This is a genomic window from Frankia sp. CpI1-P, assembly GCF_001421075.1.
Lineage (GTDB): Bacteria > Actinomycetota > Actinomycetes > Frankiales > Frankiaceae > Frankia > Frankia torreyi.
In genome coordinates, this window is sequence record NZ_LJJX01000006.1 from 1 (window position 1) to 55,881 (window position 55,881).

The following is a 55,881-nucleotide window of genomic DNA, read 5'->3' on the forward strand; positions in this document are numbered from 1 at the left end:
CGGAGGCGGCGTAAAGCTGATATAGTCCAACTATCGCGTGTCCGTGAAACGGGCAGCACCTCACACGGCCTGGACATGAGCTTCGTCGCCTACCCGGTTGTCCTGGGGTGCCTTGCGCACCTGATCGGTGACTGCCTGACCCCCCGAGGCTGCCTCCTGCTCTGGCCGGTGAACTGGCGGATGGAGGTCGTCCTGGTCCCCCGCACCGACGGGCGGGTCGAACGCCTCGTGGTGGTGCCCGTGCTGGCCGGCGTCATCGTCATCCTGACGGTCCACGTGCTGGACGGCGCCCTGCTCTCCCACGGGTTGCGCTGACGCCTGGCTGACCGCGTTCATCCGGCCAGCCCTCGGCTATCGGGCTGGCCAGGTGAGCGGGTGGCGCTGTCTCCTCCGGCGCGGTGCGGGGCGTCGAGACGATCACGACAGGTCTCACGTGAAAGCGTCTGCATGACCCGCTCACCGTCGTCGGCGATCTGTCCGCCGCCGCGGTCAGACGGGCTGCCTGTTGCCGCCGGGCAACCTGGAATCAGTACCCCGGGTGGACGCGGCACATCTGGCGGTCGGGCCCGTGCGTCAGGCGACGGACCGTGCCGGCCGTCCTATCTGCCCAACGCGGCCAGCGCCCTGTCGGCGTGCGTGTTCATGTTCAGCTCACTGCTGATGACCTCGATGACGACCTGGTCCGTGCCGATCACGAAGGTGGNGCGCCTGACCCGCAGCAGGTNGATCGGCCGCTTCACGCCAAACGCGCGCGACACGCTGCCGTCGGCGTCCGAAAGCAGCGGATAGTCGAAGGAGTGTTTGTCGGCGAACTTCTTCTGCTTGGCCACGGTGTCCGTGCTGATACCGACCCGCTGGGCGCCGACCTCGGCGAACTCCGCCGCGAGGTCCCGGAAATGACAGCTCTCCGCGGTGCAGCCCCTGGTCATCGCCGCCGGGTAGAAGAACAGGACGACCGGACCGTCGGTCAGGAGGGTGGAAAGCCTGCGAGGGGTGTTGGTCTCGTCTGGCAGCTCGAAGTCCGGCGCGGTGTCGCCGACACGCAGCATCTGTGCGCTCCTCACCTCGGGCTGGGCGACAGGCATCGGCCCGGCGCCCAGGGCCGTCGGAGCGACGGCTGATTCCGTACGCTATCCCGACCCGGTGACGCCCCGCACGAGAGGAGCAGCCGACGACGCCCGATCGGCGCGGCCCGGTCGGACTGTCGGCCACCTGGCGGCAGAACGCGATGCACCACCGCCGCGGCTCCTGGCCGGGGGATGGTCTGATGACGGCATGGGGACAGGGGTGAGGCGTGCGGCTGCGCGCATGACGGTGGTCGGTCACGGCGTCGACGGGGCGGTCCGGTGAGGACCAGTCGTCTGGAGGCGTTCAGTGATGGTGTGTTGGCCATCATCATCACGATCATGGTGCTCGAGCTGAAGGTCCCCGAGGGGCACACGTTCGCGGATCTGCGGCACAGCACGGGGAAGGGCCTGCTCAGCTATCTCCTCAGCTTCGTCTATGTCGGGATCTACTGNAACAACCATCACCACATGTTCCAGTTGGCCCGCCGGGTGACCGGTGGCGTTCTCTGGGCGAACCTCGGCCTGCTGTTCTGCCTGTCGCTGTTCCCGTTCACGACCGCCTGGATGGATGAGACGGACTACGCGCGCTTCCNGGTCGTCCTCTTCGGTGTGAACCTGCTGGCCGCGGCCTGTGCCTACTCCGTGCTCCAAGGGGTGGTCATCCGGGCGCACGGCCCTGACTCCGAGCTCAGGCGGGCCGTCGGATGGGATCTCAAGGGCAGGATCTCGCCGCTGTTCTATCTCGCCGGAATACTGTCCGCGCAGTTCGTGGACACCCACGGCAAGGTCGGCGTCATTATCGCAACCGGCTGCTACACCGTCGTCGCGCTGATCTGGATCGTCCCTGACCGCCGCATCGGCCGTGCCGTGCGCGAGTTCGGAGCCCCGGACTGACCCGGAAACGTGGCCGTCGACGAAGGACCGGTGGAAGGCCGGCCCGACACCGGTGTGGTCACCCGCGCCGGCCTGCTCTATCTGGGCTTGGCGCTGGCTGGTCTGGTNCTCTCCCGGCTGCAGGTCGAGCTGGTGGGACGGATCGGTGAGTGNTTCGTGCGCGAGCTGCGAAGCCGCACCGTCGACCACGTGATGTCGATGTCGGTTCGCTACTTCGACCGCACCCCGGCAGGGGTACTGGTGTCCCGGATGACCGCCGACGTCGACGCGCTACAGGACGCCGTCCAACTCGGAGTCGTGCCGTTCACGCAGGCGGTGCTGGGCGTCGGCGGCGCCCTCGCCGCGCGGGACGCGGTGAGCGTGGGCACCCTCAGCGCCTTCGTGCTCTACCTGCTCCTCGCCTTCGATTACGCCGGCGTGGACCTGCGAGACGTGACCCGGCGCGCACTGCGGTCGCGGATCGTGATGGTCGTCCAGGAGGGCCAGCTGACCACCGGCACGCTCGCGCACAACCTGCGGGCGGTGCGACCCGGCGCCACCCACGACGAGCTGGCTGGGGCACTGGCGTCGGTCGGCGCCGGCAGCTGGCTCGACAGCCTGCCCGACGGTCTCGCCACCCAGGTCGGCGAGGGCGGGTCGCTGCTGTCGGCGGGCGAGCGGCAGCTCGTCGCGCTCGCCCGCGTGTGCCTGCTCGGTGCGGACGTCGTCGTGCTCGACGAGGCCACGTCCGGGCTCGACCCCGGAACGGAGAAGCTCGTGGAGGCCGCGGTGATCGCGGCGACGGCCGACCGGGCCGTGCTCGTCGTGGCCCACCGGATGTCGACGGCACGCGGCGCGGACCGGATCGTCGTCGTCGACACCGGCGGCGTGACCGAAATCGGTACCCATGACGAGCTGCTGGTGCGGGGTGGACGCTACGCCGCTCTTGTCACGGACTTCGAGAACCCTGGCTAGATCTCCGTGGCCTGGACAGCGTGGCTGAAGGGGCCTTCGCGGGTACGGACAGTCATGATCATCGCCAGGTTCCCGACCAGCTTCCTCCTTCGCTGGGCAGTTCCGGCGTCCGTCTGCACAGCCAGCCGTTCCGGTCAACGCGGAGTGCCTGAGCTGTGGTCGAGATCGGCCAGGAGTTCTTCCGTCAGGCTGGCGAGACGGGCGGCGTCGGTGGGGTCAGGTGTGCAGGAGTGTCAGGAGGACGGTTCTGCCCCGGTCCACGGCGGNCAGGGGCGCTGCCAGGTTGTTGTTCGGGTGTTACGGAAGCATGGCGTGATGTTGCGTGCGCCCGGCCGTGTGGTGTGGCATGTGGGCACCACTGTTCCTGGAGGGAAACGTCATGCCGACGACCGATACCTCGACGGCCGGCGAGCCCGGTCTTGCCGCCCGGCAGCCCGCCACGGTCAGCGCGGCGCCGGGTGACGGCAACCGTGCCAGCCATGTCACCGTCGGCAGCCATGTCACCGTCGGCAGCCATGTCACCGTCGGCAGTCACGGCACCGCGCGGGACGGGTCCACCTCAGCTGCCGCGCGCCCTGGCCTGCGGGAGTTTCTCGTCCACAAGCGCGCGGCCGTGCTGGCCCGCGAGGGCGCGATCGCCGCGGGCACCTTGTCGGGTCCGGCGGTGCTGCGGGCGCAGTCGGTCGCCGACGGACGCAGCGGTGTCCGGCGGATCCGGATCCGTGAGCATCAGATCCTCAGCGACTCGCCCCCTGACTACGCCGGTGACGACCTCGGGCCCAGCTCACCCGAGCTCGTCCTCGGCGTGTTCGCCAGCTGCCTGACCCACGTCTTCGAGATCGTCGCCGCCCGCCTGGACATACCGCTCGACGAGATCAGGGTGGAGGTCGAGGGCCAGATGGAACCCCGGGCCGGCCGGCCCGGCTTCGAGGATGTGCCCCGGGAACCGCACAACATCACCTACCAGGCCTCCGTCATCTCNCCGGCCACGGCCGAGGAGATCGAGATTCTCTACCAGACCGTCGAGGCGGAGTGCCCGCTCCTTGCCCTGTTCACGAACCCCCAGACGATTACCGGTTCGCTGGTCCACGCTCCGAGCGGGGGACCGGCACCCGAGCTGTCGGTCGAGGTGCAGGCGGGAGACCACGGATGACCGAGGCGGAGTTCCTCTGGTACATCCCCAACGAAGGACGGCCCGGGCACCGCGGCGACGACACGGTGGCGGGCCACAACAGTCTCGACACGCTGACCCGGCAGGCCGTCGCGATCGAGCGGCACGGCTGGCGGGGAGCGCTGCTCGGCGCCGGATGGAGCCGGCCGGACACCTTCACCGTCGCCACGGCCCTGGTGGCGCGTACGGCCAGCTTCGAGCCGCTCATCGCCGTGCGTCCCGGCTACTGGGGCCCGGCGCACTTCGCCGCCGCTGCGGCGACCCTCGACCACCTGTCGGGCGGGCGGGTGCGGGTCAACATCGTCTCGGGCCGGGACGAGCTCGCGGCGTACGGCGACAGCGAGGCGGGCCAGGCGCAGCGCTACGCCCGCACCGGCGAGTTCATGCGACTGGTCCGCCGGCTGTGGACCGAACAGGACGTCACCCACCGCGGCGAGCACTTCCAGGTGACCGGCTCGACCCTCGGTTCCCGGGTCCAGGCGCGCCCGGGCCGGCTCCACCCGAAGCTCTACTTCGGCGGGGCCTCCGCCGCGGCAGAGCAGGTCGCGGCCGCGGAGGCGGACGTCCAGCTCTTCTGGGGTGAGCCGCTCGACGGCATCGCCGAACGCATCGCGCGCCTGCGGGAGCTGAGCGAGAAGCTGGGCCGCGAGCACCCGCCGCTGGAGTTCGGGCTGCGTGTCACCACCGTCGTCCGGGACACCACCACGCAGGCCTGGGCCGACGCCGAGGCCAAGGTCGCCGACCTGGCTGCCCGTCAGGATGACCTTCCCGAAGGCCGCGGCCGCTTCGACGCCGTCGGCCAGCGGCGCCTGCTCGACCTGCAGACGCGCGGTGAGGTCCTGGACGACAACCTCTACACCGCGCCGGGTCGGATCGGCGGCGAGGGCGCCGGCACGACCTGGCTGGTCGGCTCGGCGGCGGACGTCGCGAAATCCCTGCGCCGGTACGCCGAACTGGGGATCACCCACTTCGTCCTGTCGGACACGCCCTATCTGCAGGAGATCGAGCGTCAGGGGAACCAGCTGTTGCCGCTGCTCAGGACGCCCGGGTGACCAGCTCGCCGACCGGACACAAATGATGATCTCGCGGCAGACCCTCGTCGTCGACATCGCCCCCTTCAGCGGGCTGCGCCTGCTCCGCGCCATCACCGACGACCTCTGCGTGCTGCGCCGCGAGGGGTCGTAGTTCAGCCGGAATCCCGGCTCGTGCAACGGCCTCCCGGGACGGGCCGACCGGTACCACGTCGAGCAGTCGGGAGGGCCACCATGGCCTGGTCGGCTGACGGGCACCGCCTGGCCTTCCAGGTCGAAGGGCAAGGGATATCTGCCGGCCAGCGCCGTCCCAGCCCACCTGGGATGCCGTCCCCATCCGGTTCCGACCCGCACACGCACCGAACGGTGCTCCGGGTGCGGCTATCTCCACCCGGCGATCCGGACTCGTTGGACTCTGAGCTGGGGCGTTACGAGGGCACGGGCGCGTAGTGGTGACGAATCGGCCCGGCGAGCCGAGCATGAAATTCGGTCACGACTTGCGAAGGAGCCAGCGGTCGCACCGCGACACAGTGGCACCCCGCTACATCGATGCCTGCCGACAGGGGCACCACCGCGCCTTGGCGTTCATGGGCGGCCTTCTCATGGCCCGGCGTGCCAGGATAGACTCGATGCCGCGGATCTCTGAGTCTTGGCGGTGAGCGTGGAGGAAGCGCGGCGGGGGGCGCCGGAACATCTGGATTTCTTTATCAGCTATGCGCCGCACGACAGGCCGTGGGCGGAATGGATCGCCNGGCAGCTGACGTACGCGGAAGATTTTCATTACAGGGTGGAGCTCGACGTATGGGACTGGCCGGCAGGTCGTAACTGGATCGATGCCCTGTCCACGGCGCTGGCCCGTGCGGACCGGGTGNTCGCCATCTATTCGCCGGCCTACTTCGATCCCGCACGCAACAGCGTGGTCGAGTGGTCCGAGGCCCTGTGCCGCGACGAGGAGGGCCGCGACCGGTTGCTGCCCGTCCGCATCGAAGCCGTGGAGGTGCCGCCCGTTCTTCGGAGCAGAATCCACGTCGACCTGTTCGGACTGGACCATGCCACCACGAAACGTCGGCTCCTCGAGGCCGCTCGGGGTCCAAGTCGTCCGGACGGCGAGCCCGTCTTCCCGCCGCAGCAGGTTCCTCCACCTGAACCGGCCGGAACGGAGCCTCGCCTTCCGGGCTCTCTGCCCGAGATCTGGAATCTTCCCGACCGGAACCCCGACTTCGTCGGCCGGGACAACCTCCTCGTCGAACTTCGGGCGAGGCTGTTGTCGACTGGGACCTCCACTGCTCAGGTCATTCACGGAATGGGTGGAGTCGGTAAGACCCAGCTATCGGTCGAGTACGCGCACCGGCATGCCGGCGACTATGATCTCGCCTGGTGGGTCGATGCCGAACAGCCCGAACTTTTCATCGAAAAGCTGGCTGGGCTGACCGAACGCCTCAAGGAATCCGATCGTTCGGCCCAGNGGCTCGTGGATGCCGACGGCAGGCTTCTGGACGGAGTGCGCTGGCTGTTGATTCTTGACAACGCCGAGGACAGCGACGCCATCACCCGGTGGCCCCTGACCGGGGGAAGCGGGCACACCATCATAACGTCCCGCAATCCGCATGGGCACGGTGGTGTCGGTGGCCGACTCGAAGTCAAGGAGCTGAGTCGTTCCGAAGCGATTGCACTGGTGCAGTCGAGGGCTGGGGACGTGAAGGATGACGAAGCCGAACGACTCGCCCACGCGCTGGGTGACCTGCCGCTCGCGCTGGCCCAGGCCGCAGCCTTCCTCCATGAAACAGGCGAGACGACCGAAAGGTACCTCACACTTCTCAGGTCCCGGGCCATAAAAATCATGTCGCAGGGTCGTCAGCGGGAGTACGGAAAGACGCTGGCGGCAAGCTGGAAGATCTCCATGGAACGGCTCGAGGGACAGGATCCGGCAGCGGTGGAACTGCTCTACATCGCGGCCTTCCTCGCCCCGGAGCCAATACCATTCGAGCTCTTCAAGGCGGGTCGTGTCGCATTGCCGGCCCTCCTGGCGGAACTCGTCGCCGACGATCTTGATTTCCCGGTCACCAGAGGCCTGATCGGTCGTTACAGCCTTGCCCGCATCGAACGCGGCACACTCCAGCTGCACCGGATCGTTCAGGCCCTGATCCGTGATCGGCTCGGTGAGGATCCCGGCAAGGCGAGCAGGATGCGGTGGACGGTGCAGGCGATCCTGGTGGCCGCTCGGCCGGGCGATCCAACCGACCCGGCCTCCTGGGACGACTATCGGCGGCTGTTGCCGCACCTGCTGGCCGCCGACCTGGGATCAAGCGAGGACGCTGGTTGCCGCGACCTCCTTCTGGACACGATTTCGTACCTGATCGAGCGGGGAGAGACCGACATCGCGCACCGGCTCGTCGGCGACGCCTTCAGGCGGTGGAAGCACACCACGGAACCTGATGACTCGCATCGACTTGCGGTGCAGACCACGTTGGCCCGCACCTATACCGACCTGGGGCGCTACCAGGAGGCCTTCGACCTGGACCAGGATGTTCACCGCCGTCTTCTGGCCCGACTCGGGAACGATCACCCTGCGACTCTGGCGGCGGCCAGCGACATGGCGGCCGGTCTGAACCGCCTGGGCAGGGTCGAGGAGGCCCGGAGACTCGACGAGGAGACCTTCACCACGCGTCGGGCCATACTGGGCGAAGATCACCCGGACACATTGACGTCAGCGAACAACCTCGCCGCCGACCTGTGGTGGCTGGGCCACCACGAAGAAGCCCGCGCGCTCGATCAGAAGACGCTGGACCAGCGGCGCGAGGCGCTCGGCGCGGACCATCCCGACACGCTTACCTCGGCGAGCAACCTCGCCGCCGACCTGCGTCGCCTCGGACAGTACGAGGATGCTCTGGGGCTGGACGACGAGGTTCGCACTCGCCGGCTTGAAGCTCTGGGACCGGATCATCCTGGCACGCTCATGTCCGCCAGCAACCTCGCCTCCGACCTGACGAACCTCGGTCGGCACAATGACGCGCGGGATCTCTACGAGGAGACCGTCATCCGCTCCCGCCGAGTTCTCGGGGACTGCCACCCGACCACCCTCGGGGTGGTCGAGAATCTTGCCTACCAGCTCAACAGACTCGGTGAGCACGACCGGGCTCGAGCTCTGGACGAGGAAACCTTCGAGGGCCGACGCGTGGCGCTGGGCGATGATCATCCGGAGACCCTGAGATCGNCCGACAACCTGGCAGGAGACCTACGGCGAGCGGGTGAGTACGAAGCAGCGCGGAAGCTGGACGAACAGACACTGCTCGGCCGCCGCAAGATCCTTGGTGACGAACATCCAGAGACGATTCTGTCGAACCGGCATCTCGCGATGGATGTCGACCTCCTCGGCCAGGCGTGGCCGCCGACCAGGGACNTCGAATCGTGATCTTCGACAAGCGGCTTATTGCCGAGGGGTTGTCCTCCTATGACATCGGCGCACCCCTTGGGCAGGGTGGTTTCGGTTTTGTGCTCGGGGCTAGGCACCGCTTTCTGGACCNGGAAGTGGCGATCAAAATCCTCGGTCACCTCGGTGGACTCGATTTCAGCTTCGCGGATGAGGCGCGGGTTCTGGCCAGGCTCGATCATCCCAACATCGTCCGGGTCTACGACTATATTGAGATAGATCATCTCCAGATAATCGTCATGGAGCTTCTTCCTGGCGGGACGCTGACCAGGCGCCAGAAGGCCGGACCGCTCTCGGAGATAGACGTCTATGTTGTGGGAATCGCACTGGCGGAGGCGCTGCACCATGCGCACAGGATGGGGGTCCTGCATCGCGATGTGAAGCCCAGCAACGTCCTCTTCTCGGCCGCGGGCGTTCCCAAGCTGGTGGACTTCGGGATCGCGAAGATACTGGATGATGCCACCTTCACCGGGCGGNCGATCGGCACGCCGAGGTACATGGCGCCCGAACAGCTGACAGGATCGAGGCTGACACCCGCGACCGATCTCTACGGTCTTGCGACGCTTCTCTATGAAATGCTCGGCGGACAGGTGCATGACGGGGGCAGTTCTATTGCCGGCTATGTCCGCCGCCTGCTGGCCGAGGACCGACCGCCGCTGCCACCCGGCGTCCGCCGCCCGATCGCGGATGTCATCATGAAGGCGCTCGAACGAGAGCCGGCGGCCCGGCCCTCGTCGGGGCAGGAGTTCGCGCTTGACCTTGCGCGGGCGGCCAGTGAGGTCTATGGGGACGACTGGAAATCGCGGGCGAACGTCGCGACCGTTCAGTCGGTGGATCAGGTCCTGCCCCCCGGATCCCCGCCCGAAAGCCCGGAGAACGNTCGCGCGGCATGGACGACGGTCATTCTCTCCGGAGGTGCCCCCGGGGTCATAAAGTCACCGGAATCCCTGCGGAGCGGTCAGAGCTCCGACGGTGACCTGCCGGATATACACAATGCGCCGACGATGATCGCCGGGGCGATGGCGGTCGATGTCGTCAGATTTTGGGAGAGCGCCCTACCCGACCCCGACGAGCCCGACGAGCCCGACGCCGACGAACCTGACGCCGACGAACCTGACGCTCGCGATCTCACCGAAGCGGCCGTCGGCGCTCGGCGGCTGGAACTGGCGCCGCCGACAGACAGTCTGGATCGGATCTCACCAGAATCCGCCGAGGTCCGCATGCCCTACGACGTGCGACCGCCTTCCCGCGCAGCATCCCTGCACCGTCGTCTGGACAACTCGCCTCCGTCGCGAATGTTCTACGATGCGCGCCCACCGGCTCGTTCCTCGCGGCGTCGCATCCTGGATTTCCTGGCCGATGAGCAGCCGGTGAAGGTCATCCCGCCAGTCAGGGATTGACGAGTGGAACACCCAGGGGAGCGAAGCCGGACTCGTTGCGGGTGGCGAGGACGAGGCTGTGCACCTGAGCTGTGGCGGCGATCAACGCGTCGTGTGCCGGGCGCGGCCTGAAGTGTATGTCACCGCCCGCGCCGGTATTCGCCGGCGCGGGCGGCGCGGGGTTCAGTAGCCAATGAGTTCGTAGGTGACGGGTGAGACGCTTGCCAGGATGTTGCCACTGAGAACGGAGTAGGTGCCGAGGGTGGCGGAGCTACCGACAATCCAGAAGACGTTGGCTGCCTNCGCGCCGTTGACCAGCTTCACATTGCTTGCGGACGCTGTGAGAACCGTCGGGGTGGCCGCGCTGGCGGTCGTGGCTCCGACCATCGCGATCACCCCGATCGGGACGGTCGTCGCACCGCCGACCGGCGGGCACCCGATCCGGATCTGGCTGGAATTTCGCCGCGAGCGGCAGGCTCGAGACCAGGGTTCGGCTCAGTTCTGCGACACCGCTTACTGCCCGTGCTCGACGCCGCCGTGGGCCAGCCGTACGCCCGCTACGTCCATCACCGAGGCAATCGACGCCGACCACGAGACGCGCCCGGCCCCGACGACCGAACCAGGGCTCCCGTGATCAGGGCTCCCGTGATCAGGGCGGCGGCGCCCGCGCGTCTTCGCGTGACCGGACGACCTACCTACCTCGGCGACGGGAGTGGCATGTCGTCGTGCTGCCGGCGGGCCGACAGCAGGTCGTCGAGATTGTCCCGAGCCCAGCTCCGGGCCGCGTCGACCAGTTGGAGCAGCGTCCGGCCGAGCGCGGTCAGCCGGTACTCCACCCGGGGTGGGTTCTCGTCGAAGACGCTTCTGCTCACCAGGCCGTCACGTTCCATCGCGCGGAGGGTGTCGGTCAGGACCTTCGCGCTCACCGAGCCGAGGAGCTGCCTGAGCTCGGAGAACCGTCGGGGCCGGGCCTCGAGACACAGGACGACCATCGCGGTCCACTTGTCGCCGATCTGCACCGGGAAGGCGCTCATCGGGCAGGCCGGGTCGAAGGTCGGGGCGTCGGCCGTCTTCTCCACACCGCCAACGGTAACCGGTCACGTTGCGGTAACCGGCCTACCGCGTTCTAGGTTGGCCGCCATGACAGGAACACAACCCGTCCGGGCGGTATCTCGACCGGGTGCACCGGCACGGGTCGCCGTGCTCGGTGCCGGTGGTCGCGCGGGACGCGCCGTCAGCCAGGAGTTCGTCACCCGCGGGCATCGGGTGACCGGCGTGGTACGCGACGCCGGTCGGCACCGGTCGCTGGGAGATCTCGGGGTCGAGGTGGNCGAGGCGGATGCCACCCGCGGCGCCGACCTCGTCGACGTTCTGCGCGACGCCGACGTCATCGTGGTCGCGGTGACGCCCTTCACGGCGCCGCCGCCCTCGTTCGACGGCTTTGACGAAGCGTTCTACGAACACATCGTCGCCACTGTCGTCGGCGGCGCGCGGACATCGTCGGCCACCCGGCTGATCACGATCGGGTTGTTTGCCACGCTGACCATGGCCGACGGGCGAATGGTCATGGACGACTCCGCGGTCTTCCCGCCGTGGCTGTTGCCGTTCGCGCGAGCGCACGCGCGTGAACTGCCCGCGTTGCGCCGCTACGCGTCCGAACTCGACTGGTTGGTCGTCACCCCACCGGCGGGGTTGCAGGCCGACGGCGCGGCTGATTCGGCGGGCTACGTTCTCGTCGAACCGCCGCTCGACCGCCGCCTTTTCGAGGGCGTGCTCGGCTACGGCCAACTCGCGCACGCGGTAGCGGACCAGGCCGAAACCCCGACCTTGCACCAGACCCAGGTTGCCGTTCTGCCTCCGCCGACGGAAACCGTGCAGGAAGGAGCGCCGGAATCGAGTGCCTGACCGCCCGCGGACAGCGGGTGGAAGCGCGCCAGCTGCGCTCCCCTGCGGTGAATTCTCGGCGGCCGCCGTCGAGGTGGTTGATGATGGGGTCGACCGCGTCGGTGTCGAGCGGAAGGGAACCCGAGGAGGGTCGCGGATGTTCGAGAGATTCACCGACAGCGCCCGGCTGGTCGTTGTCCACGCGCAGGAGGAGTCCAGGTCGCTCGGCCATGACCGGATCGGCGTGGAACACCTCCTGCTCGGCCTGCTCCACGACGACACCGGGCCGGCGGATGCCGTACTGGGTTCGTACGGACTCACGCTGGCAGACGGCCGGTCGGCGGTCGTGGCGGCCGTCGGCGCGAGCGAGCACACAACACCACGGCACATCCCGTTCACCCCGCGGGCGAAGAAGGTCCTGCAGAAGTCGCTGCGTGCGGCTCAGCGGCTCCACCACACCTTCATCGGCCCCGGGCATCTCCTGCTCGGACTGCTGGACGAGGACGAGGGTGTCGCCGTCGACATCCTCGTCCGTCTCGGCGTCGACCCCGAGGAAGCCGGCCGCCGAGTTCTCGCCGCCATCGCCGCCACCGGCGCCACGCAGGAAGCCCCTCCGTCCGAGACGACGTATTCTCCGCCACGGGCGGCCATCACCAGAGCCAACGCGCGGACCCGTGAGATCGCCGGGCAGCTCAGCCAGGCGCGGGCGGCGAAGGACGCAGCCATCGACGCGGGCGATTTCACCGCCGCGACCGCGATGCGCGAACGCGAGAAGGCCCTGCTCGCGGAACGCGCCCAGATAGCAGCAGACCTGCAGACCGGCGGCGAGACCCCATCGCCGTCCACCTCACCCGAGTGATCGCGGCACTCAGGTCGGACGGGTCGCAGGTCGCGGCGAGCGCCGGGTAGCGGCGGATTTCCGATCAGGGGAAGCAGTTCCGTCCAGAACACACGTTGCCGAGACGATCGTCACACCCGAGCGTCGCCACGCTGGTCTGGTGCCTGTGCTGTGAGCCTGGCAACGGCAATGTCCTTGGCCAGGCGCAATGCCGGGGAATCCACAAACTATCGGCCTGGCGACAGACCTTTCGGAGTTGGGATCGGTCGGTCCACGGGTAGCGTCCTTCTTGACACACCCGTAACGTTCCACCGGGGAAAGCGGAAATCCGTGTTCGCGCGCTGGAATTTCCTGAGCCTTGCACGGGACCAGCCCCGGGAAAACGGGCGGGGTGTCGACCGAGATGAGGAGAGTATCGGGCGGGCCGGCTGTCGGCCCGCCCCGCGCGAAGGGGAGCCATGAGAATTCCTGTTAAGAAGATCGGCCTCGCCTTCACGACCATCGCCGCCGCCGCGGGGCTTGTTTTCGGCGGTGCGACGATGGCGAGCGCTAGCACGGGACTGTCCGCCGGTGTCCAGGCGGGGACGGGCGGGAACGGCGCGCCCGGGTTGGCCACGTCGGTGAACACGTCGTTGTCGGTGGGTGAGCTGTCGAAGGTGACCGCGGCGGTCAAAGCCAAGGACGCGTCGGTCGTGGTCACCAGCGTGCTGAAGAACTCTGACGGGTCCTACCTTGTGGTCGGTACCAGGGCCGGCGTCACGGTGAAGTACCTCGTCAGCGCGGACCTGAAGACCGTCACGCAGATCGCGGCCGGGTAGCCCGAGCGGTACCGGGGCTCGGGTCTCGCGGCCCGGGCCCCGGTTTGGTATCAGGATGGTATCGTCGGCGGCATGGCGCTGACGGTGCGGACTGACGAGGAGCTGGAGCACGCGCTGACGGTGCTGGCGGCGGCCGAGGGCATCTCTCGGCAGGAGATCATTCGGCGTGCTGTGCTGGNGCGTTACGAGCGGGCCGGCCATGTGGNCCGGGTGGCGGACAGTGCGGATCGAATGATCGCCCGGTGGGGGGACGTGCTCGCTCGCCTGGGCACCGTGTGAGTGCTGTCGAGTATCTCGACCTGGAGGATCTGCTCGCCCTCGTACGCGTTATCGGTGCTGGTCCGGTGCGGGATGTCGGTCTACTCGACGCGGCGGCTGCCCGCGCGTCTTCCAGCGCATTCGGTCAGGACGCATATCCGAGCCCGGCGCTGAAGGCGGCCGCGCTCCTNCATTCCGTTGCCCGAAGTCACCCCCTGGTCGACGGCAACAAGCGTCTGGCGTGGCTCGCAGCCGTGGTTTTCCTCGACATCAACGGCTGCACCACCGACCTCGTCGACGACAAGGCGTTCGAGCTCGTCATGGATGCGGAGCAGGGGATCGCCGACGTCGAGAAAATTGCCGATCGGCTGTGCGTCGTCCCGGCGGACCGCGACTAGTGCTGCGGGCCTCACCTCGGGGTCGGCTGTTTGCGGGTGATGCGGTAATGAAGGACGAGGAAAGGGATGCCGAAAAGAAAGAACGAGTGTTCCGCGCGTAGCTCGCCCTCGTCCCGGTGGACGTCGAGCTCCTCGGCGAACCCGTGGACTGCCAGGGCCGTGAGGCTGCCGTCCGTCGGGTCGCGATAGGCAAGGTAATGGCCGGGGTGCTCCTGATCGCTACGGCTGGTCAGGGTCAGCCCGCCGTCGGCCCGGCTGCGGGGCAGGAGCGTCGCCGTGAAACTCGCCTGGGGCAGCGGAAAGNCGACGCTGACGTACCCGCGGTCGCGGTGCCGGTAGGTGGTGTAGATGCCGACGTAGATGGGCTCGTCGGTATCGGCGAACGAGCGGATCCAGCCGCGGACCGCCACCGCTTCGGTGTCCGGCGGGGTGCCCGGTGGGCTGATGGTGTCGATGCGGCTGCGGATACCGCGCTGGGTCTCCCGCTGGTTCATGGGTACGTTCGCCTGCCCCAGCGGGCGGGCCAGCGCGGTTCGATACAGCAGGTAGCCGGGACGCACCCACAGCCGCCATCGCGGCACGATGTCGAGGGTGAACCGGGTGGTGTGCTCGTAGAACTCGCGGACCAGCGGGTCGACGCCGGCGGGGTCGAGGTCCGGGCCGGCCAGGTCGTCCAGGGAGGCGACGATCCCCACGTCGGCGGCATCGGCGACGTAGTGGCCGCCAAGCTCCTCGGCCAGCTCCCGAACGTAGCCGGTGCCGACCCGGCGCGAGCGCGCCTGCCGGGGCACGACGAAGGGCAGCCGCTGCGCGGGGACCCGTTCGGCGAGCAGGCTCACCTGCGGATCGCGGAAGAGCAGTGGCGAGACGCACCGGTAGGCCGCCATCGTGATGCTGGCCGCCGCCGCCGGCGGCACCGGGCGTGCGCGCGCCGCGAGCGCCGTGCCCACCGCCGCTCCGACCAGCGGCCCGAGCAGCACCTTCTGCGGCCGCAGCCCCAGCAGGCCGCCGACGCCTCCGGTCGCCGCGCCGACCGTGACGGGGCCGGCGCCGGCCAGCCGCCCGGCCGCCCAGCCGGCGGGGGCGACGAGCGCCGCGCTGGTCGCCGTCCGCTGCCACAGGGCGGGTAGTTCGCCCGGCCGCTGCCGAGCACGGGCGACCGCCTCGGACGCCGCCAGCGTGACCGCTCCCGTGAGGCCGCCCAGGCCGACCCCGCGTCGCCCTCGGTGAGCGCCGAGGGCCACTCCGGCCATGCCCCCGATGACGGCGGCGGACAGGACGGCCGCCCGGACGTCCGTGGAGGTCGTGCCCTGGTTCCGCACGCCAACAACCTATCTGTCGACCGGCGCGCCCTCGGCTGCCGGAGGACTTGGCCGGGCGGCGACGGCTCAACCCGCACCTGCGGGGAATGACTTCGCTGCGTAGTGCTCTGGATGCCGAAAGTCGGTCTCGTCGTCGCGGTCGCCGGGTCCGTCTGACAGTAAACGCCAAGGTTGGCGGGATACGAAGGGTGCGAACGGAGAGGAGACGGGCAGACCGGCAGTTCTGAGGGGAGCGTGGATGGCTGAGCACGGACACGACCCGGAACGCGGAGCGCGCCGCGCCGCAGTGGTGTCGCCCAGGCGCTCGCCAGCGGCGGACCGCCCGCCGGGCACCCTGCTGGCCGACCCGCCGTCGCGGCTGCCCGGCCAGCCACGAACGCCCGGCCAGCCACGGACGCCCGGCCAGCTACGAACGGATGGCCGGCCGGCCGGTTCGACCAGGCCAACCGGGTCGGCCGCCCCCCAGGAACGGGCTGCTCGGGCGACCGGGGCGCCCGAGCGAAGCGGCGCCGGGCGCGGCGGCCGCAACCCCGCGCTGGACGGCGTTCGGGCGCTCGCGGTGCTCTGCGTGCTCGTGTTCCACATGGACTCGCTGCCCGGCGGCTACCTCGGTGTCGACGTGTTCTTCGTGCTCAGCGGTTTCCTGATCACCGGACAGTTGCTGGCCGAACGGGACCGGACCGGAGGGGTATCCCTCACGCGGTTCTACCTCCGGCNCGCCTACCGGCTGCTGCCCGCGTTCTGGCTGCTGGCCCTCGTCGGCCTCACGGCAGTCGTGCTGCCGGGGATCGGCACGGCCGGCGAGCGGACCGAGTTCCTCGACAGCCTGGCCGCCTCGACGCTGTACCTGAACAACTACTTCCAGGTGGTGCGGCAGAGCACGGGGGCCGGCTGGCTGGGACACACCTGGTCGCTGTCGCTGGAGGAGCAGTTCTACCTGCTGTGGCCGCTGGTGCTGGTGGCCCTGTGCCGCCGGCCGTCGCTGGCCCGCCGGCTGCCCGTGGTCCTGCTGGGCGGGGTGGCCGGCGTCGCGCTGTGGCGCAACGTGCTGGTCACGTCCGGGGCGCCGGGGACGCGGACGTACTTCGCCCTGGACACCCGCGCCGACGCGCTGCTGGTCGGCTGCGCGCTCGCCGCCTGGCTGCGGGCGGCGCGGCAGGGGGCGGCTGGCGAGGGTGGGGCGGCGCTGTGCTGGCGGCGCCGTCTCGACCGCGTCGGGGCCGTCCTGCCGGTGGCCGGTCCGGCCGCGCTCGCGCTGCTGGCGGTGGCGACGGTGACCGCGCCGAGCGGTTGGGGCCAGGGGTCGGCGTGGCTGTCCCGCGGCGGTTACACGGTGGTCGCGCTGCTTGCCGGCGCCCTCATCCTGACCCTGGAGCAGGGCGCGACGACAAGCTGGCTGTTCCGTGCCCTCGCCGCCCGTCCGCTGGCCTGGCTCGGCCGGGTCTCCTACGGCTTCTACCTCTGGCACTTTCCCGTGGTCGCGCACTGGGGCCACGACCTGACCGGTGCGCTCGGCCGGTGGCCGGCGGTCGTGGTGGTCGGCGTCATCTCGATGGCCCTGGCGGCCACGTCGTACTACCTGCTCGAACTGCCCATCCAGCGGCGCCGTCCCGCGGGGCCCCGGCCGCCCCGCGCGAGCCCGCCGCGTCGCCAGCCTGCGTTGGCGGGCAGCCGCGGGAGCCGGTGACGGAGACCGCGGGGTCAGTCGTCGATCGCGGTGGCCCGGGCGACCTTCTCCCAGGCGGTGATGTCGGCGCGGACGGCGTCGAGATGGGCGATGATCGCATCGACCGCGTCGGATCCGAGCAGAAGGCGCAGGGGAACCCGGGGCGCGTCCAGCGCGGTGATGATCGCGGCCGCGGCCTTCGCCGGATCACCGGGTTGGCTGCCGTCGCTGGTCTCGACCATCCGGCGGGTCGGGCCGACGGTGTCGGCGTAGACGGGTATCTCGGTGCTCGCGGAAGTACCCCCGAACAGTCCGGTCCTGAAGGAGCCCGGCTCGACCACGAGAACCGTGATTCCCAGCGGGGCGACTTCGGCTGCGAGCGCCTCGGACAGGCCCTCGAGCGCGAACTTGGTGGCGCTGTAGGCGGAGAATCCGGCGAACGACATCTGACCGCCCATGCTGCTCATCTGCACGATCGCGCCGGATCCCGCGGCGCGCATGTGCGGCAGGACGNCCCGGACCAGCGCTGCCGGGCCGAACACGTGGACGTCGAAAAGGGATCGCAGCTCGGCGTCGGTGGTCTCCTCGACCGCGCCGACGTGGCTGCGGCCGGCGTTGTTGACCAGCACGTCTATCCGGCCATGCCGGCTTACCACATCCCGGACGACCGCGTCGATCGTGCCGGTTTCGGTGACGTCCAGCGGAACCGCCTCGACCTGCGCGGGATACTTCGCGACGACGTCGTCCAACGTCGCAGCGCGGCGGGCCGTCGCGACCACGACGTCCCCGGCGGCGACCGCCGCCTCGGTCACCGCCCGGCCGAAGCCGCTGTTTGCGCCGGTTACCAGCCATACTCGGCTCATCGTGTTTCTCCCGTCGTCGGTCCGTCCTCTCCAGACTGCCGGCGGGACCGACGCAGGTCCAAGTTCCGCTGTGATAGCCAGTGGTTATGGATGCGCTGGGCCGGGATCTCCGATATTTCGTGGCGGTCGCCGAAGAACTGCACTTCACGAGAGCCGCGGAGCGGCTGTTCATCTCACAGCCTGCCCTGAGTAAACAGATCCGTATGTTGGAGCGGTATCTCGGCGCGTCCCTGTTCGAGCGGAACCGCCGGGAGGTCCGGCTGACGCCGGTCGGCAGGGCATTGCTGCCCCATGCCCGACGCGTGCTGGCCGAGTGGGACGCCGCCCGGGAGGCGACCGAGNGAGCCAAGGCGGAGCAGCGCGCGACCCTGGTGGTCGGGATGAACACCAGCCCCGGTCGCGGCGGTCTGCTGCCGGCGATCACTTCCCGGCTCACCGCCGAGGTGCCCGACGTCCGGCTCATGCTGCGCCAGGTCAGTTGGGACGACTCGACCGCCGGACTGGCAAACGGGTCCAGCGACGTGGCCTTCGTCTGGCTGCCGCTCGGCGACGCCGAGCGCTACACGTGGATCGTCGTCGCCGCGGAACCGCGCCACGTCGCCCTGCCCCGGACACATCGGTTGGCGTCCAGGGAGACCGTCGACTTCGCCGATCTGCTGGACGAGCCGTTCCTGGCATTGCCGCCCAGCGCGGGACGGCTGCGGGACTACTGGCTCGCGCTCGACGCCCGCGGCGGACGTCCACCGGTGATCGGCGCCGAGATCGCGGGCGCGGACGAGACGTACGAAGCCCTGGTCGGCGGCTACGGCGTCTGTCTGTTGGCGGTGAGGAACGCCCCGCTGGTCACCCGCGGAGGCGTCGTCACCCGTCCGGTCGTCGGCGTCTCACCCAGCCGGTTGGCGGTGGCCTGGCACACCGATGATCGTCGTCCGCTCGTCCAGGCCTACGCGCGTGCCGTCCGCCTGGCCGTCGGGGACGGCGGCCCGGACAGTCCGGACGGTGACAGTGCGGACGGTGACAATGGCGGTGACGGGGCCGGGTTCGGTCGCTAACGTGACGCGACATGTACGCGATCGCGACCCGGCGAAGAAGCCAGCCGCCTCCGTCCTGGGTGGTCTGGGAGGCGCTGATGAAGCCGAACCGGGACCCGCAGCGGCAATGGTTGACCCTGCGTCGGGGTGAAGTCGCGCCGCGGGTGATGGAGTCGACCCGACCCGGGTTGGTCGTCTGGTCGTCGATCTGGGCGGCCCACCCCGACGACCTCATCCGTTTCGACATCGAGTCCACCGGGCAGGGGACCGGCCTGCGGTGGACCCTGCTGGCCCCGCAGGAGGCGCCGCCCGACGTCGTCGTCCCGCGGCGAAAGCGCCTGAACGAACTCATCAACGCGCAGCTGCGGTTTTCCTTCGGCCAGTAGGACCTTCTGTCCGGGTTGGGGAAGTGACCGGACGTGCGGACACGGGCAGGGCGCCGTTTCTGACGGTAGGTGCTATTCGGATCACAGTCCCACGCGCATGCCGTCTCCCTTCACGTGTCCGCTTCGGTGTTGCCAGTCAACGAGACGGAACCTTCGCGACCAAGGGGCAGTTCTTCCGTACAGCGATAACGGGATCTGATCGACGGAGGCGGATGCGGTGGAACTGCGGCACCTGCGTTNCCTCGTCACCGTCGCGGAGGAGCTGCACTTCGGCCGGGCCNCCGACCGGTCGTCGCGTCGGGTGCGGCTCACCCCCGCCGGCGAACGGCTGCTGGTCGAGGCTCGGGCCGCGCTCGCAGCGGTGGACCGGGTCACCGCGGTGGCCGCGGAGCTGGCCGCGACGCCGACCCGGGTCCTGCGGGTCGGGATGAGCCCGGGCCTCGGCGCCCGACTCACGCGCGGGCTGGAAATACTGCGACAGACCAACAGCGAACTCGACATCGAGCTGGAGCTGGTCGCGATCCCCGTCGTCGAGCAGCTTGCCGCCGTCGTCCGCGGGGAGATGGAGCTGGCGCTGCTGCGTGCGGTCCCCGCGGGCGAGGGCCTGCAGGTTCTCGAGCTGTGGCCGGAACCGGTGGCGGTGGCCCTGCCGGCGACGCACCCGCTGGCTCGGCGACCGACGGTACGGTTGCGGGACCTGGCTGATCTACCGTTGCGCATCCCCGCTCGGGCCTACGATCCGCCGTTCCACGACTTCGCTCTCGACGCATGTCGGGCCGAGGGCTTCGAACCGCGCCTGGGTCGCCCGAGCTGCGACGCGGCGGACACCCTCGTCGAGATCGGAAACGGACCGCCCGCGTGGGCGCTGATCTACGCCGACGTCGAGGTCGCCGCCGGCCTCGACGCCGGGATCTCGAAGGCGTCGGTCCTCCGGCTCGACCCGCCGCTGAACGCCTGCGGCTGCCTCGTGGTCTTCACGGCGAAGGCCCCGGCCTGCGTCCAGAGCCTCGTTGCCGCCTTCGGGCCGCAGGGAGCCGCCTGAGCGGCGCGGCTCAGCACGATCGGGTCAGATCTGACCCAGGTTGATCTCCACCGCGAAGGGAGCCGAGGCCCTGACCACGTTGGTGAACACGTCTCCATCCCGGTAGGCCCTGGTCGCGGGATCGAGGACATGGGTGTACACCAGCGGAACGCCGGTGGCGGCCTGCTCGATCCGCCAGTAGAAGGCGATGNCGGCCCGGGCGTACTGCTCGACCTTCACGATCCGGTCGGTGGTCTCCGAACCCGGCGAGACGATCTCCACCACCAGCAGCACGTGCTCCGGACGAGTGGGCGTGACGTCGATCGTGTCCGCGCGATACACCACGACATCCGGACGGCGGTTGGTGAGCGGCACGTCCTGCAGGCGGACGTCGAAGTCCGTGTCGGCGTTCCAGTCCGGCCCCGCGGCCGCGTCCAGAGCGTTCGCGACGATCNGGGCCAGCCGGTTGTGCCGCTTCGTGGCACTGGGACTCACGACGACCATCCNGTCCACGATCTCGACGCCCGCGCACTGCTCCTCGGACCAGGAGTCGTACTCCTCCGCCGAGATCTGCTCGTGCATCCACGCGGGCGCAATCATCTCCGCGGACATGACGCACCTCCCCTGAACCGGCACGGCAGGCATGGTCTCGCCGGCCTCAGCGTACCGGGATCCTCCCGGGCCTTCCTCGCACTCGGGCCGGAGGGTGATGTTCCCGTGGTCCACTACTCGGCGGCGGAGGCGGTGCATGGTCGGCGATGACGGCCCCGTGCTGGGAGGGGCGGTCGAGGAGGGGACGGCGATCCCGGCTGCGGTCGTGGCCGTGGCCGCCGGTGTCGAGGTGCGACCCGTCTGGCGCAACGCCTTCGGTGGGCTGACGTTCGAGCTCGTCGGCGCGCCCGAACGCCGGTTCCTCAAGTGGGCACCGGCCGGCAGCGGCCGGGATCTCGCGGCCGAGGCGGTCCGCCTGGCGTGGGCGGCGCCGTTCACCGCCGTGCCCACGGTGCTGGACCAGGGCGGGGACGGCGCGGGGAGCTGGCTGCTCACGGCGGGACTACCGGGCCGCAACGCCGTCGAGGCACGGTGGCTGGCCGACCCGGGGCGCGCCGTGCGGGCGGTCGGCGTGGGGCTGCGCGCGCTGCACGACGCGCTGCCCGTCGCGGGCTGCCCGTTCTCCTGGTCGGTGTCGGACCGGCGGGCCGCGGCGGCCGCGGTGGCGACCACGCCGGCGCAGCGGCGCCTCGTCGACGATCTTGGCGATCCGCCGCCGCCCGACCTGCTCGTCGTCTGCCATGGCGATGCGTGCGTGCCCAACACCCTGCTCACCGATGATGGAACCTGCTCGGGGCACGTGGATCTCGGCGCTCTCGGCGTGGCGGACCGTTGGGCCGACCTCGCCGTGGCGACCTGGAGCACCGTGTGGAACTACGGCCCCGGCTGGGAGACGGTCCTGCTCGACGCGTACGGCGTTGCCCCGGACGACGACCGCACCGCCTACTACCGCCGCCTGTGGCGCCTCGGTCCCTGACCCGCCGGGCGGGGCGGAGGCTACCGCCGACCTGGCCGCCCTGCGCGCGGCGCTCGCGGATCGCCGCGCCGCCGCGGCCGGCGGGGACGATGTGGCCTTCGTCGACGCCGACGTCGCCCTGCACGTGGCCATCGTCGCGGCGGCGCACAATCCGCCGCACCGGGCTTCGGTCCGGGATGCCCCGCCGCGCTGGTCTGAGCCGGATCGCGGGCGGTCCCGGTGGCGCCCGTGCTCGGCGATGGTGGGGGATGCCCGCGCCGGGCTGGTAGCGTCCGCGATGGCAACAATTGCGGGGTGCCCCGGGTGACCGGGGAGAATCGGGAAGCCGGTGCGAGTCCGGCACGGGCCCGCCGCGGTAACCGGGAAGTCGCCGTCCACGCGTGCCACGCAGCCACTGGGCCACCGGCCTGGGAAGGCGGACGGTCCGGCGTCGATCCGGGAGTCCGAAGACCGGCCCCGCCGCCACGCCGCCCACCCGGGCGGCCGACAGCGGGAGCCTGCCTTGCCACACCACCATCGTGACGCCGGAACCACTCCCCGGCTGGACGCCGTCACCTCGTCTGACCCGGCAGCTCGGCCCGACCCGGCAGCTCGGCCCGACTCGGCAGTCCGGCCCGACTCGGCAGTCCGGCCCGACCCGGCAGCCTGGGCCGACCCGGCAGCCTGGGCCGACCCGATGGCCCGATCGGGCCCCGCGACCGGCCTGGGTGCCGACGCCCTGTACGACGCGATCCACCGTCGGCGCGACGTGCGCGGCCAGTTCACCGGGGCGCCGATCCCCGCCGACGTCCTCGGGCGTGTCCTCGCCGCCGCCCACGCCGCGCCGAGTGTCGGGCTCAGCCAGCCCTGGGACTTCATCCGCGTCACCGACGACGGGACGCGTCGGGCCTTCCACGCGCACGTCCAGCACGAACGGGCGGTGTTCGCCGGGACCCTGGCCGGGGAGCGGGCCGAGCGTTTCGCCGGGATCCGGATCGACGGCATCCTGGCCGCGTCGATGTCGCTGGTCATCACCTACGATCCGGCGCGCGGGGAACCGGCGGTCCTCGGGCGGCACGCCATCGCCGACGCGGGCCTGTACTCGGTGTGCCTGGCCATCGAGAACCTGTGGCTCGCCGCGACCGCCGAGGGCCTCGGGGTCGGCTGGGTGTCGTTCTACCGGGAGCCGTTCGTCCGGGAGCTGCTCGGCATCCCCGTCGGGATCCGCCCGGTCGCCTGGCTGTGCGTCGGCCCCGTGACCCACCTCGAGGACACCCCCGACCTGGAACGTCACGGCTGGGCGCGACGGCGTCCCCTGGCCGACGCCGTCCACGCCGAACGCTGGCGTGGACGGCCCGAGCGACGCTCCGCCTAGACGCGCCCCATCGGGCGGGCGCGGGTCAGGGGCGGGCCCGCAGGCCGTCGAGCAGGACCGTCGTCAGCGGGTCGTCGGCGCGCGCGCCGGGGCGGCAGACTGCCACGTTGAGCAGGCCGACCACCTGCGCGCCGGTGAGGTCGGCCCGCAGCGATCCCTCGCGCTGGGCGTCCTCGACCAGGCCCTGGAACAGTGCGTCGAGCTCCGCCACCAGGTCGGCGACGGTCGGGTCGACCCGGGTGGCGTCGGGCAGCGACGAGATCAGGGCGAGGGGCAGGCCGGTGCACCGCGCCACGATCCGGACCAGGACCTGCCAGCGCGGCGCGGCGGAGGACTGCTCGGCCCGGCCCGCGGCGAGCAGCGTGCGCAGCGTCGTGGCCGCGACCGAGTCCAGCAGCGACTGACGGTCGGGAAAGTGCCGGTAGAGGGTGCCGACACCGAGGCCCGCGGCGCGGGCGATCTCCTCCATGGACACGGCCGGCCCGCGCCGGGCCAGCAGATCGAGGGCGGTGGTCGCGATGAGCTCGCGGTTGCGCTGCGCGTCGGCTCGCACGGCCCGCTCCCTCCGCCTCCTGCGCCCCACCGGTTTGGGCCCCCGGTCTGGGTCCTACCGGTCTGGGTCCTACCGGTCTGGGCCCCTCGTCTGGAGCCCGCCAGCCCCCGACTTCAGGCTTCCGCTCGCCCACCCGCCGGCCGTGGACCGGGCGGATGGAGCCGACCTCCGGTCAACCGGAGTATGGCNTTCAGCTTAATGTAGCGTCCTGAGCCGAACCGGAAGGTCCGGTTCAGGTTGGAGCGATCACGAAGATCGGGTTGTATCTCGGCGGCGGTCCGGGCCCGCAGGCCCTGGTCGATCAGGTTCGGACCGCGGCCCGAGCGGGCCTCGACAGCGCGTTCCCCGCCTACCGGGCCATCCTGGATCGGCAGGGTCTGTCCGGAGTACACGAGACGGTCGTCGCCGGCACGGCGGAGGTCGTCGAGCGGGCGCTGCGCCGCTACGCCGACGCCGGCGCCACCGAACTGGTCGTCAGTCTGATCGGCGACCCGGGGGAGCGGGCGCGCGGCCTCGACGTCCTCACGGCCCTGCGCTCGGCCGGCTGAGCCCCGATCCTGATCCCGACGACCGGACCAGTGGTCTCTCGCCCAACCGGGCCAGACGGGCGGGGCGCCTGCGCGTTGGCGCCGCCCTTTCGGCCTAGGGTGGCGCGGGGCGCGGAAACTGAAGATCCGGTTCAGGTTGGAGATCATGAAGATCGGAATGTACGTGAACGCGGGCCCGAGCCCGGCCGACGTCCTCGACCAGGTCCGCACGGCGGCGCGCGCCGGCCTGGACAGCGCGTTCCTCGGCCAGCTTGTGTCCTGGGACGCGCTGACCCTGGCGGCGCTGTCGGCCACAGCGGTGCCCGGCATCGAGCTGGGTACCGCGGTGGTGCCGACCTACCCGCGCCATCCGCTCGCGCTGGCCGGGCAGGCACTCACCGTCCAGGCGGTGGCCCCCGCGGGCCTCACCCTGGGGATCGGGCCCAGCCACCGGTCGATCATCGAGGGGCAGTTCGGCTACCCGTACGACCGGCCGGCCCGCCACATCCGTGAGTACCTGACCGCGTTGGGGCCCCTGCTGCGCGGGGAGGCGGTCGACGTCCACGGGGAGACGGTGACGGCGGTCGGCCGGGTCGACGCGCCGGTCGCCGTCGCACCATCGGTGCTCGTCTCGGCGCTGGGACCGGTCATGCTCCGGGTCGCCGGCGAGCTGGCCGACGGGACCGTGACGGTGTGGACGGGCCCGAGGACCATCGGCGATCACGTCGCGCCGACGATCACCAAGGCGGCCGCGGACGCGGGCCGGCCCGCGCCGCGGGTGGTGTGCATGGTCATGGTCTGCGTCACCGCCGATCCGGACGGGGTCCGTGCCGCGGTGGCATCGCAGGTCGGCTTTGCCTCGGACCTGCCCTCCTACCGGGCGATCCTCGATCGCGAGGGCCTCGGCGGGGTGCACGAGACGGTGGTCGCCGGCACGGCGGAGGTCGTCGAGCGGGCGCTGCGCCGCTACGCCGACGCCGGGGCGACCGAGCTGCTCGTGGGCCTGATCGGCGACCCACAGGAGCAGGCGCGCACCCTCGACGTCGCCACCGCGCTGCGCGCGGCCGGCTGACCGCTCGTCCGCCGCGTCGGGCCGCGCCGGGTCGCGCCGCTGGAGGACCCCGCCCGGTACTCCGGAGCATCGAGCGGACGGGCCACCAGTGGGCGCGCCGAGCTCGATGGTGGGCCCCCCGATCAGGCCCTCTCGGCTGTGCCGGAACCGGGCCGGGCAGCGGTCACCACGTGTCCGCGGGGCCCGCTCGGCCCCGACCGCCGGGTCGCTTGGGATTACCGCCGAGGTCTGGCGGGCGATCGGCGTCGTCGTGCTCGGCGCGTTGCCCGCCAACCTGGCCACCGCGCTCGTCAATGTCGGCCTGGACACGATTGCCAGCAGCCGGGGCCACGCCGCGAGCCGTCGCAGCAGCAGGAACGTCCGGGTCGTGCGCACCGGCCGGAGCCGGCCAGCGGCCAGGCGTCCGCCGGTCAGCTCGCCAGACGGCCGCCGGGCGTCGCCGGGCTCCGCCCGATGGCCTCGGCGCCCCGCCGGGCGTCGCAGGAACCGGGCGGGACCGTTGCGCTTCGGTGGCCGAGCCGGGGCGCCGTCTGCCCGACGGCACAAACCCGAGTCCCCTGATTCCCCCGGTGATGAAAGCCATATCTGCCATGTTCCTCATGCACTCCGGCGTCCTGCATCCTGACCAGGGACATCGCACCCTGAGACCGCGGGTACCAGCTTCGGCCNGCGGGCACGCCTTTACCGGGAATGAGGGCGGCCCGCCGACGCCGGCGCGGAGAGGACGACCTGTGCGCGCAACGCGGGGTAACACCGTCGGGCAGTGGCCCGCGGCATGAATGCCGCGCCGTGATGACGGACGCGCTGCGTTCCGCTGCCCGTCCGTCGGCCGTGGCAACCCCGGGATCCGCGGAAGGCACGGGTCCGCGGGTCCACCTCGAACCCACAGTGAAGTGGTGATGGCGCGGAGTGGTTAGAAAGCTGGGAAGTTCCTACACCCTGGAAGACCGCATCGGTCGCGGTGGCATGGGCGAGGTGTGGCGCGGCCATGACGAGGCGGGCAATGTTCTCGCCTTCAAACTCCTGCTGCCCCACTTCACCTCGGATCCGGGAGTGGTCGCCCGGTTCATGCGTGAGCGTGCCATTCTCATCCGGGTCCAGTCGCCTTTCGTGGTGGCGGTTCACGACCTGGTGGCCGAACGCGGCGATCTGGCCATCGTCATGGAATTCGTCGAGGGTTCGGATCTGCGTCGGGAGCTGCAGCGGCGCCGCACGATGCCGCCCGCGGAGGCGGTCGGCCTGATCGTCGACATTCTCGCCGGGCTCGGGACGGCCCATCGGCTCGGGATCGTCCACCGCGACCTCAAACCGGAGAACGTGCTGCTCGACCGCGGCGGGGAACGGTTCCGGCCGAAGATCTCGGACTTCGGTGTCGCCGGCCTGATGGCGTCCGCGGCGACGAGGCTGACCATTCCCGGCGGCATGCTCGGCACCCCCCTGTACATGGCCCCCGAAAGCGTCGATGGCGGCGCGGTCGGGCCGNCCGCGGACATCTACGCCGCCGGCACCATGCTGTACGAGATGCTCTGTGGCGTCGCACCGTTCGCCGGCCGGGAGATGCTGTCCATCCTGCGGGCCCACGCCGATGTGGCCCCTGGCCGGCCCACGGGCGTCCCCGACGAACTGTGGGCCGTGGTGGCCGCGATGCNCGCCAAGGATCCGGATGAACGGCCCGGCGCGGACCGGCTGCAGGAGCTGTTGCCCGGCCTGGCGGGGCTGCCCGCGCTGCCGCCGCTGCGCACCCCGCCGTCCTCACTGGTTGCGGCAACGACGCGGGGGGTGTCCGCAGGGCATCCGAGTGACCCGCCCGGGTCATCCGAGGTGGGACCCGCCGCCTCGGCGGGTTCCCCTGGGCCGGTGGGATGGTTCACCCCGTCCGGGCCACCCTCTCCGGGCGAGCCCGCTGTCCACGTGGCACCGATCGACCCGGTGGACGAGGAGTTCGACGATCCGGTGACCACGCCGGTCCCGATGTACCTGCCCGGTCAGGGGGTGGCGCCAGGGGCGGGCGCGTTCGGACTGACGGACGAGGAGTTCGACGATCCGGTGACGACGCCGGCTCCCGTGTACCTGCCCGGCGGGGCGGTGTCGCCGGATGCCGCCGGCGTGGCTTCGCCTGGTCTGCCGGTGCAACGCCACTCCCACCCGGGGAAGCCGGCCGGTCCGGGGACGGCGGCTGGTCCAGGGAAGTCGGCCGGTTCTGGGGCCGGGTCCGGGAAGGCGGTCGGTTCGGGGATGGCGGCCAGCCTCGCAGGGGCGGCCGATCCGGCGGTGGCGCCCGACCTGGCGGTGACGCAGATCCAGGCCCAGCCGGTCTCGGCGACGCCCGGGGCGTCCGCGCACGCGCCCCCTCCGACGCCGGCCCAGGTCGGGGCGGGCCTGGCCGGCGCAGGAGAGCCAGCACCGTCCAGTTCGGCGGGTGCGGCCCCGTCGGGTGCGAACGGCCCGGCGTCGTCGGGGCGGCCCGATCGGACGGGGGCGGCCGGCCCGACCGGGGGGCGCGGCGGCGAGCCGGGCGACGGGAGCGCCGATGCGGCCGGCCGGCGGCGGTCCCGCGTCCTGGCCGGCGGCATCGCCCTGCTGCTTGGCGTTGCCACCGCGGCGGTCGCCGCCGCGGCGATCCCCTCCGACGGCTCGGACCCGGCCCCCGCGCCGGTCTCCCGGGTGAGCGTCAGCGCCGGTGCGTCCCCGGGGGCCGGCCTCACCTCGTCGGGGCAGGGCGGAGCCCGCGGTGGCGGCCCAGGTGCCTGGTACGGCTCCGTGCCGGCGCCGGGCGGCGTCGCCGGCAATCCGGCCGCCCCCGGCGCCCCTGTCCCCGGCTCGCCGGCTCCCGGCGGCGTCGTCGGGCCCGTCCCGGCCTCGGGCGCCGCCGGTCCGCCGCCATCCCCGGGTGGGGCGTCGCCCAGCGCGGGTGGCACCGTCACGACGCCGCCGCCGGCTCCTCCCGCAACGCGCTCGCCGACCGCCACCCCCCCGGCGCCGACGGCGGAGCCCTCCTCGAGCGCGCCGACCCCCAAGCCGACGCCCAAACCGACGCCCAAACCGACCAAGACCTGCCAGAACTCCGGTGGGCGCGCGGGCAGCAAGCGCACCTGCGGTAGCTCCCCGACCGCGCAGCCGTCGCCGAGCAGCTTGCGCCTCTACACCAGCGCCGCGCCGTGACCGATCACGTCGGGTAGCGGTTCGCGCGCATCCCCCCGATCCCTCGGCGGTCCGGACGCGTTCCGGCCCGGGCGGGGTCGAAGTGCTGGAGGCTGGTGACGGTCCCCGGGCCTCGGAACGGCCATCAGCCTCCAGCATCTCCTGGTATGCAGGCAGTCACCGACGGCGGTGATGATCACACGGCGGCCGGGAAACTCGTGCCGCCAGCCGCCAGCCGCCAGCCGGCCTGGACCTCGGCCGCGCTCGGCTAGCAGGCGGGCGGCGGGGACGTGGCCGTGCCGCCCGACCCTGTCGGGCAGCTCGTGGGCGACGCCGGGGCCGACGCGGTCGCCGACGGCGACGGCTCGCCGCTCGGGGAGGCACCCGAGGTCGGTGTCGGCCGCTCGGTCGGCGACGTCGGTTCGGCGCTCGGCGAGACGGTCGCGGTCGCCCGGCCCTGCGGATCGGACGTCGGGTGAGGCTGCGCACCACCGGACGGGGGCGCGGCGGTCCGCGGCGATGGCAGCGGGTCGCGGGCACCGCCGGACGTCCACCGCGGGCCGCCGGGCACCGCCGGACCGGAGCGCGCGCCCGGCGCCGGATGGTCCAGCGGCGGTACCCCCGGCGGTTCCACCTGCGAATCCGAGCCGCCGGCCGCGACGAGGACCGCGAGGATGCCGACGAGCAGGGCGACCAGCAGCGCACCGCCGGCCAGCGGGCCCGACCGTCGCCACGGCGGCGGCAACCAGCCGAAGGCGACATCCAGCGGACTGCTACGGCGGATCATCCCGCCCGATCGGCCTGTGCCCCCAGAGTCGCCCCCGGCGCCTCCCGCGCCCGCGGAGCCGACGCGCAGGGCGCCCGACCCCGCCGCGCCGGCGCGCAGCACGCCCGGCCCCGGCGCGCCGGGACGCGGGGCGCCCGGACTTCCCGCGGCGACAGGCGTGGGGCGCCCGGAGAACGGGCGGGGGTCGGTCAGGCGCGACACGTCGACGAGCTCGCGCCCGGCCGGGTCCGGGCCGCCGGCGGCCGGTAGACCGTCACCGCCCGCGGTGGCGTCCGACCAGCGTGGCATGGGGAAGGTGCCGAGAGAGCGGTCCCCGCCCGGCGGCGGGGTGGGACGCAGCGCCAGCGGGTGGGTGGGCTGATCGGGCTGATCGGGATCGAGCGCCGCCGGCGCCGCGGCCGCGCCGGCCACCCCGACGGCCCGGGCAGGGCCGCTGGCGCGGGCGGTGGGGGCGTCGTCGGGGGCGGCGAGCGGTGGGCGGGCCTGCCAGGGGGTGAGGGCGAGCGCCGCCGCCCGGTCGGCGTCCGCGGGCGTGGCGACCCGCGGGTCGGCGACAAGCAGGCGGACGAGCTCGGCCGCGCTCGGTCGATCCTCCGGGCGGCGGGCGAGCGCGGCTCGTACCAGGGGGGCGAGCCCGTCGGGCACCCCGGCGATGTCCGGCGGGCGGTCCTCGCGCATCCGGGTCAGCACGTCGGCCTGCTCCGAGGCGAACGGCGGGTGGCCGGTGGCCGCATAGGTCACGCAGGCACCCCAGGCGAAGATGTCCGCGGGCGGCCCGGCCCGTTCGCCGCGTAGCTGCTCGGGGGCCATCCAGGCCAGCGTCCCGATGAGGATCCCGGTCCGGGTGTGGCTGGGCACCCCGGAGGCCCGGGCGATGCCGAAGTCGATGACCTTCGGGCCGTCCCAGGCCAGCAGGATGTTCGACGGCTTGAGGTCGCGGTGGACGACCCCGGCGGCGTGGATGGCGATCAGGGCGTCGGCCAGTCCGACGCTGAAGCCGTGCAGCAGCCGCTCCTCCATCCGCCCGTGGCGCAGCACCGCGTCCGCGAGGCTGGTTCCCTCCACGTACTCGGTCGCGAGCCAGGGGGCGACGGCCTCCGGATCGGCGTCGAGCACTGCGGCGACCGCGCGGCCGTGCACGCGCCGGGCGGCGGCGACCTCGCGGCGGAAGCGTTCCCGGAACTCGGGGTCGTCGGCGAACCTGGCGTCGGGCACCTTCACCGCCGCGGCCCGTCCATCCGCGTTGAACCCCAGGTAGACGGTGCCCATGCCGCCCGCGCCGATCCGGTTGTGGATGGCGAAGGGGCCGACCCGGCGCGGGTCGTCCTCGACGAGCGGTGTCAACATCGCGACGCCATCCCGACCGATGCCACCCCGACCGATGCCATCCCGACCGGCCGTCCCGACCGGCACCGTGTCCGCCGCCGAGTCCGGTGACGCCAACCGGACTGCCCGACCTGCGCCGAAATGGTCACTCCTTCGATCATCGTGGGCCCCGGCCGGCCCGTCGTCCCCGCCGGGCCGTGGGCCAGCCGTCGAGGCCGCCCATCCGCCACGGGATCGCGCTGCCTGAACCGTAATGCTTCCAGCCGTTCGTTTGTCGCCGGTTGCGGGGGTGGGCGCGTCGTCCCCGGCAGCCGGCCATTGTCCGGCTACCGGCGGCTATCGGTGGCGTTGGGATCGTTCGACGGGATCGGATCGAGGGTGGAGAAGGCATTGCCTTTCCAGCGGAAGCGTACGTCGGCGTGGCCGGACGGGGAGTTGATCGGGTCCTGCGGGTTGAAGGTGTCGTAGCGCAGCACCACCTCGTGGTCGTTGCGCTGGCTCTTGACGGTGATGTGGGCGCTCGGCGCCGAGGTGTCGGTGCCGCGGAACTGGCCGTCGGCGAAGACGTAGGCGAGCTGGCGCGGAGTGTCCCCGGTCGCCGGCGCGGTACCGATGACGACGCTGAGCTGGCGGTCCTCCTGGTAGGTGCTCATGTCCGGCTCGTAGCCCTTCCCTCGCACGAGGGCGGCCGCGTCGTCGGTGGACAGCGTCGTGGGACTCGGGGACGCCGACGGCGTCGAGCTGGGCGACGGCGAGGAGCTCGGCGGGGGGGAGGCGGCGCTCGTGGCCGGCGTCGGGCCGCTGGTCGCCGTCGCGCCCACCGTGCCACCGGCATCCTGCGTGGTTCCGGTGGGCGGGGTGGCGACGTTGTCGTCCCCGCCACCACCGCCGCTGAGCGCGACGGCCGCCGCGATCCCGCCGCCGAGCAGCAGCGCGATCAGGACGGCGACCGCGATGACCGGGCCGCTCCGCCCGCCTCCCGAACCGCGCCCACCCCCGGCGGAGNCGTCCCAGCCGTCGGCCCGCCGTCCGGTGCCGCCGGGGCCCACGGCGTGCTGGTCCGCATAGGGGGCGGTGCTCCGGCGGCCGCCCGGACCGGCGACGCGGTCGTCGTAGCCCGGACCACCGGCGCGCGGGGGTGCCGCGCCGTAGCCGTAGCCGGCCTGGTTGTCATAGCCGGCCTGGTTGTCATAGCCGGCGCGGCTGCCGTAGGCGGGCGGGGCGTCGTAGGCCGATCGGGGGTCGCGCAGCGTCGGATCCGGGTAGCCGCCGGCGGCGCGTTCGGGGCGCCCCCCGGCCGCGCCATACCCGGCGTTGCGCGCTCCCCCGAGCGGGCCGGCGCCCTGCGGCGGGGTGGGCGGCAGCGACCACACCTGGGCCAGGGCGGTCTCGCTGGCCTCGTCCGAGTCGGCGGGGGAGCGCACGTCGCGGCCGACCAGCCGGGCGAGCAGCTCGGTCGCCGTGGGCCGGCGGGCGGGCTCCTTCTCCAGCGCGGCCCGCACGACGCCGAGCAGGTCGGGCGGCAGGTCGTCGAGGTCGGGCTCGGCGGTGAGGATCTGCATGCCGACCGCCTCGGCGCGCTCCCCTCGGAACGGCGGGCGCCCGGCGGCGGCGAACGCCACGCAGGCTCCCCAGGCGAAGATGTCCGCGGGCGGCCCGGCGCGCTCGCCGCGCAACTGCTCGGGGGCCATCCAGACCAGCGTGCCGATCAGCATCCCGGTGCGGGTGTGGCTGGTGCTGTCCCCCGCGCGGGCGATGCCGAAGTCGATGACCTTCGGACCGTCCCAGGCCAGCAGGATGTTCGCCGGCTTGAGGTCGCGGTGCACCACACCCGCTGCGTGGATGGCGACGAGGGCGTCGGCGAGCCCGATCGCCAGCCCGTGGACCAGGCGGTCGTCGAGCTCACCGCGGGTGGCGACGGCGTCGGCGAGGCTGCGGCCCTCGACGTACTCGGTGGCCATCCAGGGGCGCTCGCCGGTCAGGTCGGCGTCGAGCACCGTCGCCACGGAGCTGCCCCGTACGCGCCGCGCGGCGTCGACCTCCTGCNGGAACCGGGAGCGGAACTCGGGGTTGTCGGCGAGGCCGGCGGAAGGGACCTTGACGGCGACCGGCTTGCCGTCGTCGCCGAAGCCGAGGTAGACGACGCCCATGCCACCGGCGCCGATGCGGTTCGCCAACCGGAAGGGTCCGATGCGGCGTGGGTCGTCCGAGGTCAGGGGCGTCAGCACACCGCTTCCTATTCTCCGAGCTCTCCGCCGGCGGGCGGGTGGTGCGGGGATCGACAGGGTCGGGGGAGGCTATCCGATCACGCCTTGGTGGAGCGCACCCCCGGGGCAACGCAGGGAATGGGCCGATTGTCTCTCGGTGCGGTGGTTGCCCTCACCTGCTGACCGAATCGTCGCACTGTGCAGCTATTCGATCGCTCTTCGTTTCGATCTGGTGCGTGATCGCCGATCCGGCGAATCGTCGGTCGGTTCCATCTTTGGCGGGATGATCAGAGGAGTATCTGAGGCAATACGGGAATATTGAAGATTCAATGCAGTTCTTGAGGGAAGATATTCGTGAGGGGTGAGGGTCGCGAGCGGGTTGCGCTCGCCGCGGCCGGTGACGGAGGGAGCCTGGATGGTCGTCCGCGTTCCACGGGCCGCGGGGCAGGCGGTGGAGGCGCTCCGGGTGGCGCAGGGGGTGCCGGTCGGGCCACCCGTCGCGGCGCGCGACGTGCTGGCCGTCCTGCGCCGCCACGTGCTCGTCGACGGCCTGGACCTGGTCTGCGACCTGGCCGAGAGCGCCGGCAGCGTCCTGGTCGACGCCCGCGACGGCCGGCGCTACCTCGATCTCTACAGCTTCTTCGCTTCGGCGCCACTCGGAGTGAACCCGCCCGAGCTGGCCGGCGACCCGGGCTTCCTCGACCGGCTGGGCCGCGTCGCGGTCAACAAGCCGGCGAACCCGGACGTGGCCACCGCCGCCTACGCCGAGTTCGTGCGCACCTTCGCCCGGGTCCTCGGCGACCCGGAGCTGCCGCACCTGTTCTTCGTCGAGGGCGGCGCGCTGGCGGTGGAGAACGCGCTCAAGTGCGCCTTCGACTGGAAGAGCCGGCACAACGCCGCGCACGGCCGCCCGGCCCGACTCGGCCGCCGCGTGCTGCACCTGCGCCACGCCTTCCACGGGCGCAGCGGCTACACGCTGTCGGTCACCAACACCGATCCGGTCAAGACCGACCGGTTTCCCGTGTTCGACTGGCCGCGCATCGACTGCCCGGCGATGACCTTCCCCTGCACTCCAGCCGCCCTCGACGCCGTCGTCGCCGCCGAGCGCGCCGCGCTGGCGCAGGCCGAGGCGGCCTTCGCCGCCCACCCGCACGACATCGCCTGCTTCCTCGCCGAACCGATCCAGGGCGAGGGCGGTGACAACCACCTGCGCGCCGAGTTCCTCGCCGCCATGGCCGCGCTGTGCCGGCGCCACGACGCGCTGTTCGTCCTCGACGAGGTCCAGACCGGGGTCGGCGCGACCNGGTCGGCCTGGGCCTACCAGCAGCTCGGCCTGCGTCCCGACATCGTCGCGTTCGGCAAGAAGGTCCAGCTCGGCGGGATCATGGCCGGGCGGCGGGTGGACGAGGTCGCCGCCAACGTCCTCGCCGTCCCCGGCCGGATCAGCTCCACCTGGGGCGGCGGGCTGGTCGACATGGTCCGCGCGACCCGGATCCTGGAGGTCATCGAGGCCCGAGGGCTCATCGCGCGGGCCGGTGAGCTCGGTGCCGGCCTGCTGACCGAGTTGTCCGCGCTCGCGGAGGCCCATCCGGGGCTGCTGGCCAACCCGCGCGGGCGGGGCCTGCTCTGCGCGGTGGACCTGCCCGATCGGACCATCCGCGACGAGGTGCTGCGCCGGCTGCGGGTGCGCGAACACGTCCTCGCGCTGCCCGCGGGCGTCCGCACCCTGCGGTTCCGCCCGGCGCTGACCGTCAGCGCCGACCAGCTCAGCACCGGCGTCACCGCACTCGCCCGAGTCCTCGCCGACCTGGAAGAGGGGAACCTGGCATGACCCTGGTACGCCCGCGGCGCGTCGGCGCGCGTATCGCCGGACGCGCCCACGACCTGTGCGCGACTGTCGGGGGTCCGGCCGGCGGCGCCGAGGTCGAGCCGGCGGCGGTCCGCGTCGTCGCCTCCACCGACCCGGCCCGACTCGACGAGGTCGNCGCGGAGGTCGAGCTCGTCGGTCCCGAGACCATCCTCGCCGCCGCCGTCGCCGCCCGGGCGGCGACGCGCGAGTGGGCTGCGGTGCCGGCCCCCGTGCGCGGGTCGGTGATCGGCAGCTTCGGCCGGCTCGTNGCGGACAACGCCGACGCCCTCGCCCGGCTGGTGACGCGCGAGGTCGGCAAGCCCGCCGCCGAGGCCCGCGGCGAGGTCCAGGAGATCATCGACACCTGCGAGTTCTTCCGCGGGGAGGGCCGGCGGCTCTACGGGCAGACCGTGCCGTCCGAGATGCCGGACCGCCAGCTGTTCACCTTCCGGGAGCCCCTCGGGGTGATGATGGTGATCACCGCCGGGAACTTCCCGGTGGCGGTCCCGTCCTGGTACCTCGTGCCGGCGCTGCTCGCCGGGAACACGGTGGTGTGGAAGCCGGCCGAGTACGCCGCCGCCTGCGCGCAGGCGATGCTGGACCTGCTGACCGCCGCAGGGGTGCCCGGGGGCGCGGTGAACCTCGTCCCCGCCGACGGCCGGGCGACGTCGCTGGGGCTGGAACGGGCGTTGGCCGCCGGGGCCGTGGACAAGGTCGGCTTCACCGGGTCCACCGAGGTCGGACGGTTCATCGGCGCCCTGTGCGGGCGGCACCTGCAGTCGCCGTGCCTGGAGCTCGGCGGCAAGAACCCCATGGTGGTCGCGCCCGACGCCGACCTCGACGCCGCCGTCGAGGCCGCCGTGTTCGGCGGATTCGGTACCGCCGGGCAGCGTTGCACCTCGCTCGGCACGGCGATCGTGCACGAGTCGGTGCACGCCGCGTTCGTCCGCCGCCTCGACGCCGCCGTGTCCGCCGCGGTCATCGGCGACCCCACCGGCGACGTGCTCTACGGACCGCTGCTCGACGCCCGCTTCGCCGCCGGTTTCGAGCGTCACCTCACCCTCCTGCGCGACCATCACCGCCTGTCCGGCTCCACCGCGCTCGGCCGCATCACCGGCGCAATCGGGGGAACCGGCGCAACTGGGGGAACCGGCAGGGCCGGGGGAACCGGCAGGGCCGGCTGGGCCGGGGGAACTGTCGGCGGTGCCGGTTCCGCGGAACCGCTCGGAGCCGGCGGCCTGCCCCGCAACGGGCCGCGACGCGGCTTCGTCGGCGACCCGGACCGCGGGCTCTACTACCATCCGTTGATCGTCGACGGGGTGCGCCCCGACGACGAGCTGTTCCGCGAGGAGACGTTCGGGCCGATCGTCGGCGTCACCACCTACCGCGACCTCGACGAGGCGATCGAGCTGGCGAACCTGCCCGGCTACGGCCTGTCGTCGTCGATCTACACCGCGGACGCGGCGAGCGCGCTGCGGTTCCGCCGCGGGGTGCGCGCCGGGATGGTCAGCGTCAACGGGTCGACGACCGGCGCCGAGGCGCACCTGCCCTTCGGTGGTAACGGCCGGTCCGGCAACGGCAGCCGCCAGTCCGGGATCTGGATGCTCGACCAGGTCACCCGCTGGCAGTCGCTGAGCTGGGACTATTCCGGCCGGCTGCAGCGCGCCCAGCTCGACACCGCGGTCCCCGCCGCCGACCTGTCCTTCCGCCTGCCCGGCTGACCTCCCACCCGCCGGGCCCGACCTGCTGCGTGCCTGGGAACGGCGTCCGCTATCTCTTCCACAGGGACAAATCGGGCGCCNAACCCCGTGGAAGAGACAGGTAGGCGCGCTCCCCTGCATCCGCTCGCTCCGAGAGGGCGCTCAGTGGGCGTCCGATGTGCCGGTTCTGTCGGATGNGGACTGTTCTGTCACCTGGTGTTCGGGCGCGCGTCAACCATGGGCTGGCCGGCTTCCGTACGGTTGGCCGGCCGGCTGCCCCCGGCCCTGCGGATTCGCCCCGTGTACGGCGCCGTCGGGTGGGAACANCCCCCCGGTGCAGCCTCGTTGTCCGTACGGGAGGGAATCAGCGTGACCCACGTCGAACGGGTGATCCCCAAGGGGGCCGACGGCCGGGCGGAGCCGCTGGTGCACGGCATCGCCGACGGTATCGGTGGGTGGCTCGGCGCGGCCGGCCTCGCCGAGCGGGTCGGGGTCCACGCGGAGAGCCTGGCCGGCCTGCGGGTCCTCGACGAGGACGACGACGAGGCGACGCTGCTGCGGCCCGACGGAACCCCCGTCGACACCTGGCGCGAGAACTACCCGTACGACACCCGCCTGGCCCGCGCCGACTACGAGCGCGACAAGCGGCTGCTGCAGATCGAGCTGCTGAAGATGCAGTACTGGGCCAAGGAGACCGGGCAGCGCATCGTGCTCGTCTTCGAGGGCCGCGACGCCGCCGGCAAGGGCGGCACGATCAAGCGGTTCACCGAGCACCTGAACCCCCGGGGCGCCCGGGTCGTCGCCCTGGAGAAGCCGTCGCCGCGCGAGCAGCAGTCCTGGTACTTCCAGCGCTACATCGAGCACCTGCCCACGGCCGGCGAGATCGTCATGTTCGACCGGTCCTGGTACAACCGGGCCGGCGTCGAGCGGGTCATGGGCTTCTGCTCCCCGGACCAGTACCGCGAGTTCCTGCGCCAGGCCCCGGAGCTGGAACGGATGTGGACCCGCAGCGGGATCAGAGTGATCAAGCTGTGGTTCTCGGTGTCGCGCCGCGAGCAGCAGACCCGGTTCATCGTCCGGCAGATCGACCCGGTCCGGCAGTGGAAGCTCAGCCCGATCGACCTCGCCGCGCTGGATCGCTGGGACGACTACACCGACGCCAAGGAAGCGATGTTCTTCTACACCGACACGGTCGAGGCGCCGTGGACGGTGGTGAAGAGCAACGACAAGAAGCGGGCCCNGCTGGAGACCATGCGTCACGTCCTGCACACGCTGNCCTACACCGGCAAGGAGCCCGACGTCGTCGGCACCCCCGACCCGCTGATCGTCGGCCCCGCGATGAACCTGCTGGAGANCGGCGAGAAGGCCGACCGCACCTTCCCCACGCTGCACTGATCCCTTCCGGCGCCGCGGGTTCGGCTACCTTGCTGTTGTGGGGGGCTTCCCGCTGCCGGCGTTGCCGTCGCCGCTGGAGGAGATCGCGGATGCGCGGCTGGGTGCGCGGGGCGTCCGCCTGCTGCTCAAGCGGGACGACCTCATCCACCGGGACATCCCCGGCAACAAGTGGCGCAAGCTGCGGGGCAACCTCGACGAGGCGCGCCGGCTCGGGCACGACACGCTGCTGACCTTCGGCGGCGCCTACTCGAACCACATCCGGGCGGTGGCGGCGGCCGGCCGGTTGTTCGGCCTCCGGACGGTCGGGGTCATCCGGGGCGAGGAACACCTGCCGCTCAACCCGACGCTGCGCTTCGCCGTCGACGCCNGGATGCGGCTGGCCTACCTCGACCGGACCTCGTACCGGGCGAAGACGTCGGCCGCGGTCGTCGAGCGGCTGAGCGCCGAGTTCGGGGCGTTCTACCTGCTGCCCGAGGGCGGCAGCAACGCGCTCGGGGTGCGCGGCTGCGCCGCGCTGCCCGCCGAGATCGACCGTCCCTTCGACGTGCTCTGCTGCTCGTGCGGCACCGGCGGCACCCTCGCCGGCCTCGCCGCGGGCCTCGCGCCGGGCCAGCGCGCCCTCGGCGTCCCGGTGCTGCGGGGCGCCGGATTCCTCGCCGACGACGTCGACGCCCTCCAGCGTGCGGCGTTCGGCGCGAACTCCGGCAACTGGACCATGGCCTACGACTTCCACTTCGGCGGCTACGCGAGGTCGACCCCGGAACTGGGCCGCTTCATCGTCGACTTCCACGACCGCCACGGCCTGGGCCTGGAACCGGTGTACGAGGCGAAGCTGCTCTACGCCCTGTTCGCCCTCGCCGAGGCCGACGCCTTCGCACCCGGCACGACGGTCGTCGCCGTCCTCAACGCCGTGGCGGACGGCCTCGGACCCGACCCCCGGACGGGACCATCGGATGATCGTCATACCCGGTTATACTGAGCGTGTGAAGACTGCGATCTCGATCCCGGACGAGACGTTCAACGAGGCTGAGCGTCGCGCGGCCGCACTTGGTGTGAGTCGCTCCGAGTTCTTCACGACAGNCGCGCGCCGCTACATCGAGGAGCTCGACGCGCAGTCCCTCACCGAGCGCATCGACGCCGCACTGGAGCTCGCGGGTCCCGACGACTCGTTCGAGGCCGCGGCGCGCGCCGGCCGGCGAGCACTGGGCGACAGCGAGGACTGGTGATCAGCCGGGGCGACATTCGCTGGGTCGACCTCGGTGAGGCGGAGGGCAGTCGCCCCGCGAAGCGCCGCCCGGTGGTGGTCGTCCAGTCCGCGCCCTACAACGCGAGCCGGTTGGCCACAGCCGTCGCGGTCGTCATCACCTCGAACACCGTGCTTGCCACCATGCCCGGCAACATCTTCCTCCCCGCCGCGGTGACCGGCCTTCCACGGGACTCCGTCGCCAACGTGGCGGCCATCGTCACCGTCAACAAGGACGAACTCGGGCACGCTGTNGGCGCTGTCCCGGGGGGCCTCATGNGAGACCTGGACCGCGGACTGCGTCACGTACTCGGGCTCTGACCGCGACAGTGGCGGGCCGGGTCGTGCTGACCGTGGAGCCGCCGGCATCCGTGGCTGTCGAAGCGGGAGGGGACCGCCAGGACTGCCCGCTGGCGCAGGAATGATCGTCAAGATCGGTTACCGCGACGGGGATCGCCCCGGACGCCGGCCCGGCCGGCGGTGTCGGGCCGGGTCGGGGGCCGGGGCGTCGTAGGTCAGCCGGTGGTGGGCTGGGTGGGTAGGGGGGCGGGGGAGTCGTAGCGGGGGCGCAGGGGCTGGCCGGAGCGGCCGGCGTCGGGGCGCACGGCGAGGGTCTGGTGGATCTGGGTCTGGCCGCCCTCGAAGCTGAGCGCCGAGCCGGCCATGTACAGCCGCCACACCCGGGCGCGCCCGGCGCCGACCTGGGCGACGGCGGTGTCCCAGTTCTCCTCCAGCGCCCGAACCCAGGCCCGCAGGGTCAGGCCGTAGTGCTCACGCAGGTTCTCGACGTGACGGACCTCGAAGCCGGCGGCCTGCGTCAGCGACGTCATCAGGCCGATCTCGTGCAGCTCCCCGTCCGGGAAGACGTAGCGGCGCAGGAAGTCGCGGCCCTTCGGCAGCGGGATCGGGCCGAGGTGGGGCTGGTAGCGGTAGGCCCCGGCCGGGTCGCCGGGGGAGGAGATCCCGTGGTTGAGCAGCCGGCCGCCGGGGCGCAGCAGCCCGTAGAGGCTGGCGAAGTACGTCGGCAGCATCGCCCGCCCGACGTGCTCGACCATGCCGACCGAGCTGATCGCGTCGAACGGGCCGTCGGGAATCTCCCGGTAGTCCTGCAGACGGATCTCGATGGCGTCGGTGAGCCCGGCCTCGGCGATCCGGCGGCGGGCCTCGGCGGCCTGCTCCACCGAGATCGTCACCCCGACGCCGTGGACGCCGTGGTGGCGGGCGGCGTGGATGAGCATGCTGCCCCACCCGCAGCCGACGTCGAGCAGTCGCTCGCCGGGGCGCAGCCCGAGCTTGCGGCAGACCAGCTCGTGCTTGGCGGTCTGGGCGGCGTCGAGCCCNCTGGCCGGCGACTCCCACACCCCGCACGAGTAGGTCATCGTCGGGCCGAGGATCAACCGGTAGAACGCGTTGGACACGTCGTAGTGGTGGGAGATCGCCGCGGCGTCGCGGTGGCGGCTGTGGCGGCGCCCGTGTAGACGGGCCTCCTCCGGCGGCGGGGCGGGTGGTCGGGCGCCGAGCTCGCGCAGCAGGGTCAGCAGGGCGGGTGCCGTGGCGGCGGTGGGGCGGTGCGGGAGGGCGGACAGGTGGTCGCGCAGCTCCAGGGCGGCGAAGATGTCGCCCTCGACGTCGAGATCACCGGCGACGAAGGCGCGGGCGAAACCCAGCTCGCCGGGGCGGAACAGGGCGCGGTGCATCGCCTCCGGCGAGCGCACCACGACCTGCGTGGGGGTGTCCGGGCCGAGCGCGGAGCCGTCCCACAGGACGATCCGCACCGGTGGCGCGGTCCCGATGAAGGTCTCGAGCAGGGTGCGGGTCGCCCGTACGAGCTCCGGCGACCACCGTGGGTCCGGAACAGGGGTTGGCTGGGCGGCGGGCTCGTGCTCCTCCAGTTCTCGACTGATCGTCAAGGCGCATCCTCCGGGTCGTGTGCGCGGTCCCTTCGGCTGGGACGTCGCCGGAGACTGCCCGGTCGGCACCCGCCCGACCAGGACCTTCGCCCACGCCGGTGGCCCGGTCGATCAGCGGAAGGCCCGTGGTCGGCCCAGCCCCGCGGGGCGCGGTCGCACCTGGTTACCTGGCTCTCATCGTCCCCCAGAAACGCCGTGTCCGAACGGTGTCCGGTGTCGCATGGTGGTATCCCCGTCGGCGGGAATATTTCGGCCGGTTGACGTAGGGAAAACTGCAGGTGGCGGTGGTCGGGGAGGGTCGGGGAGCGGCGGGCTCAGGCGACCGCGGCGGCGCCGAGCAGGGCCTTGAGATCGCCCATCAGCGCGGGGGTGCGCTGGACCTTGTAGGCGTCGTCGAGGCGCAGCAGAGTGATCTGGCCGGGGGTCTGCAGCCGCAGGTGCACCTCGGTCGTCCCCGGGTGGGTGCCCAGCACCTCGCGCAGCCGTTCCACCGTCGGCGGGTTCACCCGGGCCGCGGACATGGTGATCACCACCGGGGGGCTGAGCGCCGCGTCGCTGAGATCCGGCACGGTCAGCTCGGCGGCGATCAGGCGCGGGGTGTCCTCCCGCTTGTCCAGGCNGCCTCGGNCGATGACGACGGCGTCCTCGGCGAGCTGGGTGGAGCACACCTCGTACGTCTGCGGGAAGAACATCACCTCCAGTCCGCCGGCGAGGTCCTCGACGGTGGTCAGCGCCCAGAGCTTGCCCTNCTTGGTCACCTTGCGCTGCAGGCTGGAGATGATCCCGGCGATGGTCACGGTGGACCCGTCCGCGTACTCCCCGCCCGTCAGCGCGGCGATACTGCAGTCCGCCTTCGCGGTGAGGATGTGCTCGACCTCGCGCAGGGGATGGTCGGAGACGTAGAGCCCGAGCATCTCCCGCTCGTGGGACAGCTTGACCGTCTTGTCCCACTCCTGGTCGGAGAACTCCTGCACGCCGAAGACGGGCGCGGCGCCCGGGTCGTCGTCGGCGTCGANGGCGAACAGGTCGAACTGGCCCTCGGCGTTCTTCTTCTTCACGCCCATCACCGCGTCGACGGCCTGCTCGTGCCGTTCCACCAGGCCGCGGCGGGTGTGCCCGAGCGCGTCGAACNCGCCGGCCTTGATCAGCGACTCGATGGTGCGCTTGTTGCAGACCACCGCGTCGACCTTGTCGAGGAAGTCCGGGAAGGAGACGAAGCGGCTCTTCGCCTTCCGGGTACGGACGATCGACTCGACGACGTTCGTCCCGACGTTGCGGATGGCGGNGAGCCCCACCCGGATCTCGTTGTCGCCGTGCGCGGTGTAGTCGGCGTTGGAACTGTTGACGTCCGGCGGGAGCACCCGGATACCCATCCGGNGGCACTCGTTGAGGTAGATCGCGCTCTTGTCCTTGTCGTCGCGCACGGACGTCAGNAGCGCGGCCATGTACTCGGCCGGGAAGTTGGCCTTGAGGTACGCCGTCCAGTAGGAGACCAGCCCGTAGCCGGCGGTGTGCGCCTTGTTGAACGCGTAGTCGGAGAACGGGACGAGGATGTCCCACAGCGTCTTGATCGCAGCCTCGGAGTACCCGCTGGTCTTCATCCCCTCCGAGAAGGGAACGAACTCCTTGTCGAGGATCTCCTTCTTCTTCTTGCCCATCGCCCGGCGCAGCAGGTCGGCGCCGCCGAGGGAGTAGCCGGCGACCTTCTGCGCGATCGCCATGACCTGCTCCTGGTAGACGATCAGGCCGTAGGTCGTGTCGAGGATGTCGGCGAGCGCGTCGGACAGCTCCGGGTGAATCGGGGTGATCTCCTGCTGGCCGTTCTTGCGCAGCGCGTAGTTGATGTGCGAGTTCGCGCCCATCGGCCCCGGCCGGTACAGGGCGAGCACGGCGGAGATGTCCTCGAAGTTGTCCGGGCGCATCATCCGCAGCAGCGAGCGCATCGGCCCGCCGTCGAGCTGGAACACCCCCAGGGTGTCGCCGCGGCCGAGCAGCTCGTAGGCGGCGGAGTCGTNGAGGGTGAGCCCCAGCAGGTCGATCGTGATGCCCCGGTTGGCCTCGACGTTGCGCACCGCGTCATCCATGACGGTGAGGTTGCGCAGGCCCAGGAAGTCCATCTTGAGCAGGCCGAGGGTCTCGCACGTCGGGTAGTCGAACTGGGTGATGATCGCGCCGTCGGCGTCGCGGCGCCACACCGGGATGTGGTCGATGATCGGCTCGGCGGACATGATGACGCCGNCCGCGTGCACCCCGGCCTGGCGGATCAGCCCCTCCAGGCCCTTCGCCGTCTCGATGACCTTCTTGACGTCCGCGTCGGACTCGTACAGCCCGCGGATCTCCCCGGCCTCGCTGAAGCGCGGGTGCTTCGGGTCGAAGATGCCGCCCAGCGGGATGTCCTTGCCCATCACGGCCGGCGGCATTGCCTTGGTGATCCGGTCGCCGACGGCGTACGGGTAGCCGAGCACCCGCGAGGAGTCCTTGATCGCGGCCTTGGCCTTGATGGTGCCGAAGGTGACGATCTGCGCGATGCGGTCGTCGCCCCAGCGCTCGGTGACATAACGGATCACGTCGCCGCGACGACGTTCGTCGAAGTCGATGTCGATGTCGGGCATGGACACGCGCTCGGGGTTGAGGAAGCGCTCGAACAGCAGCGAGTGGGGGATCGGGTCAAGGTCGGTGATGCCGAGAGCGAAGGCGACCATCGACCCGGCGGCGCTGCCGCGGCCCGGCCCGACCGGGATGCCCTGGCTCTTCGCCCACATGATGAAGTCCGCGACGACGAGGAAGTACGACGGGAACCCCATCTGGAGGATGATCCCGATCTCGTACTCGACCCGCTCGCGGTGTTCGTCGTCGAAGCCGTTCGGGAAGCGCCNGGCCATGCCCGCCCAGGTCTCCTTGCGAAACCAGCTCTCCTCGGTCTCGCCGTCCGGCACCGGGAAGCGCGGCATCAGGTTGCGCTTGGCGAACATGCCGCTCGGGTCGACCCGCTCGGCGATCAGCAGCGTGGTCTCGCAGCCCTCCTGCCAGATGTCCGAGGAGTCGATGCCGTACATCTCCTCGGCGCTCTTGAGGAAGTAGCCCGAGCCCTCGAACTGGAACGACGGGTTGGCCACCGTCGAGGCCGTCTGCACGCACAGCAGCGCGGCGTGGGCGTCGCGCTCGTGTTCGTAGGTGTAGTGCGAGTCGTTGGTGACCACGAAGCGCATGTCCAGCGCGCGGGCGATGTCGACGAGCCCGTCGCGGACCCGGCGCTCGATGTCGAGGCCGTGGTCCATGATCTCGCAGAAGAAGTTCTCCTTGCCGAAGATCTCCTGATAGGTGGCGGCGGCCTGCAGGGCGGCGTCGTACTGGCCCAGGCGCANCCGGGTCTGCACGATGCCGGACGGGCAGCCGGTCGTCGCCATCAGCCCCTCGGCGTGCTCGGCGATGATCTCCTGGTCCATCCGCGGCCACTTGATGTAGTGGCCCTCGATCGACGCCCGCGAGTTCAGCTTGAACAGGTTCTTCAGCCCGTCGGCGTTGCGCGCCCACATCGTCATGTGGGTGTAGGAGCCGCCGCCGGAGACGTCGTCGCTCTTCTGATGCGGCTCGCCCCAGCGCACCCGCTGCTTGAGCAGGCGCGACTCGGGGGCGACGTACGCCTCGCAGCCGATGATCGGCTTCACGCCCGCGGCGGTGGCCTGCCGGTGGAAGTCGTACGCCCCGTACATGTAGCCNTGGTCGGTGATCGCGACCGCCGGCATCTGCTGGCGCGACACCTCGCTGAACATGTCCTTCAGCCGAGCCGCCCCGTCCAACATCGAGTACTCGGTGTGAACGTGCAGGTGGACGAAGGAGTTTGACACGTCGGACCCTCCCGCGCGCTGGGCACGCCGGTCGAAGCGCGGCCGATCACCCCGTCACGGGCGGACGGCACGCCGACGCGCCGGGTGCGCTCGCCACGGGGATCGGCCGGATGGACGGGGCTTTCCCCGGCAGCCTAGCGGCCCGCCCGAGCCCGCCGGCACCTCCACCACTGTGTCGGCCCGAGCATCACGAAGGGACACCGCCGCGGTGCGGATCGGCATCACGGGGGCGGGTGGGCGGCCCGACCGCCGCCGGCGCGGCGTCCGGCTGGAACGGCTCACGCCGAGCGTCGGCGATCGCGCCGGCGATCGCCGCGATCGCCCGGTCGATCTCCCGTCGCGTGGTCGCCCAGTTGCTCACCGACAGCCGCATCGCCGCGCGGCCCCGCCACACCGTGCCGGTCACGTACGCCTCGCCGCCCGCCGTCACCGCCGCGGTGACCTGCCGGGTCAGCCGGTCCCCCCGCGCCGCCGCTGACCCCGCTGACCCCGCCAACCCCGCTGACCCCGTTGCCTCGGCTGACCCGGACAGCCTCGCCGGCCAGGAGTCGTGTGTCCGGCCGGCCACCGGGCGTGGGTCGTCCACCCGGATCAGCACCTGGTTGAGGGCGACGAGGGGCTCCGGGCTGGCGGGGTCGCCGTTCGCGTTCAGAATGGTCACCCCCGGTAGTGCGGCGAGCCGGGTGGCGGCGTGGTCGGCGAGGGCGCAGCACCGGTCGACGAGGTCACGTAGGCCCGCGCGGCCCAGCGAACGCAGCGCCGCGTAGACGGCGAGGGCGCGGGCCCGCCGGCTGAACTCCGGCGTCCAGTCCACCGGGTCGAGCTGCCCCGCCGTGTCGAGTACGAAGTAGTCCGCCGAGGTCGACACCGCCCGCCGGTGGGCCACCCGGTCGGCGACCAGCGCGATCCCACAGTCGTAGGGGACGTTGAGCCACTTGTGCCCGTCGGTGGCCCACGACTCGGCGAGCTCGGCGCCGGCGACGAGGTCGCGCCGCGCCGGTGACCCCGACACCGCCGCCCAGAGGCCGAAGGCGCCGTCGACGTGCACCCAGGCGCCGTGGGCGTGGGCGATCGCGCAGATCTCGCCGAGCGGGTCGACGGCGCCGGTGTTGACCTCCCCCGCCTGGGCGATGACGATCGTCGGTGTCGGTGTCGGTGTCGGTGTCGGTGTCGGTGTCGGCGTCGATGTTGATGTCGGCATCGGTGCTGGTGTCGGTGGCTCGGCGCCGGCCTGTCCGGTCGGGTGCGCGGTCGCGGTCGAGGTCGGTGCGAGGGCGGCGCGCAGGGCGTCGGGGCGCATCCGGCCGAGCCGGTCGGTGGCCACCTCGACGATCGTGCGGGTGCCGAAGCCGAGCAGGCGCAGCGCGGCGTCGACGGTGGCATGCCGGTTCGCGCCGACGAGCACGCGCACCGGCGGCGCCCCGGTCAGGCCGTCGGCGGCGACGTCCCAGCCCGCGTCGGCGAGCACCCGCTGGCGGGCGGCGGCGAGCGCGGTGACGTGCGCCATCTGGGTGCCGGTGGTGAAGCCCACCGACACGTCCGCCGGCAGGCCCAGCAGCTCGGCGACCCACCGGCCGGCGACGGTCTCGACGGCGCTGGCCGCGGGCGACAGCGACGCCAGCGCCGCGTTCTGGTCCCAGACGACGGCGAGCAGGTCCGCGGCGAGCGCGGCGGGCAGCGTGCCGCCGACGACGTAGCCGAAGAACCGAGGCGAGCCGGTGGCGGTCAGCCCGCCCCCCACCGCCTCGACGAGCGCGTCGACGACGGCCACCGGGTCGCTGGGGCCGGCCGGCAGCCGGTCGTCGAGCCGGGCCAGGACCTCGGCGGCGCTGTGCGCCGGGCGCACCGGGCGCTCGGCGAGGCCGGCGAGCCAGGCATCGGCGTGCCCGGCGGCGGCACGCAGCGCGGACCGCAGCGCCTCGCCGGGATCGGTCGCCCTGGTCAGCTCCCCACCGCCGGCAGCGGGGCCAGGGTCGGGAGCACCGGGCTGGCGGGACGGCGGGCGCGTTCGGCCGCCGCGCGGCCCTCGCGGCTCAGCCAGTCCGCCATGAGCTCCGCGGTCAGCTCCGCGGCCTCGAGCATCGGCACGTGGCCGAGGCCGTCGAGGATCTCCACCCGCCAGTCGGGCCGCTGCGCGGCGACGTTGCGGGCCACCGCCACCGGGATCAGCCGGTCGGCGGAGCCGTGCAGCAGCAGCGTCGGTTGCGGCACGGTGCGGACCATGTGCGCCAGCGGCGCCGGGCGCAGCAGCGACCAGACCACCGAGCGGGCCGCGCCCACGAACGCCTGGTCGGCGTCGGGCAGCCCGCCGCGCTCCCGCTGGGCGCGTTCCATCGAGGCCAGCGCCGTCTCGGGGATCGCGCTCGGGTCGGCCGTGAGCCGCAGCAGGCTCTGGTCGACGAGTTCACGCGGGGTGAAGCGGGTCCGCCGGCGGGCGAGGACCGCGGCGCCGAGGCGGGGGACGAACAGGCCGGCGAAGATGCGGGCGATCTCCGGATCCGGGCGCACGCCGCGCGGGCGGGGCAGCGCCGGGTCGACGAGGATCAGGCCGGCGACCGAGTCGGGCCGCCGGGCGGCCTGCATCACGCTGATCATGCCGCCCATCGAGTTGCCGACGAGGATGGGCGCGGTGTCGAGGACCTCGGCCAGGAAGCGGTCGAGCAGACCCTGGTTGGCCACGACGTCGGTGCGCCGGCCCGCGGCCGGGGTGCGGCCGTGACCGGCCAGGTCGACGGCCATCACCCGATGGGTGGTGGTGAGCAGCGGGGCGAGGGGCAGCCAGTTCAGATAGGAACCGCCGAGGCCGTGCACGCACAGCAGCAGCGGACCGTCCGCCGGGCCGCCGAAGTCGACGACGTGCACCGGCCCATCGAGCTGGGCCCAGGACGACCGGAAGCCGTCACCGCCGACCGGCCGCGTGACGCGTTCGTGCCCCGCGCCGGCCGGCTCGGGACCGGTGGAGCCGGTGGATGCGGTCGATCCGGCTGCGCGCGGGGTCGTCTCGGGGCTGCTCATCCCTCGACGGTAGGACCACCCCGACCCCGACCGGAAGCCGGGATCGGTGAGATGAAACGCAAGGTCGGCCGCCCCACGGCGGCCGACCTGGAGAAATCCTGACCCGTCGGGGGTCACAGTGCGCGGGAGGCTCCGAGCCGCAGCCGCTTCGGGTTCGCGACGGAACCGAACGCGATCTTCTCGGTTGTGATCTCCGTGACCTCTACCGCGTCAACGGTGCCGGGGACGGTGTCCCGCGGACCCGGCCCGGAGAGACCCGAGGTCAGCTGGGTCAACTGGTCCTGTTCCATGTGCACGCTCCTTCCATCGATGTCGACACCTGTCCCTAAAACGGTATCGAGCGGACGGGGCACACAAAGACCTCGGGTGGCCCTGCTCACACCACAGATCCGGACTGTCTCGTCACGTGTCGGTGTTCCGCTGCTGGTGACGGACCTGTCGCCGGGAGTCGGCCGTTGCGAACGCGGGGACCCGACGGTGACGGTCCGGTCGGTGCCAGATCCCGGTCGGCGCCGCCGCCCTGACGGATCAGGGCGGCGGCGCCGATGGCGGGAGCGGGTGAACGGTGGTGGTTCAGACCGTCGGCCGGTCAGACCGTCGGTGGTTCAGACCGTCGGTGGGTCAGGCCGTCGGGGCCGGGGCGGCGGGGGCCGGGGCTGCCGGGGCGCCGGGGCGCCGCTGCGGCCGGCCGTGGGCGGTCCCGGACCGGCCGAAGCGGTGACCGCCGTCGCGGCGGGCGTGCCGGTGCTCACCGTCACGGCCGCCGCCGGTCCGGGGTGCGCCGACGCGCGGTCCGCGCCCACCGGTCGCGCCGGCCATGCGGGCCTGCGGGATCTCGTCCTTGCTGACCCGGGGGGCCGGCGGGCCGGCGAGTTCCAGGACGATCGGGTCGTCCGGCGTGGTCGGCTCGGGGCGCGCCTCGATGCCGACCGCGCGCAGCAGCCCGCGCACCTTGCCCCGCTCGGCGGGCAGGGTGACCAGCACGTCGGCGCCGTCGGCGCCGGCGCGCGCGGTCCGCCCGCCGCGGTGCTGGTAGGTCTTGGCGTCCTCCGGCGGGCCGAGGTGGATGACCAGCCGGATGCCGTCGACGTGGATGCCGCGGGCGGCGACGTCGGTGGCGACGAGCACCCGGTAGAAGCCGTCGGTGAAACCGGCCAGCGCCCGGGTCCTGGCGCCCTGCGGCATCCCGCCGTGCAGCGGCTCGGCCGGCACGCCCGCGCGGCTGAGCGACTCGGCCACGCGGTCGGCGTCCCGCTGGGTGCGGACGAAGACCAGGGTGCGGCCCGAGCCGCCGGCCAGCGCGGTGACCAGCGCGACCTGGGCGGCGCGGTCGGGCGCCTCGAGGGCGTGCCGGACCAGCGTGGTGACCTGGGAGGTCTCCGAGTCGATCGCGACGAGGACCGGGTCGGGCAGGTAGTCCCGGACCAGGACCTCGACCTCGCGGTCGAGCGTCGCGCTGAACAGCAGCCGCTGCCCGGTGGACGGGGTGGCGTCGAGCAGCGCCCGCACGGCGGGCAGGAAGCCGAGGTCGCACATGAAATCGGCCTCGTCCAGCACCGTCATCTCGATCTCGCCGAGCTCGCAGGCGCTGCGCTCGACGAGGTCGGTCAACCGGCCCGGGGTGGCCACGACGAGGTGCACGCCGCGGCGCAGCGCCGAGATCTGCCGGCTGATCGACGTCCCGCCGTACACCGGCGCCAGGCGCAGGTTCAACGCCCGGGTCAGCGGCTCGAGCGCGTCGCTGACCTGCTGGGCCAGCTCACGGGTCGGGACGAGGACCAGGGCGCGGGGGCGGCGCGGTGCCGCCGGACCGCCGCTGGCGAGCCGGGCGAGGATGGGCAGCCCGAAGGCGAGCGTCTTGCCCGATCCGGTCTTCGCCCGGCCGAGGACGTTCTCCCCGGCGAGGACGTCGGGCAGGGTCGAGGCCTGCACCGGGAACGGCGCGGCGATGTTCCGGTCGGCGAGCGCCTTGATCAGGCGCTTGGGCAGGCCGGCGGCCTCGAACGTCTCGGCCGGGGGTCGGGGTTCACGCGTCGTGATGAGGGGAGCGGCCGGGCGCGCCGGGCCGCCGAAGCGGGAGCCGCCGGGCCGCGGACCGCGGCCCGCGGTGCGGGCGCCGCCGCGTCCAGTACCGCCTGCGACGCCGCGGCCACGGGCCGGGCGGGGCTGGCGATGGGCAGCATGGGACTGGGAGTTTCCGTGCTGAGACAGAGGGATCCGCCGATCAGGTCAGGGCCACCATGAGATCAATTGGACGGGTGAGGAGGTCCACACCAGCCCGTTGCATCGTCCGGCGGCCGGGGTACGGCCGGCTCCGCGACCAGACCCAACGGCGGGTGATTCCCGCTATGGCGCTCGCACCGACCTCGCACACCCGACCATTCAGCCGGGCGCGGACAGCCGCTCGGGCCGTCGTCTCCTTCACGGTACATCGACGATCCGTGCTTCGGGATAGGGCCGCGGCACGCAACGAGCCGTTGCATACCCCTCTGTGCCGGTTCGGGCGGTCACGGAACGGCGGTATGCCGGTGCGCGTCCGCACGGTCGTCCGCCTCGTCCCGGCCGGGCCCGCGGGTCGGCGCCGACCCGCGGCGGCGATGGTTGCGCAGCGTGTCGGGTTACTCCGTGCTGTCCCTGTGACCAGGACGAACACCCCGGCGTGCGGCATCGGGCGGATGACGCGTGCGCCCGCCGCTTGCGTCGCAGCAATAATCGCCGGGCCATCACCGGAAGTGAGGGGCGTGGCGGCCGGGGACGCGATGAGGGTCACCATCGGGAACGTCGGCCTGCGCCGACCGGCGAAGGACCCGGCCGCATGCCCGCCGAGCAGGCCGAACACCGTCAGTGGCGCCGGGATGACCGCGGTCACGGCCGGTTCGAGGCCGGTGCGGCGCCGCACCGTCCGGAGGAACCAGAAGACCACCGCGAACGTGGCGACCGGCACGGGGTGGACGGGACCTTCGGGTGCGGCGGCCGGTGCCCCCCGATCCGGGGGGCTCTGCGGGCCCGGGCCCGGTCGGTCGGTGTGCACGTGCGGCGTGGGTTGCGGCCGCCGACCGCCGCTGCCCGTTCGGTCACAGGTGCAGGTCGCGCCCGCCCGGCGGCTGGCCCGGACGCCCGCCCGGTCTCCCGTGCGCCCGGCCGTGCGGGCCTCGAGGCAGGTGCGTGGCCGCGTGCACGGGCCGGGCGGTCGCGGCCACGCCGTCAGAAGACCAGCTCGGTGAGGGCGTGGATGAGCAACCCGACGAGGGCGCCGACGACCGTGCCGTTGATGCGGATGAACTGCAGGTCCCGGCCGACGTGCAGCTCGATGCGCCGCGAGGTCTCCTCGGGTTCCCAGCTCGCGACGGTGTCCCCGATGATCGCGGCGATGTCCCCCTGGTAGCGGTGGACCGCCCGGGCGGCCAGATCGGACGCGGCCCGGTCGACGGTGCGGCCGAGCTCCGGGTCGGTGGCCAGTCGTGCCCCGAACGCGGCCAGCTCGTCGGTGGCCCGCACCCGGGCGGTGCTGGTCGGATCGGTGGTGAGGTCGAGCAGGATCGTCCGGGTCGTCGCCCAGATCGCGGCGACGGCCCGGCCGACCTCCGCGTGCCCCAGCAGCCGTTGCTTGATCTGCTCGACCTGCTCGCCGAGGCTCGGATCCGCGCGCAGGCGGCCGNCGAAGTCGTCGAGGAACCGGTCCAGCGCCTGGCGCACCCGATGCTCCGGGTCGGCGCGCAGCTCCGCGATCGCCTCCAGCGCCTTGTCGTAGGCCTTGACCGCGACCGCCTCGTCCAGCCACTGCGGCGTCCAGCTCGGCGCCTGGTCGACCACGAGCCGGGTGAAGAGCTCCGGGTTGCGGGTCAGCCACTCCTGGACCTCGGTGACGATCACGTCGACGAGCCGGACGTGCAGCCGGTCGTCGAGCACCCGCTGCAACGCCGCGCCCAGCACCCCCGCCCAGGGGCGCTCGACCACCCGGGGCAGCACCGCCTTCTCCACGACCTCGCGGACCAGGTCGTCGCTCATCCCGGAGATGGCCGAGGTGAGCCGGCCGGCGATCTCGGTCGTCACCCGCTCGGCGTGGCGCGGCTGGCGCAGCCACGACCCCACGCGCACAGAGACGCCGATGCCGTCGACCTTGTCCCGGATCACGTCCTCGGCGAGGAAGTGCGTGCTGACGAAGTTCTCCAGGCCCCGGCCGAGGGCGTCCTTGCGTTCCGGGATGATCGCCGTGTGGGGAATCGGCAGGCCGAGCGGGTGGCGGAACAGGGCCGTCACGGCAAACCAGTCGGCCAGCGCGCCGACGACGCCGGCCTCCGCGGCGGCGGCCACATACGCCACCCAGCCGGGGCCACCGTGGCTGTGCCAGCCCTGCGCGAGCAGGTAGACGGTCACGACAGCGGCGAGCAGCCCGGTGGCGATCAGTCGCATCCGGCGCAGCGCCTGGCGCAGTCCGGGTTCGTCCGCGGTGCCCCGGGGCAGTCCGGCTGGTACCGGCCGCCCGCCGCCCGCCGGCTCGCTCATGGGCCGCCGTCCCTCTCCCGTGCCACCTCGACGCCCACCCGGGCCCACCGGATCTGATCAGTCGATCCTCGGACACCTTATGCGGCCGGACCGGGACACCATGCGGCCGGAGCGGACATCGGCGGGCGCGGGCGGTCGGCGGTCACGGTCGCGGAGGTGGCGGCCGGCGGGGATGGGAACGCTGGTGCAACCGGCGCTGGATGACGGCGAGGTCGACGAGGGCGACCAGCGCGAGCAGCGCGAGCACCCCCGCGGCGGCGGGCTGGTCGCGCGAGGCGAACAGTCCCGCGGTGACGCCGCAGAAGACCAGACCGAACACGGCGAGCGCCAGCCGCAATCCGAGTGCGCTGCGAGCCGGCGGTGCACCCCCCGGACCGGGGGAGAACCGATGCCACCAGTGCCGACGCGGCAGGACGTCCCCCTGGTCGCGCTGGCGCGGCAGGGAACTGGTCACGATCCCCGGTATGCCCGGCCACGCCCGGGTGAACCGGGGATCGTGACCGCTTCGGGCCAGTGGGTGTCCGTGTGGGTATCCGTGCGGGGGACCGTGCGGGTCGCGGGTGGCCTCAGCTCGACCGGGGGGACGCCCCGCGGCCGGGCAGCCGCGCGGTCATCGCCGCCTTCGCCTCCGCCGAGGCCAGCCGCTCGGCGAAGAGCGCACCCTCGACGTCGATGCGTTCGAGTACCGCCGGCGTCCCGCCGTCGTGGAGCAGGGCACGGGTGGCGGCCAGGGCCTGCGGCGGCTGGGCCAGCAGCGCCGCGACCCGGTCGTCGACCCGGGCGCGCAGCGCGTCGGCGTCGGGCAGCACCTCGGTGACGATCCCCAGCTCCGCGGCCCGCGCGGCATTGAACGGTTCGCCGAAGTACGCAAGCCTCGCTGCCGCCGCGGGTCCGACCCGGCGCGGCAGCAGCAGGGACGAGCCGAACTCGGGCACCACGCCGAGGTTGACGAACGGGATGCCCAGGGTGCTGCGTTCGGTGGCGTACACCAGATCGCAGTGCAGCAGCAGCGTCGTGCCGATGCCCACCGCCGGCCCGTCGACCTCGGCGACGAGCAGCTTCGTGCCGCGGGCGACCGTCCGGATGAAGGTCATCGTCGGACCGTCCGGGGCCAGGCCGGCCGTGGCCAGGAAGTCGGCGAGGTCGTTGCCGGCGGTGAAGGACCCGCCACTGCCGCGGATCCGGACGATCCGCACCCCGGTATCGGCCTCGGCCGCCGCAAACGCCTCGGCGAGCGCCGCGTACATCGCCTGGGTGAGGGCGTTGCGCTTGTCCGGGCGCACGATGCGCACCGTGAGCACGCCGTCGGCGACCTCGGTCTCGATCTGGCTACTCAATCCGGCCTCCTGGTGCCGACGGGCGGCGGGCTGACTGACCGACACTGTGTCACCGGGCGAGGTCTGCGCGAAAGCAGACGCGGGGAGTCCGGCCGGGCGACCCCGGCGCATGGCCCGACCGGGCCTGCCAGGATGAGAATGTGACAGACCCGCGCGAACCCGGCATCCCGCCAAGACTCGCTGCCGACCTGCCGACCCAGCTCGGCCAGGGGGTCGGTCCGCGGCGGGCCGGGCAGTCCCGCGGTGAGCTCCGCCGCGAGGCCACCTCCCTCGCCGGGTTGCTCGGGCTGACGGTCGACCCGGGGGAGTGCCGCGGCAGCTTCGTGGCCGACGCTCATCTTCTCAACACGCGGGGCACCCTGTGGGGCGGCTGCGGACTCGCCGCCGCGATCGCCTTCGTCCAGGCCTGCGGCGGGCGGGACTGCGTGTGGGCGCACACCCAGTTCCTCGCCCCCGTGCATGCCGGTGAAGAGGTGGAGCTGAGCGTCGACCCGGGCACCGGCGGTCTGTCACAGGTCGTCGTGCGCGCCACCACGGCCGGGCGGCTGGTGTTCCTCGCGGGGGGCACGTTCAGCCGGGTGAGTGGCGTCGTCAGCCGGTTCGGCCCGGCCGGTGACTGGGCGCCGGACCCCGACAGCTGCCCCCCGCGCGAGTACCCGAACTGGCTGGACTTCCCCCGCGACGGTGTGATCTCCCTGGTCGAGCAGCGGTGGGCCCGCCCGGCCCGGACCGACCTCGACGGCCGGCCGGGCGGCGGGAGCAGCGCGCTGTGGCTGCGCCTGCGACCTCGGTTGCCCCTGCACGCGGCGGTNCTCGCGCTGCTTGGCGACTTCGCCCCGGTCGGACTCATCGAGGCCACGGGGGACATGGCCGCCGGCACGANCCTCGACAACAGCCTGCGTATCGTCGCGCCCCCGACCGGTGAGTGGGTACTACTGGACGTGCGAGTCGAGGCGATCGTCCGCAACGTCGCGCAGGTGCGCGGGCGGATGTACGACCGCACGGGTGCGCTGGTCGCCACCGTGAGTCAGACGGCGCTGGTCCACCGGGTGCGGCCGCCGTCCCTGGCGAGCCGGGACGGTCAACCGTCACCCGCCCCGACGGCCGGCTGACCGACGGCCGGCTGACCGACGGCCGGCTGACCGACGGCCTGCCGAAACGGCCCGCCCGCGTCCGCGCTGCCCCGCTCATGGCGGGATCCGTTGCGGATGCTGGATTGAAACCACGGTAGCCGGGGTATGGGGGCAGTACGGCGGATGCTGTGCGGCTGGGCATTGCCGGGTCATGGTGAGTGCATGGGGAGTCCCGGGGGCGGGCTCTTCACAAGCCGGTGAGGGCGCGTATTGCGACCAGACCGACGACCACCCCGACGACCCGGCCCCGGCTGGGCGTCCCGGGATGTCCAGATGTGTTTCGTGCAACATTTCGTGTGTTTGTGTTGCCGCCGTCGGGAGTCCGGTCATCGGACCGGCATCACCGGCCGACGTCCCGTGTCGGCTCCTGCCAGATGCTGCCGATCAGTGCCAGTTCCGGTGCATGGACGTCATTTGGTCCGGGCTACGTCGATTTTCATTAGGCGTAGCTGTCCTATCGCTCGTCGCAGGTCGGAACGAATGTCCGTCACGCGGTGCAACGCTGTCATGCTCTTCCGTTATAGAGGCCCGCCCCTAACGCGGCCGCTTCATTCACCCGCTAGAGTTGTCGGCGCCCCAGGAACATTCCCCCGATGTTCGGGCCTCGCCTCCAATACCTCGGTCCGGGTGTTGTCGCGCGTGGTCCTTCGGGGACAAGGCCCGTTGAACTCGAACACTGACCCCGCACATGAGGCGCCCAACTCCCGGGTGCCGGACGAGAGGACCGGATGCTCCAGAATTGGCCCATCCGCTCGAAGCTCGTGGTGATTCTCGTCGTCCCCCTGGCCGCGTTGGCGGTACTGAGCGCGATACAGGTGCGGGGGAACGTCGACAACGTACGGGCCGCGAACCGCATCAAGGCGCTGGCAGCCTTCTCGATCAAAGGCAACGACCTCGTCGCCGCGCTCCAGGCCGAGCGGTACGCGACGAACTCCTATGTGGGTTCCAACTACCTGGCCGCCGGGCCGGGACAGGCCACCGTCGCCGCCCGCGGCCCGGTGGACCAGGCGTTGGGGACCTACAACGCCGGCGAGGCCGC

At 72.2% G+C, this 55,881-nt stretch carries 38 protein-coding genes, 56 pseudogenes and 1 riboswitch (1 of these 95 only partly in view); of the genes and pseudogenes, 52 read left to right on the forward strand and 42 right to left on the reverse strand.

Annotation, left to right across the window (positions count from 1 at the left end; translation table 11 throughout):
- Positions 1-63: 63 nt before the first annotated feature.
- Positions 64-315: pseudogene (locus tag FF86_RS05630) on the forward strand (metal-dependent hydrolase); the annotation flags it as partial.
- Between the two features lie 284 nt (positions 316-599).
- Here the strand turns inward: FF86_RS05630 and FF86_RS41110 are convergent.
- Positions 600-703: pseudogene (locus FF86_RS41110) on the reverse strand (peroxiredoxin); the annotation flags it as partial.
- A 22-nt stretch (positions 704-725) separates the two neighbouring features.
- Positions 726-1,049, reverse strand: a pseudogene (locus FF86_RS05635) (peroxiredoxin); the annotation flags it as partial.
- A 297-nt stretch (positions 1,050-1,346) separates the two neighbouring features.
- Between FF86_RS05635 and FF86_RS41120 the strand changes: the two are divergent.
- From FF86_RS41120 to FF86_RS65350, 16 genes and pseudogenes are all read left to right on the forward strand, one after another.
- Positions 1,347-1,519, forward strand: a 173-nt coding sequence (locus FF86_RS41120) for a TMEM175 family protein (RefSeq protein WP_255355714.1), incomplete at its 3' end; no start/stop codon positions are given.
- A 1-nt stretch (position 1,520) separates the two neighbouring features.
- A pseudogene (locus tag FF86_RS41125) lies at positions 1,521-1,659 on the forward strand (TMEM175 family protein); the annotation flags it as partial.
- Positions 1,660-2,015: 356 nt separating this feature from the next.
- On the forward strand, positions 2,016-2,068 hold a 53-nt coding region (locus FF86_RS61900; RefSeq protein WP_255355715.1), incomplete at its 3' end, for a hypothetical protein.
- A 1-nt stretch (position 2,069) separates the two neighbouring features.
- Positions 2,070-2,113: pseudogene (locus FF86_RS41130) on the forward strand (hypothetical protein); the annotation flags it as partial.
- Between the two features lies 1 nt (position 2,114).
- Positions 2,115-2,915 (forward strand): annotated as a pseudogene (locus FF86_RS05645) (ABC transporter transmembrane domain-containing protein); the annotation flags it as partial.
- Positions 2,916-3,294: 379 nt separating this feature from the next.
- The coding region (locus FF86_RS41135; protein ID WP_242418247.1) for an OsmC family protein at positions 3,295-3,896 on the forward strand (602 nt) is incomplete at its 3' end.
- A 1-nt stretch (position 3,897) separates the two neighbouring features.
- A pseudogene (locus FF86_RS41140) lies at positions 3,898-4,068 on the forward strand (OsmC family peroxiredoxin); the annotation flags it as partial.
- Positions 4,065-5,138: an LLM class flavin-dependent oxidoreductase gene (locus FF86_RS05655; RefSeq protein ID WP_044884131.1), complete on the forward strand. Its 1,074-nt coding sequence runs from the start codon at positions 4,065-4,067 to the stop codon at positions 5,136-5,138. The pseudogene FF86_RS41140 and the gene FF86_RS05655, both read left to right, overlap by 4 nt.
- Before the next feature lie 640 nt (positions 5,139-5,778).
- On the forward strand, positions 5,779-5,868 hold a 90-nt coding region (locus FF86_RS65315; protein WP_396229786.1), incomplete at its 3' end, for a hypothetical protein.
- 1 nt (position 5,869) lies between these two features.
- A pseudogene (locus FF86_RS65320) lies at positions 5,870-5,988 on the forward strand (hypothetical protein); the annotation flags it as partial.
- A gap of 1 nt (position 5,989) precedes the next feature.
- Positions 5,990-6,582 (forward strand): annotated as a pseudogene (locus FF86_RS65325) (TIR domain-containing protein); the annotation flags it as partial.
- A gap of 1 nt (position 6,583) precedes the next feature.
- Positions 6,584-8,331: pseudogene (gene fxsT, locus FF86_RS65330) on the forward strand (FxSxx-COOH system tetratricopeptide repeat protein); the annotation flags it as partial.
- A gap of 1 nt (position 8,332) precedes the next feature.
- Positions 8,333-8,517 (forward strand): annotated as a pseudogene (locus tag FF86_RS65335) (tetratricopeptide repeat protein); the annotation flags it as partial.
- An 8-nt stretch (positions 8,518-8,525) separates the two neighbouring features.
- On the forward strand, positions 8,526-8,640 hold a 115-nt coding region (locus tag FF86_RS65340; RefSeq protein WP_396229787.1), incomplete at its 3' end, for a hypothetical protein.
- A gap of 1 nt (position 8,641) precedes the next feature.
- Positions 8,642-9,023: pseudogene (locus tag FF86_RS65345) on the forward strand (serine/threonine-protein kinase); the annotation flags it as partial.
- Between the two features lies 1 nt (position 9,024).
- Positions 9,025-9,426: pseudogene (locus FF86_RS65350) on the forward strand (protein kinase); the annotation flags it as partial.
- A gap of 683 nt (positions 9,427-10,109) precedes the next feature.
- Here FF86_RS65350 and FF86_RS65355 read toward each other — a convergent pair.
- The 3 genes and pseudogenes from FF86_RS65355 to FF86_RS05675 all read right to left on the reverse strand — a co-directional run.
- Positions 10,110-10,228 (reverse strand): ice-binding family protein (locus tag FF86_RS65355; RefSeq protein WP_396229788.1); only part of this gene is annotated, 119 nt, incomplete at its 5' end.
- 1 nt (position 10,229) lies between these two features.
- Positions 10,230-10,313: pseudogene (locus tag FF86_RS65360) on the reverse strand (hypothetical protein); the annotation flags it as partial.
- A 308-nt stretch (positions 10,314-10,621) separates the two neighbouring features.
- Entirely contained in the window at positions 10,622-11,005 is a 384-nt protein-coding gene (locus FF86_RS05675; protein WP_082121737.1) for a helix-turn-helix domain-containing protein, read from the reverse strand.
- 61 nt (positions 11,006-11,066) lie between these two features.
- Here FF86_RS05675 and FF86_RS41145 point away from each other — a divergent pair.
- From FF86_RS41145 to FF86_RS41160, 7 genes and pseudogenes are all read left to right on the forward strand, one after another.
- Positions 11,067-11,256, forward strand: a pseudogene (locus tag FF86_RS41145) (hypothetical protein); the annotation flags it as partial.
- Between the two features lies 1 nt (position 11,257).
- Positions 11,258-11,831, forward strand: a pseudogene (locus tag FF86_RS05680) (NADH-flavin reductase); the annotation flags it as partial.
- A 136-nt stretch (positions 11,832-11,967) separates the two neighbouring features.
- A complete protein-coding gene (locus FF86_RS05685; protein ID WP_082121735.1) occupies positions 11,968-12,669 on the forward strand; it encodes a Clp protease N-terminal domain-containing protein in 702 nt (233 codons plus the stop codon).
- A gap of 437 nt (positions 12,670-13,106) precedes the next feature.
- Positions 13,107-13,466 carry a hypothetical protein gene (locus tag FF86_RS05690; protein WP_044884129.1) on the forward strand — a complete coding sequence of 120 codons (360 nt, stop codon included), beginning with the start codon at positions 13,107-13,109 and terminating at the stop codon, positions 13,464-13,466.
- A gap of 72 nt (positions 13,467-13,538) precedes the next feature.
- Positions 13,539-13,644: ribbon-helix-helix protein, CopG family (locus FF86_RS41150; RefSeq protein ID WP_242418277.1), on the forward strand; the 106-nt coding region annotated here is incomplete at its 3' end.
- A gap of 97 nt (positions 13,645-13,741) precedes the next feature.
- Positions 13,742-13,914, forward strand: a pseudogene (locus FF86_RS61905) (alcohol dehydrogenase); the annotation flags it as partial.
- A gap of 1 nt (position 13,915) precedes the next feature.
- Positions 13,916-14,122 (forward strand): annotated as a pseudogene (locus FF86_RS41160) (Fic family protein); the annotation flags it as partial.
- Between the two features lie 11 nt (positions 14,123-14,133).
- On the opposite strand, the pseudogene FF86_RS65365 reads toward FF86_RS41160, so the two are convergent.
- Together FF86_RS65365 and FF86_RS65370 are read right to left on the reverse strand one after the other, a co-directional pair.
- A pseudogene (locus FF86_RS65365) lies at positions 14,134-14,425 on the reverse strand (hypothetical protein); the annotation flags it as partial.
- Between the two features lies 1 nt (position 14,426).
- Positions 14,427-15,375 (reverse strand): annotated as a pseudogene (locus tag FF86_RS65370) (hypothetical protein); the annotation flags it as partial.
- 652 nt (positions 15,376-16,027) lie between these two features.
- Here FF86_RS65370 and FF86_RS41165 point away from each other — a divergent pair.
- Positions 16,028-16,160, forward strand: a pseudogene (locus FF86_RS41165) (acyltransferase); the annotation flags it as partial.
- A 1-nt stretch (position 16,161) separates the two neighbouring features.
- Positions 16,162-17,131 (forward strand): annotated as a pseudogene (locus FF86_RS05710) (acyltransferase family protein); the annotation flags it as partial.
- A 14-nt stretch (positions 17,132-17,145) separates the two neighbouring features.
- On the opposite strand, the gene FF86_RS41170 reads toward FF86_RS05710, so the two are convergent.
- Together FF86_RS41170 and FF86_RS41175 are read right to left on the reverse strand one after the other, a co-directional pair.
- Positions 17,146-17,623 (reverse strand): SDR family NAD(P)-dependent oxidoreductase (locus FF86_RS41170; RefSeq protein ID WP_242418248.1); only part of this gene is annotated, 478 nt, incomplete at its 5' end.
- A 1-nt stretch (position 17,624) separates the two neighbouring features.
- Positions 17,625-17,973, reverse strand: a pseudogene (locus FF86_RS41175) (SDR family NAD(P)-dependent oxidoreductase); the annotation flags it as partial.
- A gap of 86 nt (positions 17,974-18,059) precedes the next feature.
- On the opposite strand from FF86_RS41175, the gene FF86_RS41180 reads away from it, so the two are divergent.
- The 4 genes and pseudogenes from FF86_RS41180 to FF86_RS65375 all read left to right on the forward strand — a co-directional run.
- Positions 18,060-18,314 (forward strand): LysR family transcriptional regulator (locus tag FF86_RS41180; protein ID WP_242418249.1); only part of this gene is annotated, 255 nt, incomplete at its 3' end.
- A gap of 1 nt (position 18,315) precedes the next feature.
- Positions 18,316-19,025 (forward strand): annotated as a pseudogene (locus FF86_RS05720) (LysR family substrate-binding domain-containing protein); the annotation flags it as partial.
- 11 nt (positions 19,026-19,036) lie between these two features.
- The gene (locus tag FF86_RS05725; RefSeq protein WP_055410583.1) at positions 19,037-19,390 is read left to right on the forward strand and encodes a hypothetical protein; all 354 of its coding nucleotides are present in this window, start codon (positions 19,037-19,039) and stop codon (positions 19,388-19,390) included.
- Between the two features lie 379 nt (positions 19,391-19,769).
- Positions 19,770-20,432 (forward strand): LysR family substrate-binding domain-containing protein, encoded by a 663-nt coding sequence (locus FF86_RS65375; RefSeq protein WP_396229789.1) that lies wholly within the window; start codon positions 19,770-19,772, stop codon positions 20,430-20,432.
- Positions 20,433-20,456: 24 nt separating this feature from the next.
- Here FF86_RS65375 and FF86_RS41185 read toward each other — a convergent pair.
- From FF86_RS41185 to FF86_RS41200, 4 pseudogenes are all read right to left on the reverse strand, one after another.
- A pseudogene (locus FF86_RS41185) lies at positions 20,457-20,622 on the reverse strand (Uma2 family endonuclease); the annotation flags it as partial.
- A 1-nt stretch (position 20,623) separates the two neighbouring features.
- Positions 20,624-20,865 (reverse strand): annotated as a pseudogene (locus tag FF86_RS41190) (Uma2 family endonuclease); the annotation flags it as partial.
- Position 20,866: 1 nt separating this feature from the next.
- Positions 20,867-20,917 (reverse strand): annotated as a pseudogene (locus FF86_RS41195) (hypothetical protein); the annotation flags it as partial.
- Between the two features lies 1 nt (position 20,918).
- A pseudogene (locus FF86_RS41200) lies at positions 20,919-21,023 on the reverse strand (Uma2 family endonuclease); the annotation flags it as partial.
- A gap of 136 nt (positions 21,024-21,159) precedes the next feature.
- Between FF86_RS41200 and FF86_RS05740 the strand changes: the two are divergent.
- Complete coding sequence (locus tag FF86_RS05740) at positions 21,160-21,939, forward strand: aminoglycoside 3'-phosphotransferase (protein WP_044884121.1); 780 nt, start codon at positions 21,160-21,162, stop codon at positions 21,937-21,939.
- Positions 21,881-22,246 carry an FCD domain-containing protein gene (locus FF86_RS41205; protein ID WP_236706580.1) on the forward strand — a complete coding sequence of 122 codons (366 nt, stop codon included), beginning with the start codon at positions 21,881-21,883 and terminating at the stop codon, positions 22,244-22,246. The genes FF86_RS05740 and FF86_RS41205 overlap by 59 nt, the downstream gene beginning before the upstream one ends.
- Positions 22,215-22,413, forward strand: a riboswitch (cobalamin riboswitch). It overlaps the preceding gene by 32 nt.
- Before the next feature lie 148 nt (positions 22,414-22,561).
- Here FF86_RS41205 and FF86_RS65380 read toward each other — a convergent pair.
- Positions 22,562-22,756 (reverse strand): annotated as a pseudogene (locus FF86_RS65380) (hypothetical protein); the annotation flags it as partial.
- Between FF86_RS65380 and bluB the strand changes: the two are divergent.
- On the forward strand, positions 22,688-23,293 hold the full coding sequence (gene bluB, locus FF86_RS05750) for a 5,6-dimethylbenzimidazole synthase (protein WP_370657252.1): 606 nt from the start codon (positions 22,688-22,690) through the stop codon (positions 23,291-23,293). The pseudogene FF86_RS65380 and the gene bluB sit on opposite strands and share 69 nt — an antisense overlap.
- Before the next feature lie 25 nt (positions 23,294-23,318).
- Here the strand turns inward: bluB and FF86_RS05755 are convergent, their stop codons facing one another.
- On the reverse strand, positions 23,319-23,846 hold the full coding sequence (locus FF86_RS05755; RefSeq protein WP_044884119.1) for a TetR/AcrR family transcriptional regulator: 528 nt from the start codon (positions 23,844-23,846) through the stop codon (positions 23,319-23,321).
- A gap of 260 nt (positions 23,847-24,106) precedes the next feature.
- On the opposite strand from FF86_RS05755, the gene FF86_RS05760 reads away from it, so the two are divergent.
- The 5 genes and pseudogenes from FF86_RS05760 to FF86_RS61910 all read left to right on the forward strand — a co-directional run.
- A complete protein-coding gene (locus tag FF86_RS05760) occupies positions 24,107-24,394 on the forward strand; it encodes a hypothetical protein (RefSeq protein WP_044884118.1) in 288 nt (95 codons plus the stop codon).
- Between the two features lie 145 nt (positions 24,395-24,539).
- Entirely contained in the window at positions 24,540-25,445 is a 906-nt protein-coding gene (locus FF86_RS05765) for an LLM class F420-dependent oxidoreductase (RefSeq protein ID WP_044884180.1), read from the forward strand.
- A 909-nt stretch (positions 25,446-26,354) separates the two neighbouring features.
- Positions 26,355-26,927, forward strand: a 573-nt coding sequence (locus FF86_RS41210) for a serine/threonine-protein kinase (RefSeq protein WP_242418250.1), incomplete at its 3' end; no start/stop codon positions are given.
- A gap of 1 nt (position 26,928) precedes the next feature.
- Positions 26,929-27,093, forward strand: a pseudogene (locus FF86_RS41215) (serine/threonine protein kinase); the annotation flags it as partial.
- A 1-nt stretch (position 27,094) separates the two neighbouring features.
- Positions 27,095-28,607: pseudogene (locus tag FF86_RS61910) on the forward strand (hypothetical protein); the annotation flags it as partial.
- Positions 28,608-28,854: 247 nt separating this feature from the next.
- Here FF86_RS61910 and FF86_RS05775 read toward each other — a convergent pair.
- The 4 genes and pseudogenes from FF86_RS05775 to FF86_RS41230 form a co-directional block, all read right to left on the reverse strand.
- A complete protein-coding gene (locus FF86_RS05775; RefSeq protein WP_044884178.1) occupies positions 28,855-30,720 on the reverse strand; it encodes a serine/threonine-protein kinase in 1,866 nt (621 codons plus the stop codon).
- A 305-nt stretch (positions 30,721-31,025) separates the two neighbouring features.
- Positions 31,026-31,352: an LppP/LprE family lipoprotein gene (locus tag FF86_RS63975; protein ID WP_313954305.1), complete on the reverse strand. Its 327-nt coding sequence runs from the start codon at positions 31,350-31,352 to the stop codon at positions 31,026-31,028.
- A gap of 353 nt (positions 31,353-31,705) precedes the next feature.
- Positions 31,706-32,745: pseudogene (locus FF86_RS41225) on the reverse strand (serine/threonine-protein kinase); the annotation flags it as partial.
- A gap of 1 nt (position 32,746) precedes the next feature.
- A pseudogene (locus FF86_RS41230) lies at positions 32,747-32,927 on the reverse strand (serine/threonine protein kinase); the annotation flags it as partial.
- A gap of 394 nt (positions 32,928-33,321) precedes the next feature.
- On the opposite strand from FF86_RS41230, the gene FF86_RS41235 reads away from it, so the two are divergent.
- The 10 genes and pseudogenes from FF86_RS41235 to FF86_RS05810 all read left to right on the forward strand — a co-directional run.
- Positions 33,322-34,209, forward strand: an 888-nt coding sequence (locus FF86_RS41235; protein ID WP_242418252.1) for an aminotransferase class III-fold pyridoxal phosphate-dependent enzyme, incomplete at its 3' end; no start/stop codon positions are given.
- A 1-nt stretch (position 34,210) separates the two neighbouring features.
- A pseudogene (locus FF86_RS41240) lies at positions 34,211-34,737 on the forward strand (aminotransferase class III-fold pyridoxal phosphate-dependent enzyme); the annotation flags it as partial.
- Positions 34,734-34,890: hypothetical protein (locus FF86_RS61915; protein WP_255355716.1), on the forward strand; the 157-nt coding region annotated here is incomplete at its 3' end. The pseudogene FF86_RS41240 and the gene FF86_RS61915, both read left to right, overlap by 4 nt.
- Position 34,891: 1 nt before the next feature.
- Positions 34,892-35,023, forward strand: a pseudogene (locus FF86_RS41245) (hypothetical protein); the annotation flags it as partial.
- Position 35,024: 1 nt separating this feature from the next.
- Positions 35,025-36,476: pseudogene (locus tag FF86_RS05790) on the forward strand (aldehyde dehydrogenase family protein); the annotation flags it as partial.
- A 348-nt stretch (positions 36,477-36,824) separates the two neighbouring features.
- Positions 36,825-37,695: polyphosphate kinase 2 (gene ppk2 / locus FF86_RS41250; protein ID WP_396229780.1), on the forward strand; the 871-nt coding region annotated here is incomplete at its 3' end.
- 192 nt (positions 37,696-37,887) lie between these two features.
- Positions 37,888-38,217: pseudogene (locus tag FF86_RS41255) on the forward strand (1-aminocyclopropane-1-carboxylate deaminase/D-cysteine desulfhydrase); the annotation flags it as partial.
- Between the two features lies 1 nt (position 38,218).
- A pseudogene (locus tag FF86_RS41260) lies at positions 38,219-38,829 on the forward strand (1-aminocyclopropane-1-carboxylate deaminase/D-cysteine desulfhydrase); the annotation flags it as partial.
- A gap of 4 nt (positions 38,830-38,833) precedes the next feature.
- Positions 38,834-38,930, forward strand: a pseudogene (locus FF86_RS65385) (CopG family transcriptional regulator); the annotation flags it as partial.
- 139 nt (positions 38,931-39,069) lie between these two features.
- On the forward strand, positions 39,070-39,347 hold a 278-nt coding region (locus FF86_RS05810; RefSeq protein WP_242418280.1), incomplete at its 3' end, for a type II toxin-antitoxin system PemK/MazF family toxin.
- A gap of 261 nt (positions 39,348-39,608) precedes the next feature.
- Here the strand turns inward: FF86_RS05810 and FF86_RS41265 are convergent.
- The 23 genes and pseudogenes from FF86_RS41265 to FF86_RS05850 all read right to left on the reverse strand — a co-directional run.
- On the reverse strand, positions 39,609-40,433 hold an 825-nt coding region (locus FF86_RS41265; protein WP_242418253.1), incomplete at its 5' end, for a cyclopropane-fatty-acyl-phospholipid synthase family protein.
- A gap of 1 nt (position 40,434) precedes the next feature.
- Positions 40,435-41,003 (reverse strand): annotated as a pseudogene (locus FF86_RS41270) (class I SAM-dependent methyltransferase); the annotation flags it as partial.
- A 314-nt stretch (positions 41,004-41,317) separates the two neighbouring features.
- Positions 41,318-41,622, reverse strand: a 305-nt coding sequence (locus tag FF86_RS41275; protein WP_242418254.1) for a hypothetical protein, incomplete at its 5' end; no start/stop codon positions are given.
- 9 nt (positions 41,623-41,631) lie between these two features.
- Positions 41,632-41,751 (reverse strand): annotated as a pseudogene (locus FF86_RS41280) (hypothetical protein); the annotation flags it as partial.
- 1 nt (position 41,752) lies between these two features.
- Positions 41,753-42,018: pseudogene (locus FF86_RS41285) on the reverse strand (hypothetical protein); the annotation flags it as partial.
- Between the two features lies 1 nt (position 42,019).
- Positions 42,020-42,134, reverse strand: a pseudogene (locus FF86_RS41290) (hypothetical protein); the annotation flags it as partial.
- A gap of 1 nt (position 42,135) precedes the next feature.
- Positions 42,136-42,288: pseudogene (locus FF86_RS41295) on the reverse strand (hypothetical protein); the annotation flags it as partial.
- Position 42,289: 1 nt separating this feature from the next.
- Positions 42,290-42,380, reverse strand: a pseudogene (locus FF86_RS41300) (hypothetical protein); the annotation flags it as partial.
- 1 nt (position 42,381) lies between these two features.
- A pseudogene (locus FF86_RS41305) lies at positions 42,382-42,436 on the reverse strand (hypothetical protein); the annotation flags it as partial.
- 1 nt (position 42,437) lies between these two features.
- Positions 42,438-43,017, reverse strand: a pseudogene (locus FF86_RS41310) (DNA polymerase III subunit alpha); the annotation flags it as partial.
- Between the two features lies 1 nt (position 43,018).
- Positions 43,019-43,241, reverse strand: a pseudogene (locus tag FF86_RS41315) (hypothetical protein); the annotation flags it as partial.
- Between the two features lies 1 nt (position 43,242).
- Positions 43,243-43,878, reverse strand: a pseudogene (locus FF86_RS41320) (DNA polymerase III subunit alpha); the annotation flags it as partial.
- 1 nt (position 43,879) lies between these two features.
- Positions 43,880-44,367: pseudogene (locus FF86_RS41325) on the reverse strand (DNA polymerase III subunit alpha); the annotation flags it as partial.
- A 1-nt stretch (position 44,368) separates the two neighbouring features.
- Positions 44,369-44,722 (reverse strand): annotated as a pseudogene (locus FF86_RS41330) (PHP domain-containing protein); the annotation flags it as partial.
- Between the two features lies 1 nt (position 44,723).
- Positions 44,724-44,851: pseudogene (locus FF86_RS41335) on the reverse strand (PHP domain-containing protein); the annotation flags it as partial.
- A 187-nt stretch (positions 44,852-45,038) separates the two neighbouring features.
- The gene (locus FF86_RS31605; RefSeq protein ID WP_396229781.1) at positions 45,039-46,697 is read right to left on the reverse strand and encodes a pyridoxal phosphate-dependent decarboxylase family protein; all 1,659 of its coding nucleotides are present in this window, start codon (positions 46,695-46,697) and stop codon (positions 45,039-45,041) included.
- A gap of 95 nt (positions 46,698-46,792) precedes the next feature.
- Entirely contained in the window at positions 46,793-47,866 is a 1,074-nt protein-coding gene (locus tag FF86_RS05830) for an alpha/beta fold hydrolase (protein ID WP_052680987.1), read from the reverse strand.
- Positions 47,867-47,979: 113 nt separating this feature from the next.
- The gene (locus tag FF86_RS34630) at positions 47,980-48,156 is read right to left on the reverse strand and encodes a hypothetical protein (RefSeq protein ID WP_173667349.1); all 177 of its coding nucleotides are present in this window, start codon (positions 48,154-48,156) and stop codon (positions 47,980-47,982) included.
- A gap of 331 nt (positions 48,157-48,487) precedes the next feature.
- Positions 48,488-49,798 carry a DEAD/DEAH box helicase gene (locus FF86_RS05835; protein ID WP_052680986.1) on the reverse strand — a complete coding sequence of 437 codons (1,311 nt, stop codon included), beginning with the start codon at positions 49,796-49,798 and terminating at the stop codon, positions 48,488-48,490.
- Positions 49,799-51,070: 1,272 nt separating this feature from the next.
- The coding region (locus FF86_RS41340) for a DUF445 domain-containing protein (protein ID WP_242418255.1) at positions 51,071-51,524 on the reverse strand (454 nt) is incomplete at its 5' end.
- A 1-nt stretch (position 51,525) separates the two neighbouring features.
- A pseudogene (locus tag FF86_RS05840) lies at positions 51,526-52,372 on the reverse strand (DUF445 family protein); the annotation flags it as partial.
- Positions 52,373-52,514: 142 nt separating this feature from the next.
- Positions 52,515-52,826: a DUF6343 family protein gene (locus FF86_RS05845; protein WP_082121730.1), complete on the reverse strand. Its 312-nt coding sequence runs from the start codon at positions 52,824-52,826 to the stop codon at positions 52,515-52,517.
- Between the two features lie 112 nt (positions 52,827-52,938).
- Positions 52,939-53,709 carry an enoyl-CoA hydratase-related protein gene (locus FF86_RS05850; protein ID WP_044884108.1) on the reverse strand — a complete coding sequence of 257 codons (771 nt, stop codon included), beginning with the start codon at positions 53,707-53,709 and terminating at the stop codon, positions 52,939-52,941.
- Positions 53,710-54,287: 578 nt separating this feature from the next.
- On the opposite strand from FF86_RS05850, the pseudogene FF86_RS65390 reads away from it, so the two are divergent.
- From FF86_RS65390 to FF86_RS41360, 4 genes and pseudogenes are all read left to right on the forward strand, one after another.
- A pseudogene (locus FF86_RS65390) lies at positions 54,288-54,520 on the forward strand (thioesterase family protein); the annotation flags it as partial.
- Position 54,521: 1 nt separating this feature from the next.
- A pseudogene (locus FF86_RS41350) lies at positions 54,522-54,591 on the forward strand (hypothetical protein); the annotation flags it as partial.
- A 1-nt stretch (position 54,592) separates the two neighbouring features.
- A pseudogene (locus FF86_RS41355) lies at positions 54,593-54,821 on the forward strand (thioesterase family protein); the annotation flags it as partial.
- Positions 54,822-55,570: 749 nt separating this feature from the next.
- On the forward strand, positions 55,571-55,881 hold part of the coding region annotated (locus tag FF86_RS41360) for a nitrate- and nitrite sensing domain-containing protein (protein ID WP_242418256.1) (this coding region is incomplete at its 3' end). 577 nt of the annotated region lie beyond the right edge of the window; 311 of 888 annotated nt are visible.

Bases quoted from the DNA above. Each gene is read 5' to 3' on its own strand.
- FF86_RS05655 (WP_044884131.1), top strand. From the start codon at position 4,065: ATGACCGAGGCGGAGTTCCTCTGGTACATCCCCAACGAAGGACGGCCC.
- FF86_RS05685 (WP_082121735.1), top strand. From the start codon at position 11,968: ATGTTCGAGAGATTCACCGACAGCGCCCGGCTGGTCGTTGTCCACGCG.
- FF86_RS05690 (WP_044884129.1), top strand. From the start codon at position 13,107: ATGAGAATTCCTGTTAAGAAGATCGGCCTCGCCTTCACGACCATCGCC.
- FF86_RS05725 (WP_055410583.1), top strand. From the start codon at position 19,037: ATGTACGCGATCGCGACCCGGCGAAGAAGCCAGCCGCCTCCGTCCTGG.
- FF86_RS05740 (WP_044884121.1), top strand. From the start codon at position 21,160: ATGGTCGGCGATGACGGCCCCGTGCTGGGAGGGGCGGTCGAGGAGGGG.
- FF86_RS05765 (WP_044884180.1), top strand. From the start codon at position 24,540: ATGAAGATCGGAATGTACGTGAACGCGGGCCCGAGCCCGGCCGACGTC.
- FF86_RS05775 (WP_044884178.1), bottom strand. From the start codon at position 30,720: ATGTTGACACCGCTCGTCGAGGACGACCCGCGCCGGGTCGGCCCCTTC.
- FF86_RS63975 (WP_313954305.1), bottom strand. From the start codon at position 31,352: ATGAGCACCTACCAGGAGGACCGCCAGCTCAGCGTCGTCATCGGTACC.
- FF86_RS05830 (WP_052680987.1), bottom strand. From the start codon at position 47,866: ATGAGCAGCCCCGAGACGACCCCGCGCGCAGCCGGATCGACCGCATCC.
- FF86_RS34630 (WP_173667349.1), bottom strand. From the start codon at position 48,156: ATGGAACAGGACCAGTTGACCCAGCTGACCTCGGGTCTCTCCGGGCCG.